This window comes from Microbacterium sp. 05N427 (genome assembly GCF_056397105.1).
On sequence record NZ_JBFTMT010000001.1, the window covers coordinates 226,225 to 280,695 of the forward strand.

Annotated in this window: 58 protein-coding genes (2 of these 58 cut by a window edge); 31 read left to right on the plus strand and 27 right to left on the minus strand. The window is 70.0% G+C overall.

The features are described 5' to 3' along the window. The 4 genes from AC1DG4_RS01100 to AC1DG4_RS01115 form a co-directional block, all read right to left on the minus strand. A protein-coding gene (locus AC1DG4_RS01100) for an alpha/beta fold hydrolase (RefSeq protein WP_477377714.1) crosses the window boundary here: on the minus strand, window positions 1-143 show its 5' portion. Its footprint begins 679 nt before the window's first position; 143 of the gene's 822 nt are visible here — the first part of the coding sequence; its start codon is at window positions 141-143; its stop codon lies beyond the left edge, outside the window. Window positions 144-256: 113 nt separating this feature from the next. After that, a complete protein-coding gene (locus AC1DG4_RS01105) occupies window positions 257-1,120 on the minus strand; it encodes a helix-turn-helix transcriptional regulator (RefSeq protein WP_477377712.1) in 864 nt (287 codons plus the stop codon). 86 nt (window positions 1,121-1,206) lie between these two features. After that, the gene (locus tag AC1DG4_RS01110) at window positions 1,207-2,079 is read right to left on the minus strand and encodes a helix-turn-helix domain-containing protein (protein WP_477377710.1); all 873 of its coding nucleotides are present in this window, start codon (window positions 2,077-2,079) and stop codon (window positions 1,207-1,209) included. 147 nt (window positions 2,080-2,226) lie between these two features. Then, window positions 2,227-2,880, minus strand: coding sequence for a TetR family transcriptional regulator (locus tag AC1DG4_RS01115; protein ID WP_477420388.1), 654 nt, complete (start codon window positions 2,878-2,880; stop codon window positions 2,227-2,229). Window positions 2,881-2,947: 67 nt separating this feature from the next. Between AC1DG4_RS01115 and AC1DG4_RS01120 the strand changes: the two genes are divergently transcribed. The 4 genes from AC1DG4_RS01120 to AC1DG4_RS01135 all read left to right on the plus strand — a co-directional run bounded on the left by AC1DG4_RS01120 (window position 2,948) and on the right by AC1DG4_RS01135 (window position 8,470). Next, window positions 2,948-4,351, plus strand: coding sequence for a GH1 family beta-glucosidase (locus tag AC1DG4_RS01120; protein WP_477421029.1), 1,404 nt, complete (start codon window positions 2,948-2,950; stop codon window positions 4,349-4,351). A 44-nt stretch (window positions 4,352-4,395) separates the two neighbouring features. Beyond that, entirely contained in the window at window positions 4,396-5,724 is a 1,329-nt protein-coding gene (locus AC1DG4_RS01125) for an MFS transporter (RefSeq protein WP_477377704.1), read from the plus strand. Then, complete coding sequence (locus AC1DG4_RS01130; protein WP_477377702.1) at window positions 5,724-7,400, plus strand: FAD-binding dehydrogenase; 1,677 nt, start codon at window positions 5,724-5,726, stop codon at window positions 7,398-7,400. Before AC1DG4_RS01125 ends, AC1DG4_RS01130 begins: the two co-directional genes overlap by 1 nt. A 113-nt stretch (window positions 7,401-7,513) precedes the next feature. Further along, the gene (locus AC1DG4_RS01135; RefSeq protein ID WP_477377700.1) at window positions 7,514-8,470 is read left to right on the plus strand and encodes a Dyp-type peroxidase; all 957 of its coding nucleotides are present in this window, start codon (window positions 7,514-7,516) and stop codon (window positions 8,468-8,470) included. A gap of 7 nt (window positions 8,471-8,477) precedes the next feature. Here the strand turns inward: AC1DG4_RS01135 and AC1DG4_RS01140 are convergent, their stop codons facing one another. Further along, a complete protein-coding gene (locus AC1DG4_RS01140) occupies window positions 8,478-8,648 on the minus strand; it encodes a hypothetical protein (RefSeq protein WP_477377698.1) in 171 nt (56 codons plus the stop codon). A 157-nt stretch (window positions 8,649-8,805) separates the two neighbouring features. On the opposite strand from AC1DG4_RS01140, the gene AC1DG4_RS01145 reads away from it, so the two are divergent. Next, complete coding sequence (locus AC1DG4_RS01145) at window positions 8,806-9,273, plus strand: hemerythrin domain-containing protein (protein WP_477377696.1); 468 nt, start codon at window positions 8,806-8,808, stop codon at window positions 9,271-9,273. 9 nt (window positions 9,274-9,282) lie between these two features. Here the strand turns inward: AC1DG4_RS01145 and AC1DG4_RS01150 are convergent, their stop codons facing one another. After that, complete coding sequence (locus AC1DG4_RS01150; protein ID WP_477377694.1) at window positions 9,283-9,828, minus strand: putative immunity protein; 546 nt, start codon at window positions 9,826-9,828, stop codon at window positions 9,283-9,285. Further along, on the minus strand, window positions 9,825-10,247 hold the full coding sequence (locus AC1DG4_RS01155) for a DUF6194 family protein (protein ID WP_477377692.1): 423 nt from the start codon (window positions 10,245-10,247) through the stop codon (window positions 9,825-9,827). The genes AC1DG4_RS01150 and AC1DG4_RS01155 overlap by 4 nt, the downstream gene beginning before the upstream one ends. 118 nt (window positions 10,248-10,365) lie before the next feature. On the opposite strand from AC1DG4_RS01155, the gene AC1DG4_RS01160 reads away from it, so the two are divergent. From AC1DG4_RS01160 to AC1DG4_RS01170, 3 genes are all read left to right on the plus strand, one after another. Further along, window positions 10,366-11,076 (plus strand): MerR family transcriptional regulator, encoded by a 711-nt coding sequence (locus AC1DG4_RS01160; protein WP_477377690.1) that lies wholly within the window; start codon window positions 10,366-10,368, stop codon window positions 11,074-11,076. Window positions 11,077-11,173: 97 nt separating this feature from the next. Further along, window positions 11,174-11,560: a YciI family protein gene (locus AC1DG4_RS01165; protein ID WP_477377688.1), complete on the plus strand. Its 387-nt coding sequence runs from the start codon at window positions 11,174-11,176 to the stop codon at window positions 11,558-11,560. Between the two features lie 75 nt (window positions 11,561-11,635). After that, complete coding sequence (locus AC1DG4_RS01170) at window positions 11,636-12,694, plus strand: RNA polymerase sigma factor (RefSeq protein WP_477377686.1); 1,059 nt, start codon at window positions 11,636-11,638, stop codon at window positions 12,692-12,694. Window positions 12,695-12,726: 32 nt separating this feature from the next. On the opposite strand, the gene AC1DG4_RS01175 is transcribed toward AC1DG4_RS01170, so the two are convergent. The 4 genes from AC1DG4_RS01175 to AC1DG4_RS01190 all read right to left on the minus strand — a co-directional run bounded on the left by AC1DG4_RS01175 (window position 12,727) and on the right by AC1DG4_RS01190 (window position 15,788). Next, a complete protein-coding gene (locus tag AC1DG4_RS01175) occupies window positions 12,727-13,359 on the minus strand; it encodes a DUF4328 domain-containing protein (protein ID WP_477420412.1) in 633 nt (210 codons plus the stop codon). 240 nt (window positions 13,360-13,599) lie between these two features. After that, complete coding sequence (locus AC1DG4_RS01180; protein ID WP_477377682.1) at window positions 13,600-14,235, minus strand: response regulator; 636 nt, start codon at window positions 14,233-14,235, stop codon at window positions 13,600-13,602. Next, complete coding sequence (locus tag AC1DG4_RS01185) at window positions 14,232-15,341, minus strand: sensor histidine kinase (RefSeq protein WP_477378067.1); 1,110 nt, start codon at window positions 15,339-15,341, stop codon at window positions 14,232-14,234. The genes AC1DG4_RS01180 and AC1DG4_RS01185 overlap by 4 nt, the downstream gene beginning before the upstream one ends. A gap of 12 nt (window positions 15,342-15,353) precedes the next feature. Next, complete coding sequence (locus AC1DG4_RS01190) at window positions 15,354-15,788, minus strand: hypothetical protein (RefSeq protein ID WP_477377680.1); 435 nt, start codon at window positions 15,786-15,788, stop codon at window positions 15,354-15,356. Window positions 15,789-16,087: 299 nt separating this feature from the next. Here AC1DG4_RS01190 and AC1DG4_RS01195 point away from each other — a divergent pair, with 299 nt between their 5' ends. Continuing rightward, entirely contained in the window at window positions 16,088-16,294 is a 207-nt protein-coding gene (locus tag AC1DG4_RS01195; protein WP_477377677.1) for an antitoxin MazE-like protein, read from the plus strand. Next, window positions 16,291-16,617, plus strand: a complete 327-nt coding sequence (locus tag AC1DG4_RS01200; protein WP_477377675.1) for a type II toxin-antitoxin system PemK/MazF family toxin — start codon at window positions 16,291-16,293, stop codon at window positions 16,615-16,617. Before AC1DG4_RS01195 ends, AC1DG4_RS01200 begins: the two co-directional genes overlap by 4 nt. Window positions 16,618-16,678: 61 nt before the next feature. On the opposite strand, the gene AC1DG4_RS01205 is transcribed toward AC1DG4_RS01200, so the two are convergent. Together AC1DG4_RS01205 and AC1DG4_RS01210 are read right to left on the minus strand one after the other, a co-directional pair. Next, window positions 16,679-16,900 (minus strand): RNA-binding S4 domain-containing protein, encoded by a 222-nt coding sequence (locus AC1DG4_RS01205; RefSeq protein WP_477377673.1) that lies wholly within the window; start codon window positions 16,898-16,900, stop codon window positions 16,679-16,681. Then, entirely contained in the window at window positions 16,888-17,295 is a 408-nt protein-coding gene (locus AC1DG4_RS01210; RefSeq protein WP_477377671.1) for a cupin domain-containing protein, read from the minus strand. The genes AC1DG4_RS01205 and AC1DG4_RS01210 overlap by 13 nt, the downstream gene beginning before the upstream one ends. 282 nt (window positions 17,296-17,577) lie before the next feature. Here AC1DG4_RS01210 and AC1DG4_RS01215 point away from each other — a divergent pair, with 282 nt between their 5' ends. From AC1DG4_RS01215 to AC1DG4_RS01245, 7 genes are read left to right on the plus strand one after another with little or no spacing between them, the layout of a single operon-like run. Next, window positions 17,578-18,747, plus strand: a complete 1,170-nt coding sequence (locus tag AC1DG4_RS01215; protein ID WP_477377670.1) for an ABC transporter substrate-binding protein — start codon at window positions 17,578-17,580, stop codon at window positions 18,745-18,747. Window positions 18,748-18,756: 9 nt separating this feature from the next. Beyond that, a complete protein-coding gene (locus AC1DG4_RS01220) occupies window positions 18,757-20,559 on the plus strand; it encodes an ABC transporter permease (protein WP_477377669.1) in 1,803 nt (600 codons plus the stop codon). Beyond that, entirely contained in the window at window positions 20,556-21,431 is an 876-nt protein-coding gene (locus tag AC1DG4_RS01225; RefSeq protein ID WP_477377667.1) for an ABC transporter ATP-binding protein, read from the plus strand. The genes AC1DG4_RS01220 and AC1DG4_RS01225 overlap by 4 nt, the downstream gene beginning before the upstream one ends. After that, complete coding sequence (locus AC1DG4_RS01230; protein WP_477377665.1) at window positions 21,428-22,153, plus strand: ABC transporter ATP-binding protein; 726 nt, start codon at window positions 21,428-21,430, stop codon at window positions 22,151-22,153. The genes AC1DG4_RS01225 and AC1DG4_RS01230 overlap by 4 nt, the downstream gene beginning before the upstream one ends. Continuing rightward, window positions 22,150-23,205 carry a putative FMN-dependent luciferase-like monooxygenase gene (locus AC1DG4_RS01235; RefSeq protein ID WP_477377663.1) on the plus strand — a complete coding sequence of 352 codons (1,056 nt, stop codon included), beginning with the start codon at window positions 22,150-22,152 and terminating at the stop codon, window positions 23,203-23,205. The genes AC1DG4_RS01230 and AC1DG4_RS01235 overlap by 4 nt, the downstream gene beginning before the upstream one ends. After that, window positions 23,198-23,785, plus strand: coding sequence for a CMD domain protein (locus AC1DG4_RS01240; protein ID WP_477377661.1), 588 nt, complete (start codon window positions 23,198-23,200; stop codon window positions 23,783-23,785). Before AC1DG4_RS01235 ends, AC1DG4_RS01240 begins: the two co-directional genes overlap by 8 nt. 2 nt (window positions 23,786-23,787) lie before the next feature. After that, window positions 23,788-24,399, plus strand: coding sequence for an alkylhydroperoxidase domain protein (locus AC1DG4_RS01245; protein WP_477377659.1), 612 nt, complete (start codon window positions 23,788-23,790; stop codon window positions 24,397-24,399). Between the two features lie 128 nt (window positions 24,400-24,527). Here the strand turns inward: AC1DG4_RS01245 and AC1DG4_RS01250 are convergent, their stop codons facing one another. Further along, a complete protein-coding gene (locus AC1DG4_RS01250) occupies window positions 24,528-25,841 on the minus strand; it encodes a serine hydrolase domain-containing protein (RefSeq protein ID WP_477377657.1) in 1,314 nt (437 codons plus the stop codon). 281 nt (window positions 25,842-26,122) lie between these two features. On the opposite strand from AC1DG4_RS01250, the gene AC1DG4_RS01255 reads away from it, so the two are divergent. Both AC1DG4_RS01255 and AC1DG4_RS01260 read left to right on the plus strand, forming a co-directional pair. Continuing rightward, on the plus strand, window positions 26,123-26,449 hold the full coding sequence (locus AC1DG4_RS01255; RefSeq protein WP_477377655.1) for a hypothetical protein: 327 nt from the start codon (window positions 26,123-26,125) through the stop codon (window positions 26,447-26,449). Then, a complete protein-coding gene (locus tag AC1DG4_RS01260) occupies window positions 26,436-27,017 on the plus strand; it encodes a carboxymuconolactone decarboxylase family protein (protein ID WP_477377653.1) in 582 nt (193 codons plus the stop codon). Before AC1DG4_RS01255 ends, AC1DG4_RS01260 begins: the two co-directional genes overlap by 14 nt. 189 nt (window positions 27,018-27,206) lie before the next feature. Here the strand turns inward: AC1DG4_RS01260 and AC1DG4_RS01265 are convergent, their stop codons facing one another. After that, on the minus strand, window positions 27,207-28,151 hold the full coding sequence (locus tag AC1DG4_RS01265; protein WP_477377651.1) for a J domain-containing protein: 945 nt from the start codon (window positions 28,149-28,151) through the stop codon (window positions 27,207-27,209). A 105-nt stretch (window positions 28,152-28,256) separates the two neighbouring features. Here AC1DG4_RS01265 and AC1DG4_RS01270 point away from each other — a divergent pair, with 105 nt between their 5' ends. The 3 genes from AC1DG4_RS01270 (at window position 28,257) to AC1DG4_RS01280 (ending at window position 32,725) form a co-directional block, all read left to right on the plus strand. Continuing rightward, the gene (locus AC1DG4_RS01270; protein ID WP_477377649.1) at window positions 28,257-28,796 is read left to right on the plus strand and encodes a VOC family protein; all 540 of its coding nucleotides are present in this window, start codon (window positions 28,257-28,259) and stop codon (window positions 28,794-28,796) included. A gap of 37 nt (window positions 28,797-28,833) precedes the next feature. Further along, window positions 28,834-29,640 (plus strand): 2-phosphosulfolactate phosphatase, encoded by an 807-nt coding sequence (locus AC1DG4_RS01275; protein WP_477377647.1) that lies wholly within the window; start codon window positions 28,834-28,836, stop codon window positions 29,638-29,640. 235 nt (window positions 29,641-29,875) lie between these two features. Next, the gene (locus AC1DG4_RS01280; protein WP_477377645.1) at window positions 29,876-32,725 is read left to right on the plus strand and encodes an FAD-binding and (Fe-S)-binding domain-containing protein; all 2,850 of its coding nucleotides are present in this window, start codon (window positions 29,876-29,878) and stop codon (window positions 32,723-32,725) included. A 59-nt stretch (window positions 32,726-32,784) separates the two neighbouring features. Here AC1DG4_RS01280 and AC1DG4_RS01285 read toward each other — a convergent pair whose 3' ends face one another. Together AC1DG4_RS01285 and AC1DG4_RS01290 are read right to left on the minus strand one after the other, a co-directional pair. Next, window positions 32,785-33,129 carry a hypothetical protein gene (locus tag AC1DG4_RS01285; protein WP_477377643.1) on the minus strand — a complete coding sequence of 115 codons (345 nt, stop codon included), beginning with the start codon at window positions 33,127-33,129 and terminating at the stop codon, window positions 32,785-32,787. 32 nt (window positions 33,130-33,161) lie between these two features. Further along, window positions 33,162-35,480 carry a hypothetical protein gene (locus AC1DG4_RS01290; protein WP_477377641.1) on the minus strand — a complete coding sequence of 773 codons (2,319 nt, stop codon included), beginning with the start codon at window positions 35,478-35,480 and terminating at the stop codon, window positions 33,162-33,164. A gap of 162 nt (window positions 35,481-35,642) precedes the next feature. Between AC1DG4_RS01290 and AC1DG4_RS01295 the strand changes: the two genes are divergently transcribed. From AC1DG4_RS01295 to AC1DG4_RS01315, 5 genes are read left to right on the plus strand one after another with little or no spacing between them, the layout of a single operon-like run. Then, window positions 35,643-36,692, plus strand: a complete 1,050-nt coding sequence (locus AC1DG4_RS01295; protein WP_477377640.1) for a LacI family DNA-binding transcriptional regulator — start codon at window positions 35,643-35,645, stop codon at window positions 36,690-36,692. Next, window positions 36,689-38,293 carry an FAD-dependent oxidoreductase gene (locus AC1DG4_RS01300; RefSeq protein WP_477377638.1) on the plus strand — a complete coding sequence of 535 codons (1,605 nt, stop codon included), beginning with the start codon at window positions 36,689-36,691 and terminating at the stop codon, window positions 38,291-38,293. Before AC1DG4_RS01295 ends, AC1DG4_RS01300 begins: the two co-directional genes overlap by 4 nt. 30 nt (window positions 38,294-38,323) lie before the next feature. After that, on the plus strand, window positions 38,324-39,610 hold the full coding sequence (locus AC1DG4_RS01305) for an ABC transporter substrate-binding protein (RefSeq protein WP_477377636.1): 1,287 nt from the start codon (window positions 38,324-38,326) through the stop codon (window positions 39,608-39,610). After that, window positions 39,607-40,581 (plus strand): carbohydrate ABC transporter permease, encoded by a 975-nt coding sequence (locus AC1DG4_RS01310; RefSeq protein ID WP_477377635.1) that lies wholly within the window; start codon window positions 39,607-39,609, stop codon window positions 40,579-40,581. Before AC1DG4_RS01305 ends, AC1DG4_RS01310 begins: the two co-directional genes overlap by 4 nt. Further along, window positions 40,571-41,482 (plus strand): carbohydrate ABC transporter permease, encoded by a 912-nt coding sequence (locus AC1DG4_RS01315; RefSeq protein WP_477377633.1) that lies wholly within the window; start codon window positions 40,571-40,573, stop codon window positions 41,480-41,482. The genes AC1DG4_RS01310 and AC1DG4_RS01315 overlap by 11 nt, the downstream gene beginning before the upstream one ends. Window positions 41,483-41,621: 139 nt before the next feature. On the opposite strand, the gene AC1DG4_RS01320 is transcribed toward AC1DG4_RS01315, so the two are convergent. From AC1DG4_RS01320 to AC1DG4_RS01360, 9 genes are all read right to left on the minus strand, one after another. Continuing rightward, window positions 41,622-41,963 carry a CHY zinc finger protein gene (locus AC1DG4_RS01320; RefSeq protein WP_477377631.1) on the minus strand — a complete coding sequence of 114 codons (342 nt, stop codon included), beginning with the start codon at window positions 41,961-41,963 and terminating at the stop codon, window positions 41,622-41,624. A gap of 26 nt (window positions 41,964-41,989) precedes the next feature. Beyond that, entirely contained in the window at window positions 41,990-42,784 is a 795-nt protein-coding gene (locus AC1DG4_RS01325; protein WP_477377629.1) for an ABC transporter ATP-binding protein, read from the minus strand. Beyond that, window positions 42,781-43,836, minus strand: a complete 1,056-nt coding sequence (locus tag AC1DG4_RS01330; RefSeq protein WP_477377627.1) for a FecCD family ABC transporter permease — start codon at window positions 43,834-43,836, stop codon at window positions 42,781-42,783. The genes AC1DG4_RS01325 and AC1DG4_RS01330 overlap by 4 nt, the downstream gene beginning before the upstream one ends. Next, window positions 43,833-44,882, minus strand: coding sequence for a FecCD family ABC transporter permease (locus tag AC1DG4_RS01335; protein WP_477377625.1), 1,050 nt, complete (start codon window positions 44,880-44,882; stop codon window positions 43,833-43,835). Before AC1DG4_RS01335 ends, AC1DG4_RS01330 begins: the two co-directional genes overlap by 4 nt. After that, on the minus strand, window positions 44,882-45,913 hold the full coding sequence (locus AC1DG4_RS01340; RefSeq protein WP_477377623.1) for an iron-siderophore ABC transporter substrate-binding protein: 1,032 nt from the start codon (window positions 45,911-45,913) through the stop codon (window positions 44,882-44,884). The genes AC1DG4_RS01335 and AC1DG4_RS01340 overlap by 1 nt, the downstream gene beginning before the upstream one ends. A gap of 111 nt (window positions 45,914-46,024) precedes the next feature. Continuing rightward, window positions 46,025-46,648, minus strand: a complete 624-nt coding sequence (locus tag AC1DG4_RS01345) for a hypothetical protein (RefSeq protein WP_477377621.1) — start codon at window positions 46,646-46,648, stop codon at window positions 46,025-46,027. After that, the gene (locus tag AC1DG4_RS01350; protein WP_477377620.1) at window positions 46,632-47,438 is read right to left on the minus strand and encodes a prolipoprotein diacylglyceryl transferase; all 807 of its coding nucleotides are present in this window, start codon (window positions 47,436-47,438) and stop codon (window positions 46,632-46,634) included. Before AC1DG4_RS01350 ends, AC1DG4_RS01345 begins: the two co-directional genes overlap by 17 nt. Then, window positions 47,438-47,932, minus strand: a complete 495-nt coding sequence (locus AC1DG4_RS01355; RefSeq protein WP_477377618.1) for a hypothetical protein — start codon at window positions 47,930-47,932, stop codon at window positions 47,438-47,440. Before AC1DG4_RS01355 ends, AC1DG4_RS01350 begins: the two co-directional genes overlap by 1 nt. Before the next feature lie 3 nt (window positions 47,933-47,935). Then, the gene (locus AC1DG4_RS01360; protein WP_477377616.1) at window positions 47,936-49,657 is read right to left on the minus strand and encodes a radical SAM protein; all 1,722 of its coding nucleotides are present in this window, start codon (window positions 49,655-49,657) and stop codon (window positions 47,936-47,938) included. A gap of 229 nt (window positions 49,658-49,886) precedes the next feature. Between AC1DG4_RS01360 and AC1DG4_RS01365 the strand changes: the two genes are divergently transcribed. Both AC1DG4_RS01365 and sufU read left to right on the plus strand, forming a co-directional pair. After that, window positions 49,887-51,191, plus strand: coding sequence for a SufS family cysteine desulfurase (locus tag AC1DG4_RS01365; RefSeq protein ID WP_477377614.1), 1,305 nt, complete (start codon window positions 49,887-49,889; stop codon window positions 51,189-51,191). Beyond that, complete coding sequence (gene sufU / locus AC1DG4_RS01370; protein WP_477377612.1) at window positions 51,188-51,637, plus strand: Fe-S cluster assembly sulfur transfer protein SufU; 450 nt, start codon at window positions 51,188-51,190, stop codon at window positions 51,635-51,637. The genes AC1DG4_RS01365 and sufU overlap by 4 nt, the downstream gene beginning before the upstream one ends. Here sufU and AC1DG4_RS01375 read toward each other — a convergent pair. Further along, window positions 51,634-52,533, minus strand: a complete 900-nt coding sequence (locus AC1DG4_RS01375; RefSeq protein ID WP_477377611.1) for a LysR family transcriptional regulator — start codon at window positions 52,531-52,533, stop codon at window positions 51,634-51,636. The genes sufU and AC1DG4_RS01375 overlap by 4 nt on opposite strands. Window positions 52,534-52,682: 149 nt before the next feature. On the opposite strand from AC1DG4_RS01375, the gene AC1DG4_RS01380 reads away from it, so the two are divergent. Continuing rightward, the gene (locus AC1DG4_RS01380; protein ID WP_477377609.1) at window positions 52,683-54,074 is read left to right on the plus strand and encodes an MFS transporter; all 1,392 of its coding nucleotides are present in this window, start codon (window positions 52,683-52,685) and stop codon (window positions 54,072-54,074) included. A gap of 40 nt (window positions 54,075-54,114) precedes the next feature. Continuing rightward, a protein-coding gene (locus AC1DG4_RS01385; protein WP_477377607.1) for an FAD-dependent monooxygenase crosses the window boundary here: on the plus strand, window positions 54,115-54,471 show its beginning. 864 nt of this gene lie beyond the right edge of the window; 357 of the gene's 1,221 nt are visible here — the first part of the coding sequence; the start codon lies at window positions 54,115-54,117; the stop codon falls past the right edge of the window.

Sequence of the window (54,471 nt, forward strand, 5' to 3'; positions counted from 1 at the left end):
TACCCGGCATCGGCGAAGATCTTCATTTCCTTCTGCCAGGCGTCCGAGTTCAGCGGCCAGCCGTGGCTGAAGATGACGGGACGGCCCTCGCCGAGCTCGGTGTAGTAGATCTCGGTGCCGTCGGGCGTGGTGATGTAGGGCATCGTGTGTCCTTTCCTGGGGGAGGGGCGCGGCTCGGGACGGCGACGAGGTCGCCGCGCGGCCGCGACACACACGCTATGCCGCTCGCGGGCGGGGGAGAGAGGCCCGCGTAGTACTACCCTCCGATGCGCGCCGCGCGCGCCGCCGGGTTCCCGGGCGTCGGATCCGTCGTGAGCGGCACCGCTGCGGCGAGGCCGGCGAAGAGCGTCTCCGCGATCCCTCCGGGAGGCGCGGAGAGCACCGTGAGCTGATAGCCGGGTTGGCTCCGCACGGCGAAGTTGTGCGCGTCGATGGCGACGTCGCCGAAACCCTCGATGGCGATGTGGAAGGTCGTGTCCTCAGGGCCCGAGACGTCGTGCCGCCTCCAGATGCGGGCGAAGTCCGGGTCGGCAGAGAGCAGCTCCACCAGTTCGGCCAGCCGTGGCGAATCCGGATCCGCATCCCGGCGCAGGGTGGCGACGGCGGAGCGGGCCATCGCCTCCCACTCCACGAGGGTGCTCTTCATGCGTGCGTTGAAGAGGGCCACCACCTGGTTGGCTCCGATCGCGAGCCCGCCATGGCCCAGCGCGGCGGCCAGGGCGTTGGTGGCGACGATGTCCCGATGCGGGTCGGAGATGTAGGCCGGCGTGCGGTACCAGCGCGACAACGTGCGGGCGAGCCGTTCGGCGACACCGGGATCGGGGGTGTCCTGGCGGTGGGGCTGGCCTGCGATGAGGCGGTGCATGTGCGCGATCGCGTCGTCGTCGAGGCGGAGCGCGCGGGCGAGTGACGAGAGGACCTGCTCGGACGGGCGGCCGATGCGTCCCTGCTCGATGCGCAGGTAGTACTCGGCGCTGATGCCGGCGAGTTCCGCGACCTCCTGACGGCGGAGCCCGGTGACGCGCCGTCCCTGCTGCCTGATGAGTCCGACGTCCTCGGGGTGGGTGACGTTGCGCCGAGCCCGGATGTACACACCCAGGGTGTTGCGAGAAGAGTTCACGGACTTCCTAGCGACGTAGTTCGAATCCCATTCTCGTACACGGCGGCAGGTATCGGCTCGTCCGAGGACGCGGCGGAGCGCAGGACTCAGTGGGCCTTGTGCTTGCGCACCTCTCGCGGGGACGGCAGGCCCGCCAGGGCGAACGCGCGACGCAGAGCCGCTCCGTCACGGAAGCCTGAATGCGCGGCGATCTCGTCCATGCCGAGACGTGCGCACTCGGGGTTGCCCATCAGCTCACGGGCCAGGTCGACGCGCAGCCCGCGCAACTCTCCGGCCGGGGAGCTTTGCTGGGTTGCGAACAGCCGCTGCAACTGCCGCACCGACACATGCATCTCACGCGCCAGCGCGGCGACATCGAAGTCGCGATCGGAGCGGCGCATGAGCATGAGTGTGCGAGCTCGATCGATTCCCCACTGCTCCTTGCGCTCCGCCTGCATGCGCGGCGCGGCCTCGACGAGGACCCCGAAGACCATCTCCGCGATCAGCCGTTCCAGGACGTGGTCGGTGTACAGCGTCTGTTCGGACGGCGGGGCGAAAAGCGACGACAGGAACGCGCGCATTCCGCGTCCGAGTGCACTCACCCCGATGCGCTCGCCCGGTGCGTGCATGCCGGTTTCGATCTCCTTCAGTGCGCTCCACGGCACCCACGCGCACACGACGATCGACGGGGTCGTGAACGCGATCCGGGTGCTGCGATGCGGATGAAAGAAGTACATCGTCCCGGGGAGGGCCTCGTGCTCGGTGCCGTCGGCGCTCCTGATCAGGAGCGGCGCGACGGGGAGCAGCAACGCCGCCAACTCCTCGCCATCCGCCGGCTGCGGGCTCCAGCACCATTCAGAGCCCGCGGCGACAGCGTGCCGCGTCGCCAGCACGCTGCGACATCGCAGCACGGCGAGGGGATACTCCCCGTCTTTCCCGAACAGGCGCATGACCTCGCCGACGTTGTTGGCAATCCCCATTGCCGACCTCCCCATACACCCTGTCGTCATGCAGGAATGAACTGACTTAGTGTATGGCCAGTTGAATGGGCATGCATGGAGAGGGCGCGCGGCGTGCCGTTCGCCCTGGCCGTCGTCCTCCGTCGCGTTCGCGGACCGGGCCGCCTCTCAGCGGGACAGGGCGCGGCTGAGAAGCGCGGTGAAGTTCTTGAAGTGTGCGGCCATGTCGAAGTCCGGATCGACGAGCCACTGTGTCTCGAGACCCTCGAAGGCGGTGACCACCATCGTGCCGATGTCGTCCGGATTCACATCCGGGCGGATCGTGCCGTTGCTGATGCTGCGACGGACCGAGGCCGCGACGAGCTTCCGCACCCGCTGATGTCTCGTGCGCGCCCAGTCGGCGGCAAGAGTCTCGGATCCGGCGGGATCGAGGGCACTCAGGTGGGTGAGCCTGACGTTATCCGGACCGTCCGCGTTGGCCTGTGCGACCTTCTCGGCGATCTGCAGAGCCGCCGCGAAATCGATGTCCGGGTAGGACGGGGAGTCCGGGTCGATCTCATTGAGATCGTCCGGAAGGGAGACGCCCGGGGGAAGCCAGGCCTGAAGCTGATCGTGACTCTGGCGTTCGAAGACGGCGGCGAGCAGCTGGTGCTTGGAGCCGAAATGATGCAGCAATCCCGGACGGGACACGCCTGCCTCTCGTGCGATCTCCTCGAGAGTCGTCGCGTGTATTCCCCGACGCGCGAACGCCACGCGAGCGGCGCCCACGATGCGGCGGCGCGTCTCCGTGCCTGAGCGTTCTCCCCGTGCGGTTGTTGCCACGATGCCAACGATACCGAGGAGTGGAAGCTTGGCTCGCGAGCTGGCTGACTTTGTGTATGGTTAGCTCATGATGAAGCGAGCGGCGATGGCGGCGATCATGGGTGAGGCTCTCGTCCGAGAAGACTTCGGTGATGCGTTCCGATGGGGTGTGGCGACCGCTGCGTTCCAGATCGAGGGCGGAGTGCGGGACGGCGGGCGCGGCCCGAGCGCGTGGGACGTCTTCAGCCATCAACCGGGGCGGGTCCGCAACGGAGACACGGCTGATGTCGCGTGCGATCACTTCCATCGGTTCCCCGAGGACGTCGCACTGATGCGCGAGCTGGGCGTGACTGACTACCGGCTCTCGTTCGCCTGGTCGAGGATCCAGCCGGACGACTCCGGCGTCGTGAACCGAGCCGGTCTGGACTTCTACGAGAAGCTCGTGGACGGGCTGCTCGAAGCGGGTATCGCGCCGGTGCCGACGCTCTTCCACTGGGATACGCCGCAATGGATCGAGGAGGCCGGAGGGTGGCGGAACCGTGCGATCGCGGACCGTTTCGCCGAGTACGCGGCCGTGATGGCCGAGACGTTCGGGGATCGCATCGATCGCTGGATGACGCTGAACGAGCCCAGCGCGCTGACGTTCCTCGGATACGGCGTCGGCCTGCACGCGCCGGGCCAGCGGATCGGATTGGCCGCCGTCGATGTCGCGGCCAATCAGCTTCTCGCGCACGGTCGCGGCGTACAGGCGCTGCGCGCCGCGCGCGGTGGGCTCGAAGTGGGCATCGCAATGGCTCACTCGCCGATCTGGGCTGCGGCTGACGATGACGCGTCGCGTCGCGGCGCCGCTTACTACGACGCACTGCACAACCGGCTGTTCTCCGATCCGCTCCTGATCGGGAACTGGCCCGAGGAGCTCGGGGATCTTCTTGCGCATCGGGGGGACGACCTCTCCACGATCTTCCAGAAGCTCGACTGGTATGGCGTGAACTACTACCACCCGACGACCGTGGGTGCGCCGGGTCTGTCAGACCGCATCCCCCACGGCGATGCGCCGCTGCCGGAGGGGCTGCCGTTCTCCGTGCTCCCCACGGAAGCGGAGGCGTACAGTGACTTCGGCTGGCCGGTGGTCCCGGAGGGACTCACGCAGCTCCTCACCGATCTCAAGGTTCGCTACGGCGATGCTCTTCCCCCCGTCTACATCACGGAGAACGGGACCTCGTCGGGCGTGGGGCCGTCCGAGAGCGGTGTCGTCGACGATCGCGGACGCGTCGAGTTCTTGAGGTCCCATCTGGCCGCCCTGCGCCAGGCTCAGCGCGAGGGCGTAGACGTGGGCGGCTACTTCCATTGGTCCCTGCTGGACAACTTCGAATGGGCCGAAGGCTATGCGCAGCGGTTCGGACTCGTGCACGTCGACTTCGACACGCTCGTCCGCACACCGAAGAGCAGTTACCGCTGGTATCAGCAGTTCCTGCGATCCGACGCCGTCTGACGCATCAGACACACTCCGATCGCTCACGCAACGAGGAAGTTGCCATGATCTCCACTCCCCGGCCGGGGGCGGATCCGTCCGCTCCTCCCGTCCACCTGGATCTCGACGCGCCGACCGGCGTGGCAGCTGTTCCCGGCGGCGCCGCTGATGGCGCCGCCGGGATCCGCGGTCCCCTGCGACGGCTGCTCGTCTCCCTGCCCACGGCGAACTTCGTCATCAATCTCGTCTGGGGCGCTGTGCCCTCGGTGCTCCTGGCGTTGCAGGTCCAGCGACTGGGGGAGGTCGACAAGGTCGCGCATCTCGCGTTGATCACGACGGTCGGCGGCATGGTATCGCTGCTGTCGCAGCCGATCGCCGGGGTGCTGTCCGACCACACGCGAAGCAGATTCGGGAAGCGCACGCCCTGGATCGTCCTCGGCGCCCTTGTCGGCGGTCTATCTCTGATCGGGATGTCCGCGGCCGACACGCTCGCACAGCTCGCCGTCGGTTGGGTCTGCATCATCATCGGATTCAACTTCGCGCAGGGTCCGCTCAGCGCCGTTCTGCCCGACCGGGTCCCCAGAGCAGTACGAGGGGTGTTCGCGGCCGGCGTCGGGATGGGCATGATGCTCGGGTCCATGGGCGGGCAGATCTTCGGTTCGGCGATGTCCGCGAACATCCCGCTCGCGTACTGGCTCCTCGCGGGCGTCGCGCTGCTCGGGATCGGCGTGTTCGTCGCCGTGAACCGGGAGCAGTCGACCGCGTCCGAGCAACGGCGTCCGCTCGCTCTGCGGAGGTTGCTGGGAACGTTCTGGGTGAACCCGGTCCGGCATCCGGACTTCGCGTGGGCCTTCACGGGTCGCCTGATGATGTACACGGGCTACAACGTCGTGTTCGGCTACAAGCTCTACGTGCTGCAGGACTACATCGGGCTGGGCGCCGACGCCGTGAGAGTCCTCCCGGTCCTGGGAGCTCTGGCCATTGCCGGGCTCCTGTCGACCACGATGATCGCCGGGCGGCTGTCCGACCGGGTCGGGCGGCGGAAGATCTTCGTGATCGTCTCCGGCCTCGTGGTGGCCGGTGCGCTGCTCATCCCGCTGTTCGTGCCCACGACGCTCGGGATGCTCCTCATGGCCGGAATCGGCGGGATGGGCTACGGATGCTTCCAGGCCGTCGACACGGCGTTGATCACCGAGGTGCTGCCCGACAAGGAAAGCTTCGGGAAGGACATCGGTGTCGTCAACATGGCCGCCACTCTCCCTCAGATCCTCGCGCCTTCTCTCGCGGCGATGGTCGTCGTTCTGAGCGGCGGCTACGAGATGCTCTTCCCCCTCGGCGCACTCTGCGCGGCGGCTGCGGTGATCCCCGTTTCGCGCGTCAAGGGGGTCCGCTGATGGACGCGGACGTGATCGTGGTCGGAGCGGGGCTGTCCGGTCTCGTCGTGGCGGATGAACTGGCCCGGGCCCGGAAGCGCGTGATCCTCCTGGACCAGGAGAACCTGAGGAACCTCGGTGGGCAGGCGTTCTGGTCCTTCGGTGGTCTCTTCCTCGTGGACAGCCCTGAGCAACGCCGGCTCGGTATCCGAGACTCCGCGGACCTCGCTTGGCAGGACTGGACGGGAAGCGCCGCCTGGGATCGAGTCGATGGGGATCACGCCCAGGACCGCTGGGCACGCGAATGGGGGCGAGCCTTCGTCGAGTTCGCCGCAGGCGGCATGAGGTCGTTCATCCGCTCTCGTGGGATCTCTCTTACCCCGATGGTCGGATGGGCGGAGAGAGGCAGCCTGAGGGCCGCGGGTCACGGCAACTCCGTGCCCCGCTTCCATGTGCCCTGGGGCACGGGAACCGGCGTGAGCGAGCCCTTCGCCCGCCGCGCCCGGCGGGCGGCGAACCAGGGCCTCCTGACGCTGAAGAATCGTCACCGCGTCGACGAGCTCATCGTCCACGACGGAGCCTGCGTCGGTGTCGCCGGCAGCACTCTGGTGCACGATGCCGCAGCGCGCGGGGCGAGATCCTCCCGCGCCGTCACCGGGACGTTCCGCCTCACCGCTCAAGCCGTGGTGATCGCCACCGGAGGCATCGGCGCCAACCATGATCTCGTCCGCGAGTACTGGCCACCGTCGATGGGAGCCCCGCCCCGGTCGATGATCACAGGGGTGCCCGCGTACGTCGACGGCCGCATGCACTCCATCGCGGAGGAAGCCGGTGCCCGCATCGTCAACAAGGACCGCATGTGGCACTACACCGAGGGCGTGCGCAACTTCGACCCGATCTGGCCCGACCACGGGATCAGAATCCTCCCCGGCCCATCGTCCGTGTGGCTCGACGCCATCGGGCGAAGGCTGCCGAATCCCGCGCTCCCGGGGTACGACACCCTCGCCACGCTCCGTCACCTGCGCACCGAACCGCTGATCGCCGAATACGACCATTCGTGGTTCATCGCCACCAGGCGCATCCTCGCCAAGGAGTTCGCGCTCTCAGGATCCGAGCAGAATCCGGATATCACCTCCCGCAGCCTGCTCCGTCTCGCAGCGAGCCGACTGGGCTCGAGGCCGCCCGGACCGGTCCAGGCGTTCCTGGATCGCGGCGAGGACTTCGTCACGGCGCCGAGCGTCGATGAGCTGGTCGGCCATATGAACAGGCTCACGCGGACGCCGCTGCTGGAATCCTCCGCCGTCGCCGAGGTGATCGCCCAGCGCGACTCCCAGCTGGCCAATCCGTTCTCGAAAGATGCGCAGGTCATGGGGATGCGCAATGCCCGCAAGTACCGGGGCGATCGCCTGACCAGAGTCGCTGCGCCGCACCGGATCCTCGATCCGAAGGCGGGACCTCTCGTCGCAGTCAAACTCCACACGATCACCCGCAAGACGCTCGGGGGACTGCAGACCGATCTGAACGGTCAAGTGCTCGGAAACCACGGGCGTCTGATCGGCGGGCTCTTCGCCGTTGGCGAAGCGGCGGGATTCGGGGGCGGCGGCGCTCACGGCTACAACGCCCTGGAAGGAACTTTCCTTGGAGGCTGCCTGTTCACGGGTCTCACCACCGGTCGACACCTCAGCCGCGCCCTGTGACGCTTCGTGCGATCGACTGCGGGAGCCGAAACAGGCGACCCGCGCTTGATGCGGACTCGTGCCCATGACAGGCTGACCGTGCGCCGCGAACGCGCGCGGAGGGGACAGATCCAGTGGTCACGCAGCAGGTCGTCGCCCCGCCCGCCCGCGCCGCCCTCTTCCTCGTGCTCACGGTGCGCGAAGGCGGCGAGGAAGTGGTCCGTGATCTGCTCGCGGATCTGTCCGGGATCACCCGTTCGGTGTCGTTCCGCACGCCCACTGACCACCTCGACACCGTGCTCGGCATCGGTGCGCTGCTCTGGGACCGGATGTTCGGCTCGCCGCGACCGAAGGCGCTGCATCCGTTCGAGGCGCTGCACGGCCCGCGCCACATCGCTCCCGCAACGCCGGGGGATCTGTTGCTGCACGTGCGCGCGCACCACATGGACGTCTGTTTCGAAGTGTGCCGCCAGGTCGTGGCCCGCCTCCGTGGCCACGCTGACGTCGTCGACGAGACGCACGGGTTCAAGTACTTCGATGAGCGCGATCTGCTCGGTTTCGTCGACGGCACGGAGAATCCGGAGGGATCCGCGGCTGCGGCGGCGGTGCTCGTCGGCGACGAGGATCCGGACTTCGCCGGCGGCAGCTACGTCATCGTGCAGAAGTACACGCACGATCTGTCGTCATGGAGTGAACTCTCCGTGCACGAGCAGGAGCGGGTGATCGGGCGCAGCAAGCTCGAGGACATCGAGATGCCCGATGCCGTGAAGCCGATCGACTCGCACGTGCACCTCAACACGATCGTCGACCCGGACGGCACCGAACGCCAGATCCTGCGCAGCAACATGCCCTTCGGCGAGCTCGGCAGTGATCTGTTCGGCACCTACTTCATCGGCTACGCGGCGGATCCGGATGTGATCGAGCGGATGCTCCGGAACATGTTCCTCGGCGATCCGCCCGGCAACACCGACCGGATCCTGGACTTCTCCACCGCGCGCACCGGATCGCTCTTCTTCGTGCCCACGGTCGACTTCCTCGACGATGTGCCGCCGGGGTCGGCGCCGGCGCCGGGGTCTGCGGCCTCCGGCTGAGCGGGTCCTACTTCCGGATGTCGCCGCTGTCCGGCTCCTCCTGCTGTTCGAGCGCCTCGTCGGGCTCGAACGAGGCGTCATCCGTCTCGCTCTCCTCGACCGCGGCGGCCGCCTGCTCCTTCGCCTCCGCGAGTGCCGCTTCCTCGCGCTTCTCCTCGCGTCGTTTCTCTCCGAACATCGCATCTCCTCTGCGTCCGGTGGCTTGGCTGTCACCCTACGCCCGCGGTCGGGCTACACTGCCCGGAGCGTCGCGTGCCGGTGGCAGACCGTGTCAGGCATGGAGGCGCCGGATTGAAGGAGCGTGACGATGCGCTCGTCCCACTCTTCGCTGTCGCGTGACTGAGCGCGAGACGACCAGGCTGATCGCCTGGAGCAACGAACTTCGCCAGGCGCACGCGCGGCTGCGGGAGGCCCTTCGCGTCGTGCGCGACGGCATGCGTTCAGCGGATCCGCAGACGCCGGGTCGCGACCTGCTCCTGTACTGCCGCGGGTTCTGCACGGCCCTCGACCAGCACCACCGGGGTGAGGACCGTGCCCTCTTCCCGGCGATCGAGGCCGCGCATCCGGGGCTGGCCCCTGTGCTGCGAACGCTCACGGAGGATCACGCGATGATCGACGTGCTGCTCACGGCGCTCGCTGCCGCCGCGGCGAGCGGGGCTCCTCCGGATGATCTCGACCGCCACCTCGACGGCGTCGGAGCGATCATGGAGAACCACTTCGCCTACGAGGAGCGTCAGCTGCTCGAAGTCCTGGAGATGCTTGCACTCGACGCGGATCCGTCGGACGTGCTCGGAAGGCTTTGAGTCACGCGCTCAGCCGAGGGGCGCCTGGAGTGCGCGGATGATCGACCCGAGCTCGCCGGCGGCGAGCAACCCCTGCCCGAGCGGGCCTGCACGGTCCGATCCGACGGGAGGGAGCCGACGCAGAGCCTCGGCGACCTCCTCGGACATTCGGTCGCGCTGCCAGGCGAGCTCCGCCTCGATCGCCGCCGCCCGATCCTCGGCGGCGCCGGCCGCGCCGGCCGCGCGTGCGGCGTAGGCCGCAGCTCCCAGGGCATGCGCTCCCATGTGCGCGACGCCGGCTGCCTGCGCGGCGGCGCGGGCGGCGGAAACCGCCCCGGAGGAGGACGCGGACTGTGCGGCCCGGCCGGCGACGAACCGGCGCCTGATCTCGCCCGCCGCGTCGAGCTCGCCGCGGGAGAAGGCGCGCGCCCGGGCGATCGCGTCGTGAGGGCGAGCGTCGTCCGGCGCCTCCGCCTCGAAGAGCGGCAGCACATGCTCGGCGCAGGTCGCGGCCCACTCCGCGACGAGCCGCCGGTCCTCCTCGGACAACGTCTGCGCGGAGAGCGCCCGGGTCATCGCCCACCCCGATCGCGGCGCTCGGTGCGGGCGCGTGCGGCCTCGTGCGCCTCGCGCAGCAGCGCGAGAACCCGCTCCGCGGTCCGGGATCCTGGGTTCACCACGCTCACCCACCCCGCGTCGCCGTACTGCGGGTGCCGCGCGAGGGCGTCAGCCGCGGCCGGATCCTCTCCGAGCGGAAGCTGCGCGGCCCGCTCCCGGCCGACATGGATGTTGAGCCGGAAGCGATCGGGCGCATCCAGCGCAGAGGCCCGGTCGTCGGGATAATCCTTCGTGACGATCGTGCCGTAGGGCTGGGTGCGCTCCGGCACGGCGCCGTCGGGCGCGTAGTAGAAGAACGCGTCGCCCCACGCGATCTCCGGGAAAGGGCCTCCGGCTTCCGGGGGCGAGGACGAGGACACCGTCGAACGTCCTGACATGATCCACGATCTGCTGCATCTCCATCCCTCCATCGTGAGGTTGACGTGCTTATGTGGACTCATGCGGCTAGAAGAGCTGGAATCATCAGGATTGCGTGCTCCCAACCCTCCAGAGGTCTTGTCCACCGCGGACGTCGCACGGCTTGCCGGCTACTCCGCGCAGCAGGTCCGAGATCTCGAGCGCCTCGGCGTCCTCCCGCCCGCACTACGCGCCGCCAACGGCTATCGCCGCTACGACGCCCGTCACGTGATTGCGGCCCGTGCGTATCGCGCGCTGGCCGCGGCGATCGGTCCGGTCGCGGCGCGGACCGTCCTGCCGGCCCTCACGGCCGGTCCGATCGAGGACGCGGCCTCCCGCATCGACCAGCTGCACGCCGACATCGCCCTCGAGCGACGCAGGGTGCACGACGCGCTCCACGGCCTGGACACCGTGCTGGCCGAGGCAGCGGAGGAGTTCGACGACCGCGACGCCATGACGATCGGCGTGCTCGCGCAGGCCCTCGGCGTGCGGGCCTCCGCGCTCCGGCACTGGGAGCGAGAGGAACTCGTCCGCACGTCCCGATCCGAGGGGTCGGGTGCCCGTATCTACGGCGCGCTCGCCGTGACCGAGGCAAGGACGGCGGCGGCCCTCCGTGCCGGCGGATACGGGATCCCTGCGATCCGGACCATCCTCCAGGAGGTGCGCGCGCACGGCGACCCCGGCGACGCGCAGCGGATCCTGCAGCAGCGGCTCGCGGAGCTCACCCGCCGCAGCATCGCACTCCTCGCCGCATCGGGGCTGCTGCACGATCTCCTGGAATCGATGCCGGCCGAGACGCGCGGGGAGTGATTCTCGCCCTCCCGATCCGCGGCGCCGTGGAGGAGGATGTCGATCGGCGGATCCTTCGATCGTCACCATGATGTCGATACCTAGGAAAGGACGGATCATGCGTTACACGCTTCTACTGCAGTACCCCGAGATGAGCGCCGAGGACCTCGGGCCGGAGGTGCTCGCCGAGGGCATGCGCGCCTTCGACGTCTATGCCAAGGCCCTGGACGAGGCGGGCATCCTGCGCAGCGCCGAAGTGCTGCACCCGTCGACCGCGACCACGACCGTGCGGGTGCGCGAGGGGCAGCCCGTCGTCCAGGACGGGCCCTTCGCCGACACCAAGGAGCAACTCGGCGGCAGCTTCGTGATCGAGGTGGACGACCTCGACGCCGCGATCGCGTGGGCGACGAAGGCGCCGTCGGTGGCGTGGGGCGCGGTGGAGGTGCGTCCCGTCGCCACACGTTTCGCGGACGGCGCGTGGCAGGGTGCCTCGCCGGTCCAGTAGGCGCCTCAGGGCCGCGACGTCCATCGCCGCGCACCCGCGGAAGATCCGCCGGATCCGAGAACGCCAGGAGGCGACATGAGTACGGCTGAGGAGGCGCGGACGGCCGCCGAGCGCGCGGTCCGCACCTCCTACGGCCGGCTCGTGGCGCTCCTCGTGGCCGGAAGCCGGGATCTCGCGCTCGCCGAGGACTGCCTCGCGGACGCCCTCGAGCGCGCCCTGCGCACCTGGCCCGATACCGGCGTGCCGGACAACCCGGAAGGATGGCTGCTCACCGTGGCCCGCAACAGATTGCGCGACGTGTGGGGCTCCGCGGCACGCCGCTCGAGTGCCCCGCTCGACGACGCGCGCGGGGACGAGGCGGATGCCGGCATCGACGTCGCCGCCCTCGTGGAGCGGGGCGAGGCGATCCCGGATCGGCGCTTGGAACTGCTCTTCGCGTGCGCGCACCCGGCGATCGACCAGAGCATCCGCACGCCGCTCATGTTGCAGGCCGTGCTCGGGTTCGACGCCGCCCAGGTGGCGCGCGCCTTCGACGTCGAGCCCTCGGCCATGGCGCAGCGCCTCGTGCGGGCCAAGCGCAAGATCCGCGACGCCGGGATCCCCTTCGCCCTTCCCGGGCGCGCCGATATGCCGGCCCGCACCGCGGCCGTGCTCGAGGCGATCTACGGCGCCTACGCTCTGGACTGGCTGGACCGGCACGACGATGTGCGCACGTCGCTCGCCGATGAGGCGCGCTGGCTCGCCGTGCTCACCGCCACCCTGCTCGACACGGACCCGGAGGCGTGGGGGCTGGCGGCCTTGCTCACGCTCGCCCAGTCCCGGGCGCCCGCTCGCATCGGCGATCCCTGGCCCGCGCTGGACGAACAGGACCCGGCCCTGTGGGACCGCGATCTCATCGCGGAGGGCGAGGCGCTGCTGCACCGGGCGGCGCGGCTGAGCGGCGTCGGCGAGGGACGGGAACCGGGGCGGTTCCAGCTCGAGGCGGCGATCCAATCCGTGCACTGCGACAGGGTCCGCACGGGAGTGACGGACCGGGCCGCCCTGCTGCGGCTCTATCGCGCACTCGTGCGGATCGCCCCGACGCGCGGTGCACGAGACGCGCTCGCGGCGGTCGAGGGGAGCCGGGAAGACTAGAGCGGCCGGTCGGGAGGGGGCGGAGTGCTCGCTCAGCGTCGCTTCGGGTCGATGGCATCGGTGATGCGCGCGACGATGATCCAGGCGAACACCGCGGCTCCGACCACGAGCAGGTCGCCCAGCATGGAACCCGCCAGGGCACCGGTCAGCCCGGGAATCGTCTTCGCCGCCGACGCGACCTGACCTGCGATCCCGGTCACCAGATTGGCCGCAATCCAGAGCGTCCACCAGGTGCCCCTCACCCCGCCGGTCAGCTCCGCACGGCTACTGCGCGCGAGGTCGGAGATGTTCTGGAACGGGAAGAACAAAGACACGACCGGGACGAACCAGGATGAAGCGTGCCAGCCGGGCCGGCGGCGCAGACTGCCCGGCGGGACGGACACGGCGGCTCGGTACTGCCAGATGGCCCAGCAGATCCCGGCCGCGATCAGCACGCCGGCGGAGACGAAGCTGAGAGGAACGGAGATCCCGTCGTACACGTTGAGCGCTTCCGCTCCGACCGATCCGCTGCTGTACGCATCGAGCGTCATGATGCCCCAGCCATCGGTGAGCACGGTCACCAGCGACAGGACCGCATACACCGCGATCAGGATGCGGGTCGCCGCGCCGATGCTGCGCAGCGGGCGGACGGTGGTCGCCGCCGGCATCCAGATTCCCGGTTGCATCACCGGCGCGACGGGATAAGAGACCGGGGCGCCGGGGTGCGCGGCCTGAGCACCCGGGTGCGCGTACCCGTCGGCGCCGTACGGAATCGACGGCGGTGGCGGCGGAAAAGCGGGAGCGCCGTACTGAGGCTCCGGCTGAGGGACGGCGGGAGGCTGGGGGTCGCTCATAGGGTCCTCGCGTTCGACGGCGATCGAGATACTGCCGAACGCTATCAGTCGCCTGCGGTCCCGATGAGGTGGTCAGCGCGTCGTGTCCAAAAGCCCGCGCCGGAACCCCTCGGCCACCGCCGAGGCTCGATCGCCGACGCCGAGCTTGGCGTAGATGCTGAGCAGGTGCGTCTTGACCGTGCCCTCGCTCACGTGCAGGCGGTCTCCGGCGGCGCGATTGGTCGCGCCATCGGCGACGAGGCCCAGGATCTCGAGCTCGCGCGGAGTGAGCAGGCTCGCCTCCGGGGTGCGCACGCGGCCGACAAGACGCGACGCGACTTCGGGCGAGAGCACCGTCTTCCCGGCTGCCGCCCCGCGGATCGCCGCCAGCAGCTCATCGCGGGAGGCGTCCTTGAGCAGATACCCGGTGGCGCCGGCCGCGATCGCAGGGAGCACGTCGGCGTCCGCGTCGAACGTGGTCAGCACCACCACCCGGCTGGCGATGCCGCGGCGGGCGAACTCCCGCAGCGCCGCCACGCCGTCCATCCGCGGCATCCGCAGATCCATGAGCACGACATCGGGCGCGAGCACTTCGGCCAGCGCGATCGCCTCGGCACCGTCCGAGGCCTCGCCGACGACCTCGATGCCCTCTGCGGATCCGACCATGCCGACGATGCCGTCCCGTACGACCGGGTGATCGTCGACGACGAGCAGGGTGAGCGCGCTCATGCCGGCACCTCCGCCCGCACCACGGTGCCGCGCCCTGGGCGGGCCTCGACGATGAGACTGCCGGCGGACGACTCCAGCCGCTCGCGCATCGCGATGAGCCCGTAGCCGCCGGATCCCGCCGCGGTGTTCTGCAGGCGCTCGACGGCGTCGAAGCCGCGCCCGTCGTCCCGCACCTCGAGGTGAACCCCGGCAGGATCCGTCCGAAGCGCGATCGTCACCCTGGTCGCCGCGGCGTGCTTCTCGACGTTGGCGAGCGACTCCTGCACCATGCGCAGCAGCGCGACCTCGGTCTCGGTCGGCAGCGGGCGCGCCGTGCCGGTCACCGTCACGGCCGCGGGGACGCCGGTGCGCTCCGACCACGAGCGCGCGACGCCGGAGAGGGCATCGGCGAGCGAGGTGTGCTCGAGCGCGGTGGGTCGCAGCGCCTGCACCGAACGGCGCGCCTCTGCGAGTCCGTCGCGGGCCAGAGCGAGCGCGGATGCGGTGTGGCGGCGGCGGATCGCCTCATCGGAGGCCTGCTCGGCCGCCTGCAGCTGCGTGATGATGCCCGTGAAGCCCTGGGCGAGCGTGTCGTGGATCTCCCGGGCGAGCCGGGCGCGCTCGTCCTGCACGGCGGTGCGGTGCAGATTCTGCTCGGCCCGATGGAGGCCGAAGGACAGCCCGCACATCACGACGACGTTCAGCAGGATCACCGCGATCGTCCCCGCGACGCCGGCCGGATCCGCACGGAACGCGGAGCTCTGCGCGAGGCCGGCGACGACCGCGGTCCCCGCGACAGGGAGCAGCTCCCACGGCCAGTCCACGAGCGAGTAGGCGAACGAGAACGTCGCGATCGCGAGGAACCCGAACGTGCCCTCGCGGAGCACGAGCAGGAGGTTGAGAGCGATCGCACCGGTCAGGAACACCGCGATCGCGGCGGACCGATCACGCCAGCGGAACGGCAGGGTGCGCATCACGAGGACCCACAGCCCGTAGGCCGAGCAAAGCGCCAGCGTCGGACCCAGCTGGGACCATCGGCCCCACTGCACGGGCACCACGAACGCGACCAGCAGCCCCAGCACGACGTACGGGGTGATCGCGAGCACGCTCCGCCAGCGCGAGTCCATCACGGCCCGACCCTACGCCGTCTTCGGGAAATGAGCGCCCATGCGGGGCAGGTTCACCAGGATCGCGACCGGGAGTACGAGCAGCCCGCAGACCGCCTGTTCGAGGCGCACCCAGTCGGGGAGGAATCCGGGGATGGAGACGATCACGACGACCGCGGCGACGATGATCGGGCTCACGATCCGCAGGCGCACCCAGGCGCCGCGGGATCCACGGGCGGCGGAGACCGCGATCGCCAGCACGACGATCGCGCTTGCGAGCACGAGGGAGCAGCGGATCCAGATCGCGGTGTCGACGTCGACCCGGGCGGCGCTCGCGATGCCGAGGTAGGCGATCATGGCGGCGCTGACGGCGACGAAGGCCGCGCTGAAGAGGACCACGGGACGGAAGGCTGCGCGGCGGGCGGTCTCGAGGGTGCGGCCGGCGGGGAGGGGGAGTGTTTTGTTCATGTCTCCAGCGTCCTCAGGCGCGGTACCCAGGGGATCCACCGATCGGTCAGGGTCGGGCACCGATCGGTGGTGGCCAAGGCATGTCTTCGTCGCGAGAACGGATGGTTCCGCACAGATCGCGAAATCCGCCCGTTGCACACCAAGGGCGTGAATCACGTCCTCACGCGCGCGTCGGTCGCGGACTATGGGCTCATGTCAATGCGCCAGCAGTCGATGTCATCGTTCGCAGCCCGACGTGCGGTATCGAGATGATGGCCAAGGCATTGCCCCGACCTCCGTTACATGTAACGATGGGCGACATGGGCGTCAACGAGCGGGTGGGTGAGTATCGGCGACGAATGCGAGAGCGTGGCTTCCGTCCGATACAGGTGTGGGTGCCCGACGTCCGTAGTGCGTCGTTCGCGACGGAGGCGCGACGCCAAGCCGCGCTGACCGCGAGCGCGGCATCGGCGACGGAGGACCAGGCCTTCATCGAAGCGGTGTCGGTCGACTGGGATGACGAATGATCCGCGGCGAGCTCTGGACGGTCGCCGGCGGTGTGTACGCGTCGAAGCCTCGACCGGCGCTGATCCTCCAAGATGATCTGTTCGCCGGCACGGCGTCCGTGACCGTGCTGCCGTTGACCGGCGCCCTGATCGATGCCCCGCTGCTGAGGGTCCGCATCCGCCCGGGCGAACTCTCCGGCCTGACGAAGGAGAGCGACGTGATGATCGACAAGGCCACAACCGTGCGACGTCAGAATGTCGATGCGCGGATCGGGCGGCTGTCCGCTGATCAGATCACCGAGGTCGAGCGGCTGCTCATGGTGTTCCTCGGGATGGCGCGCTGAGATCCGCGAGCACCGCGAGCAGACTCCGGGCCCTTCGACAGGCTCAGGGACCGGGGCGGGGTCAGGGACGGACGCGCACCGTGCGTCCGTCGTACGTCACGAGATCGCCATGAGCGAGCTGGCGTCCGCGGCGGCGGTCCACCTCGCCGTTCACGCGCACGTACCCGTCGATGATCGCCTCCTTGGCGTCGCCGCCCGAGTCGAGCAGCCCCGCGAACTTCAGGAACTGTCCGAGCCGGATGCTCTCGCCCCCGATGGAGACGTCGTCGCTCACGCTGACCATGGGAACGTCCGCTCCTTGTCGAGTTCGCCATCGCGCCCGATCGCGGCGAGGCTGTCGCCGCCTCCGCGCAGGCACAGCCACTTCAGCGGGCGATCAGCGTCGGCGGCGCTGTGCACGGCCCGCCAGGTCTCGGGTGCGACGCGCACCACGGTGCCGGCCTGCACGTCGACCACGTTGTCGTCGAGCGCCATCTGCCCGCGCCCGTCGAGGAACACGTAGAGCTCCTCGAAACGGTCGTGCCGGTGCCAGAAGGGCGAGCTCGCGCCCGGATCCGTCGCGTTCGCCGACATGCCGAGGTATCGGGCCGCCTCCCCGTCGACGAACCTCTTCCCGGTCCCCTCCGCGACACCCCAGGTGTCGATCCCGCCGATCTCGCTCACGTCGTAGCCACTCATGCCGCCACGCTATCCCAGCGTTCTTCCGCGGGCGAAGCGTACTCGCGGGGAGACCGGTAGGGATCCGGTCGGCCCTGATCTCTGCCGCGCGTCGTCACACAAGGCTCTCTGTGTCGTCACGCGGCGTCGAAAAGCGACACAGAACGGCAGCCGATACCGCGTCCGTGTGAGTGTGGGCACACGCCCGCGGCTGCCCGTTCCGCCGGCGCATTCCGGGCGTCGTACACAGCGCGTCGTCCGGACCGCACCGACCCGCGGTGCGACGACCCGAAGGAGGCCCCCGTGGCAAAGAACACTCGACGCATCGCGCTCGCCGGGCTCATGGCGGCGACCGCAGCTCTCGCGCTCGCCGGATGCAGCCTCTCCGCGTCCGCGAACGGGCCCTCGGGCGGATCCTCGGCCGGCAGCACCGTCTATTTCGGCGTCTCCGCCGCGCAGACCGGCCAGTACGCGCAGTACGGCGAGCAGTTCAAGAAGGCCTTCGACCTCGCCGTCGAGGAGGTCAACAAGGACGGCGGCATCGACGGTCACCCGGTCGCCCTCAAGTACGAGGACTCGCAGTCCGACCCCAAGCAGTCGGTGACCGTCGCGCAGAAGTTCGTGAACGACCCGCAGATCTCACTCGTGTTCGGCGACTACTCCTCTGCGGCGTCGATCCCGGCGTCTCCGATCTACTCCTCGGCGAAGCTGCTGCAGTACGGCTTCAACAACTCCAACCCCGACTTCACGGCGAAGGGCACCGAGTACCAGTGGTCGAGCGCCATCACCACGAGCGCGAGCTACACCTGGACCGCCGACTACATCAAGAAGCAGGGCGTCGACTCGATCGGCGTGACCTACTTGAACACGGCCGACTGGGGTATCCCCGCCTTCCAGGCGTTCAAGGCCGAAGCCGACAAGATCGGCCTGAAGATCACCGACGCCGAGGCGATCGACCCGACCTCCGACGACTACCGCCCGTCGCTGACCAAGGCGGTCGCCGGCAGCCCGAAGGCGTTCGCGCATATCGGTTACGGGCCGGACGCCGCCAAGCTCGTCACGCAGCTGCGTGCGATCGGCTTCACGGGCACGTTCTACGGCGGCCAGGATGAGCAGTCCTTCGACGCCACACCCGATGCGGCGGGCTCGGTGATCGGCACCGAGTTCGTGGCGACCGGCTCCGCGCCGGAGGTGCAGTCGTTCGTGAAGGCCTTCAAGAAGAAGTACCCCGAGGAGAAGGAAGTCACCCTCTTCGAGGCCGGCGCCTACGACGCCCTGCACGTCGCCGTCGCTGCGGCGAAGAAGGGCGGAACCGACCGCGCCGGGATCCTCAAGGGCTTCCAGGAGATCAAGGACGTTCCGAGCGTCGTCTACGGCAAGCTCTCGTTCGATCCGGAGACCCGCCGCCCGGCCTCTCCGCAACTCACCCCCACCGTGCTGAAGGACGGCGCCTGGGTCGCCATCGAAGGCTGACGCCCCTCCATGCTCGACACTCTGATCGCCGGCCTGCTCCGAGGGAACGTCTACGCCCTCGGAGCGGTCGGCATCTCGCTCGTCTTCGGCGTCATGAACGTCGTCAACTTCGCGCAATTCTCGTTCTTCGGACTCGGCGCGATGTTGGCGTGGTTCTTCGTCGTGCAGCTGCAGCAGCCGTTCTGGATCGCGCTCCCGCTCGTGCTCGCCATCTGCGCGGTGCTGGGCCTCGTGATCAATATCGCGGTCGTCCGTCCGCTCGCCAAGTTCCTGCCGCTCGCCGCGATGCTCTCCACCTATGCGGTCGCCCAGATCCTGGACAACGGATCCCAGCTCGCGTTCTCCGCGCAGTTCCGGTCCTTCCCGCAGGTGCTGCCCACCTCGAACCTGCACCTCGGGAACATGCGGTTCGGCACCTCGGATCTGGTGATGCTGGGTGTCACGGCCGTCGTCATGATCGCGATGTCGCTGTTCCTCAAGTACGGCCGCACGGGGCGCGCGATCCGCGCCACCGCGCAGGATCAGGAAGCCGCCCTGCAGATGGGCATTCCGGTGGGCTCGGTGCAGAACATCTCGTTCGTGATCGCATCCGGCCTCGGCGGTCTCGCCGGCATCTTCTTCTCGCTCTACATCGGAGTGGTGAATCCGGTCTCCGGCCTGAACATCGGGATGACGGCGTTCGTCGCGGCCGCGCTCGGCGGGCTCGGTTCGCTGGTCGGGGCGGTCGTCGGCGGATTCCTGCTGGGGATCCTGGAGGCGTTCGGGATCTACTGGCTCGGCGACGCCGCCCGGCAGATCATCGTCTTCGTCGTGCTCCTGGCGGTGCTCATCGTGCGGCCCGGGGGCCTGCTGGGCAAGGTGCCGCTGATCTCCACCGAGCCGCTCACCGGCACGTTCCTCGGCAGGGGGCGTCCGCTGCGCATACCGCGGTGGGTGTGGGCCGCCGCCTTCGTCGTGCTCGGTGTGCTCGTGCCGATCCTCGCCGACACCTACGTACTCACGACGGGCACTCAGGTGCTCGTCTATGCGATCATCGCCGCGGGCTTCACCGTCACCGCAGGGCAGGCGGGCGTGCTGGCGCTCGGTCAGGCAGGGCCCATCGCGATCGGCGCCTACCTGTCGGCACTGCTGAGCGTGCACCTGCACCTGTCCTTCTGGATCGCGCTGCCGATCGCGGGCATCGGCGCCGCCGTGATCGCCTCGATCCTCGCCTCGCCGATCTGGGGGGTGAAGGGGCACTACATCTCGATCGCCACGCTCGGACTCGGCATCGCGATCGTGGCCGTGATCCAGCTGCTCGTGCCGCAGGGCGTGTACGGGATCCCCGTGCCGTCGATCGCCGGCATCGAGCTGAACACTCCGCTCGCCTACTACCTGATCGACTTCGTGGTGCTGGTGCTCACGCTCCTCGTGATGTGGCGGATCCGCGGCTCGCATCTCGGCAAGGTGATCTCCTCCGTCGGATCCGACGAGGTCGCCGCGCTGGCCTCCGGCGTGCGAGTGCGCGACTACAAGGCGCTCGCGTTCGCGATCTCCGCGTTCTTCGCCGGCATCGGCGGTTCCCTGCTCGCGCATCAGTACACCTACATAGACACCACGATGTTCACCATGCTGATGTCGCTGCTCGTGGTCACGATCGTGATCCTCGGCGGTGTCGGCCTGCCCTACGGAGCGGTCGTGGGCTCGATCGTGCTGATCGGCGCGATGGAGCTGCTGCGCTTCACCCCCGAATGGCGGATCATCGTCTACGGCCTCGTGCTCATCCTCGTCGTGCGCTTCCGGCCCGGCGGCGTCCTGGTGAGGAACTCATGACCGCTCTGCTCGCCGTGAAGGACCTGGAGCGCCATTTCGAGGGCGTCCGCGCCGTCGACGGCGTCACGTTCCAGGTGCAGCCGCACGAGGTCGTCTCGATCATCGGACCCAACGGATCGGGCAAGACCACCACGCTCAACCTCGTGACCGGCACGATCCCGACGCACGGAGGGACGATCGTGCTGGATGGCACCCGCATCGACCATGCCGGCACGGTCGACATCGCCGAGCACGGGATCGCGCGCACGTTCCAGAACGGCCGGGTGTTCGCCACGCTCTCGGTCGCCGACAACATCGAGGTCGGGATCCACTCGCAGCTGCATGCGCACCGACCGTTCCGCCGGCTCTCGCACGTGTTCCTGCTGCGCTGGATCCCGCTGCTCGCCGAGCTGTTCGTCGCGATCTTCGGCACCCCCGCCGCGCGCCGGGAGCGCACGGAGATCGACGCGGTCATCGACCTCGAGGTCGACCGGTTCGAGGCGCGGCTCGGGCCGCGGCGCAACGATCCGGCGTACACGCTGAGCTACGCGAACCGGCGGCGCACCGAGATCGCACGCGCGCTCGCACTGCAGCCGAAGCTCCTCGTGCTGGACGAGCCGACCGCGGGCATGAACCAGTCCGAGACCGCCGAGGTGCTCGCCCAGTTGCTCGAGGTGAAGGCCGCGGGGCAGGCGATCCTCCTGGTGGAGCACAAGCTCGACCTCGTGATGACCGTCTCCGACCGGGTGATCGTCATGGACGGCGGCCGGATCATCGCGGAGGGGGATCCGCAGACGGTCCGCAACGACCCCGCCGTGATCGAGGCGTATCTCGGGCGACGGCGGGAGACCGGGTCGACCGGGGCCGACGCCGCGGAGGAGGGATCCGCATGACAGCGCTGCTGACTCTGGACGCGGTGGACGTCTTCTACGGTCCGTTCCACGCCTTGCGCGGGGTGTCGATCGAGGTCGGTGAGGGCGAGATCGTCTCGCTCCTGGGCGGCAACGCCTCGGGCAAGTCGACCACGATGAAGTCGATCCTGGGGTTGAACAGGGTCAAAGCGGGACGTATCGCGTTCGCAGGTGACGACATCACGCACCGCTCCACGGCCCGCCGGGTGCGGGCCGGGATCGCCAGTGTTCCAGAGGCCCGCCGGGTGTTCCCGCAGATGACCGTCGATGAGAACCTCTATGCCGGGGCGTACACGCGCCGAGATCGGGCCGGGATCGCCGAGGATATCGAGCGGATGCGCGAGCACTTCCCGCGCCTCGCCGAGCGTCGGCGGCAGGAGGCCGGCACGCTCTCCGGCGGCGAGCAGCAGATGCTCGCATTCGCCAGGGCGCTGATGAGCCGTCCCCGGCTGATCTGCATGGACGAGCCCACGATGGGGCTCTCGCCCAAGCTCGTCGACCAGGTGCTCGACGAGATCGCGCGGCTCAACCGCGAGCTCGGCGTGGCCGTGCTGCTCGTCGAGCAGCAGGCCGAACTCGCCCTGTCCATCGCCTCCCGCGGCTACGTCCTGGCGACGGGCGAGATCGTCGCCGTCGGGTCGGCGCAGGAGCTTCTGCACGACCCCCGCATTCAAGAGGCCTACCTCGGAAGGAGCGGCTCATGACCGCAGGAAACCCCCGACTCGGATTCTTCACCCGAGTGCTCGACGACGCACCGCCCGCCGAGCGCTACCGACTCGCACTCGAACAGATCCGCACCGCCGAGCGCCTCGGCTTCGACTCCGCCTGGGTGGCGCAGCACCACTTCCACGAGGACGAGGGAGGGCTTCCCTCGCCGCTGGTCTTCCTCGCGCACGCCGCCGCGCAGACCAGTGACATCGTGCTCGGCACGAGCATCGTGACCCTCCCGCTCGAGGAGCCGCTGCGCGTGGCGGAGGACGCCGCGGTGCTGTCGCTGCTGAGCGGAGGCCGCTTCGAGCTGGGTGTCGGCAGCGGTGGCACGCCGAGTTCGTTCCCGCCGTTCGGCCACGACCCCAAAGAGCGCGGCGCGATCTACGCCCGGCACCTGACGAGGCTCCGATCCGCCCTCCGCGGCGACGAGCTCACCGCCGACGGCGGCCGCCTCCACCCGCCGGCTCCGCAGCTGCTCGACACCCTCTGGCAGGCCACGTTCTCGCCCGAGGGCGCCTCTCGGATCGGAGCGGCCGGATCCGGGCTCATGCTGTCCAAGTCGCAGCCGCATACGGCCGGATCCGGTGTCACGGCGCTCGCCGACACGCAGCGCCTCGTCATCGACGCATATGAGGCGGCTCTGCCGGCCGACGTCACGCCGCGCACCTTCGTGTCACGCGGCCTCGTCGTGGTCGACGATGCGGCGGACGCCGCGCGGCTGATCCGGCGCGGCATCGAGCGCTCGCTGCCCTCGGCCCGCGCGCTGGGCATCTCGGTGCCGGAGGGCGCCGGCGACGAGGAACTGCGGATCCTGTTCGACCTGCACGTCGGCACCCCGGAGCAGATCGTCGACGAGCTCTCGCAGGACCACGTGCTCACCTCGGCCACGGACATCGTGTTCCAGACGCATCCCGTCGATCCGCCGCACGACGTGCTGCTGCGCTCGCTCGAACTCATCGCCACGCGGGTCGCCCCGGCGCTCGGCTGGAGCCGGGCCGGATCCGCTCCCTTCGCCCCGCACCTCGCAGAGGAGACCCATGTCTGATCTCATCGACGCTCTCGTCGGCATCGCCCCGGGCAGTGCGCTCGACGCGCTGCGCGCCAAGCGGCCCGTCGCACGCAGCGATGCGCAGGCGACCTACGACGGTCTCATCACGCATCCCACCGACCTCACCCGGGCGACCGCGGTGGAGCGCACCGCCCTCGGGTACTGGGTGGCCGCCCTCAGCCGCGCGGACGGCCTGGCCGGCCACTACCGGGTGCTGCTCGACGCCGCCGATCCCGGTCTGCGCGCGGCGATCGACGCGGCGCTGTCCGGCGCGCTGACCACCGGTCCGTACGGGGCGTATCCGGAGGGGCCGTTGAGCGCAGAGGACGAGGACGGTCCGCACTGGACCGCGCCGGACGCCCTGCGCGGCGCCGCGGGGGAGCGGCTCGCCGCGGCCCTCGAGCACGCGCATCTGCTGACCTACCGCCCGCGCGATGCGAGCCCGGACGCGCTGCAGGCACTGCTCGACGCCGGCTGGAGCACGGACGGCGTCGTCACGGTGTCGCAGCTCGTCTCGTTCACCCAGTTCCAGCTCCGCGTGATCGCGGGACTCGGCGTCCTCAAGGAGGCGATCTGACCATGTCCGAGCAGGTACTGCGTCACCCCGAGCTGACACCGCCGCACGTCTTCACGCAGGACGAGCTCGGCTGGGTGCCGTGGCTCGAGCCGAAGCCCGAGAACGAGCTCACCGAGGACGACTACACCGCCCTGGTCGAGCGCTCCCGCGCCGCGAGCCCGTACTTCCGCCTGCTCGTGCGCGATCCCGTCGTGCTGGGAGCGCGCACTCGTGCCGACAACGACATCTTCTACAACACCGACGCTGGTCTCGGCCGGGCCGAGCGGGAGATCTCCGCGGCCGCGGCCTCGCGCACGAACGGCTGCCTCTTCTGCGCCTCGGTGCACTCCCGGTTCGCGACGATCCAGGCGCCGTCCCGTCGAGACGACGTGCAGCGCCTGCTGGACGAGGGCATCGACGGCGAACAGGACGAACGCTGGACCGCGATCATCGAGGCGGCCGCAGCGCTGACGGCGACCCCGTCCCGCTTCGGCGTGGCGCACGTGGAGGCGCTGCGCGCCGCCGGCCTGGACGATCAGGCCGTGGTCGACGTCGTGCAGAGCGCGGCGTTCTTCAACTGGGCCAACCGGCTCATGCTGTCCCTCGGCGAGCCGACGCCCCCGGCGGGGCGCTGATTCCGCCGGCGCCTGGCGTCGACGCCCCCTCGCAGCATCCGCGCCCCCCTGTGGTCGCGGTCGTGCGAGGGGGCGCCGATGCTCAGAGGGGGCGTCGACGGAGAGCCGGGTCCGAACCGCGTCGGCGACTACTTCTTCTGCGGGGCGAACGGGGTGCCCAGCTCCTTCGCGAGGGACTGGAAGATCCGGGTCGCGGGGGAGCTGCAGGGCAGATCCGTCGGGTTGTCGGTCAGGGTCCTCGCATCGCTGGGGCAATCGCCGGAGGGGATGTCGCTGTTGACCATCGTGATGATCGTGGTGTCGTCCTTGGTGCTGTAGAACATCGCGGTGTTGTAGCCGGGCAGCTCCCCGGTGTGGCCGACCCAGCCGTTCTGGCAGCCCCAGCCGATGCCGTACCCGCCGTTGCCGGGCCCATTGAACTCGCGGAACGACGTGAGGCGTTCGATCTGGTACTTGGCCGGCACGAGACCTGCACCCGTCGCCTCGGCCCGCCCGAATTTCAGCAGGTCCTGCGGGCTCGAGATCAACTCACCGGCGGTCCAGCCCCAGGAAGGGTTCCAGTTCGTCGTGTTCGCCGGGTCCTCCGGGGTGCCGTGCCCGCCCTGCAGGGTGAATCCCTGCGCGTGCGGATCCGGGAACGCAGCGGATCCGGCCGGGAAGATCGTGTGCGTGAGGCCGAGCGGAGTGAGGATCTTCTCCGCCAGTACGTCCTGATAGCTCTTGCCCGTCACCTTCTCGATCACGAAGCCCAGCAGGATCGTGTTGGTGTTCGAGTAGTCGAACGCGGTTCCGGGCGCGAAGTCCTGCGGCTTCAGGCTCAGGCCTGCCTTGAGCAGCTCCTCCGGCTTCCACACCCGGTCGGGCTCGGAGAAGAAGGTCTTCTGCCAGGCCTCGTCCTTCGTGTAGCTCGTCACAGAGCTGCTCATGTCCGCGAGCATGCGGATCGTGACCTCGTCGCCGCGCGGCACGCCGTCCACGTACTTCGAGATCTTGTCGTCGAGGCTCAGCTTGCCCTCGGCCGCGAGCTGCAGGGTCAGGGTCCCGGTGAACGGCTTCGTGATGGATCCGACGCGCTGGTAGATGTCGGTCGTCATCGGGGCGCCGGTGGCAGGATCCGCCACACCGTAGGCCTTGAGGAACAGCCCCTTCGGCGACTGCACGGCCACGACCGCGCCCTTCGCCGAGGTCTGGGCGAACGCGGCCTGTGCGGCCTTGTCGATCGTCGCGGTCAGGTCGTCGGGAAGCGCCGTGGTCGGCAGATCGGCGGTGCGCGCCACGACCGCCGAGGGGTCGGCGACACAGGTCGAGACCGTGGGCACCGTCGATGAGGGGGTGCCGGCGCCCGTCGAGGTGGGACCGGTCGAGGGCTGCGCGGAACAGCCGGCGAGCACGAGCAGGGCGGCCGCGAGCGCGATCGGCCTCGCGAGACGAGCGGTGACCATGGCGGAGCTCCTTCAGGCGGATCGATCCTCTCCCATAGGAGACTCTGGCACCCGCCGGGCCCGCGAGGAATAGACGTAGGCGCATTCCGGCCGGAGCCCTACCCCGCGAGCTGCCACTTTCGCGAGGCGTTTGCCCCGTCGGCGCCCCCTCCCAGCATCGGCGCCCCCTCGCAGAGGCGTCCGCCGGAGGGGGCGTGGACCGTATGAGGGGGGCGTCGGTGGGCATGGCCGGATCCCCCGGAGGGCAGGCGCGGAGCGGGGCTGCGGAGTAGGTTCGGGGCATGACCGCGGATGTCGAGCACCGGGTCCTCGCCGAGGATCTGCGGGCCGCCGTTTCGGGCGGCGTCGACGCCCACGCGACGACCGGCGCCATGAGCATCGGGGCCGGCGGCGATGCCGCAGTGGCGGAGCCGTATGCGGAGCTCGCCCGGACGACCGGGGAGGCCTCGTATCGCGTGACCGACGAGCAGGTAGAGGCCGCGCAACGGCAGGCCGGATCCGATAGAGGAGCATTCGAGGTCGTGATGGCGGCCGGCGTCGGTGCTGGACTGCGGCGCTGGGATGCCGCGATCCGGGCGATCGAGGAGGCCGCGGATGAGACTCGCTGAGGTCGAGCACGGCGACAGCGTGGCCCACCGCCTGCTGATCCGCGCGATCTCCCGCATGGCGGGCTACCGGCTGCCCGATGCCGCCAGGGTCGCGTTCTACGACCGCGGCTTCGCGGGACCGGCGCTGGGACGGTGGACGCAGAAGGCGATGCGCGCGCCGAGCACATGGACCGTTTCGGAGCGAGAGCTGATGGCGGCGATGGTCGCGAGCTGGAACGCCTGTCCGTTCTGCGTCGGCGCGCACAGGGCGATCTCGGTGCGCGGCATGGATCCCGCCGTGGCCGACGCGGCCCTCGCCGACTTCCGCACGGCTCCCATCGACGAGCGGCTCCGCGCCGCCCTCGTCTTCCTGGAGCGGATGACGAAGGATCCGGATGCGCTCTCGCCGGCAGATGCCCGCGCCGCCTTCGATGCCGGGGTCACGGCGGCCGAGCTCGAGGACGCGGCAGCCGTCGCCGCAGTCTTCGCCGTGATCACCCGCAACGCGAACGCCCTCGACTTCGAGATCCCGACGGCGGAGGAGTTCGATCGCGCCGCGGGGATGCTGCTGCGCCGCGGCTACTCCTGAGCGTTGCCGGGCCGGGGCGGGGGGAGGGGCTTCGGTCGCGTGGGGTCTGCCACGTCGGCGCCCCCTCGCAGCATCGGCGCGCCCTCGCAGGGGCGTCCGCCAGAGGGGGCGCGGACCGCCAGAGGGGGCGCCGACAGCCAGGGGACCCCCGGATGCAGCCGAAGCAGCCGACGCAGCGGATCCCCGCGCTCAGGCGAAGCGTACGGTCTGCTGGATCCGGGTGCGCACGTCGAACAGCTCGGTGCCGCCGAGCGTTCGGGATCCGGGCACGCCGGATCGCAACAGCGTGCGGAGGGTGCTGCGGCGCGCGACCACCACGGTCGTGCCGCGGATCGCGCCGAGCGGCGTGGTCGCCTGGGCGAGGTCGTCGTCGGGGAGCACCAGGATCGCCCCGCCGAAGCGCACCCGCGCGGACCGTGCGACCGTGCGGACCTGCGTCACCAGCGCGGTGATCGGGGCGCGGGCTCCGGCGCCGGAGCCGATGACCTCGCCGCCGCGGAAGCGCGCGATCTCGCCGAGATCGGCGGACATCAGGCCGTACAGTCCCGACGGTCCGAGCACGATGTGGTCAAGCGTGTCGGCGGACGCCGAGGCGCCCCCACCGGCCGCGCCCCCACCAGCGCTGGGCACCGCCACGTCGTGCCAGGCGGTGAAGCCCATGCCCAGGTCGGCCACGGAGCGGGCGGTGTGCTCCTCGGCGAGGGCGTTGGCGAGGATCCGGCGCAGCTCGCGGGGGATCGTGCGCACGAACGCGGGGTCGTACGGATCCGGCACCTCGGATCCGGCCCACGCGCGCACCTGCGCGACGTAGTGACGGCGCCGGCTTGCGCCCGCCTCGCCGTAGGCCTTCGCGCGAGGGCGGGTGTCTGTGCGCGCCGTCTGCGCGCGCCAGCCATCCCACGCAGCCTCGTCTTCGGAGAATCCGTGCCCGCGGTCGTACGCGGCGCGGAGGCCGGGTGTGCCGACGAGCTCCCAGGCGCGCTGCACCTGGACGAACACCGTCGCATCGCCCCCGGTGTCGGGGTGCGTGCGGCGCAGCTGCAGCCGGTAGGCGCGGCGCAGCTCCTCGTCGTCGACCGTGGCGACGACGCCGAGCACCTCGTACGCGGACGCGGAGAGCGGGCTGTCGAACATCGCCCTCCTCGGGTGGTCTGCGGCGGCGGAACAGCGCAGTACAGGCTATCCGGTCCGATGTCGGAGGCCGCCTCTAGGCTCGCGATGACGACGAGAGGATCCCCCATGGCGATGATCGACCCCGCTACTCCGACCGGTTACACCAGTGTCGCGCCCTGGGTGGTGACCGACGACACGGGTGCGCTGCTCGACTTCATCGCGGGTGCATTCGAAGGGGAGGAGCTCGCTCGGGTGCAGACCGCGGACGGCTCGATCGGCCATGGTGAGATTCGCATCGGGGACACCGTGGTGCTGGCGTTCGACCGGCGCCAGGATTGGCCGGTGATGCCGAGCCTGCTGCGCGTCTGGGTGGCCGACGCGGACGCGGCGTTCGCGCGGGCGGTGGACCGCGGCGCGACGGTCGTGACCGAGCTCGGCGACAACGCCTTCGGGCAGCGCGGCGGGCGCGTGAAGGATCCGTTCGGCAACATCTGGTGGATCACCGCCCAGGTCGAGGACGTGCCGGAGGATGTGATGTGGCAGCGCCTGCAGGAGCCGCGCTATGCCGAGAACATGCGGTACGCGCAGGAATCCCTCGACGCGGCGCTGACCGGCTCGGCGTCGAGTTGGAGCAGCGCGCCGCTGCGTTCCGACAACGCCCGCTGAGCGAGGGTGGGCGGGCCCGGCCGGGTAGCATTCCCGGGTGAGATCCCCGATGAGCCCCGACCATCCGCTGCAGCAGGACTACGAGGTGCGCTTCGACTGGGCGCGCGAGGGCTTGCGCTCGATCGCGCAGGGTGCGGGCGTCATCGTCGTGATCGACGCGATCTCGTTCACGACGACCGTGGAGCGGGCCGTGACCGAGGGGCTCGAGGTGCAGCCGTTCCCCGGCAAGCGTGCCGAGGCCGAGCGGATCGCTGCCGAGCACGGCTTCGGCGATGCCCGCCTTGCCGGACCGCGCGGCGGACCGGGCGTGACGCTGTCGCCGTCGAGCCTGACGGCCGAGAACGTCGCGACGTTCGGCGCGACCCGGGCCGTGGTGCCCTCGTTCAACGGCTCCCGACTGTCGGCGGCCGCCGCGTCGTTCGGCGTCCCCGTGCTCGCCGCCTCGCTGCGCAACCGCTCCGCTGTCGCGCAGTGGATCCTCGACCACCAGCACGCCCTCGGCCGCCGGGTGAAGGTCGCCGTGGTCGCGGGCGGCGAGGTGCGTGACGACGAGACCGTGCGCTTCTCCGTCGAGGACCTGCTCGCCGCGGGCGCCGTCATCGATGCGCTCGGCGCGCTCGGCATCGACGCGTGCTCGCCCGAAGCCGCCGCGGCCTGCGCCGCCTACACCGGCCTTGCCCGGGCGACCCGGCACCTGTTCACGGCATCGTCGAGTGGCGTCGAACTGCGGGGCGACGGACAGGGTGCGGACGTCGAGCTCGCCGCCCAGACCGACGTGTCCTCGACCGTGCCGGTGCTCGTGGACGGCGTGTTCCGTGTGGCGGATCCGGGCATCCTCGCCTGATCGGTGCTCGCGGCCCGGACCACGGGCCCCGCCCGAGACGAATTCTGAAGGACGTTTGCCACTCCGCAGGAAGATCCGGGCGGATCCGTCCTTCATACATGGATCCGTCCTGCAGAACTGACAGCAGCACTAACAGCAGAACCGCCCGCAGACCTGACTCGTCATCGCCGCCGACCTGCACCGCCCCGGCCACGGGACGATACTGGAGGCACCCCGATCCGCCGAGGAGTTCCGCATGCCCGCCACCCTGACTTCGCCACTGGACGAGGCCGCCCTCGGTCCCGATGTCCGGGTCGCCTCGCGCACGATCGACCGCTTCGCCCGAGCGCACGATGCCTCGCACTATCTGCTCGTGCCGGATGCGGTGCTCGTTCCCCAGGACGCGGCGGCCGTCGCGCGGGTGTTCGGTGCCGTGCGTGCGGCGGGTCGCACCCTGACGTTCCGCTCGGGCGGCACCAGCCTCAGCGGGCAGGGTGTGACCGGGGACGTCATGGTCGACACGCGCTCGGCGTTCCGCGGCATCAGCGTGAGCGCCGACGGGAGCTCCGTCACCGCGCAGCCCGGTGCCACCGTGCGCCAGGTGAACACCCGGCTGGCCCGTTTCGGACGCAAGCTCGGTCCGGATCCGGCGAGTGAGATCGCCTGCACGATCGGCGGCGTGGTCGCCGACAATTCGAGCGGCATGGCGTGCGGGATCGTGGAGAACTCCTACCGCACGATCGAGTCGATGCTGCTGGTGCTGCCCAGCGGCACGATCCTCGACACCGCGGCGCCCGACGCGCTGGCTCGGCTGCGGGATCGGGAGCCCGAGATCGCCCAGGGCCTGCAGCATCTGCGCGATCGTTTGCGCGGCGACCCCGGTCTGAGCGCCGAGGTCGCACGCCAGTTCTCGATGAAGAACACGATGGGATACGGCCTCAACTCCCTCCTCGACTTCGACGATCCGGTGCGGATCCTGGAGCACCTCGTGATCGGATCCGAGGGGACGCTCGCGTTCGTCGCGGAGGCGCGGTTCCGCACGATCCCGATCCAGCCCGCGATCTCGACCGGGCTGCTCGTCTTCGACACGCTCTCCGACGCGATGGCGGCGCTACCGGGCCTGACCGCGCTCGGACTCGCCACGATCGAGCTCATGGACGCGGCCTCGCTGCGGGTCGCGCAGGGACTCAGTACGGTGCCGGAGGCGATCGCCGGGATCGACGTGCAGGGGCACGCGGCTCTGCTCGTCGAGGTGCACGCTGCAGACGCGGATGCGCTCGCCGAGGGCAAGGGGGTCGCGCTCGCGCACGTCGCGTCCCTGCCGCTCACGACGCCGGCGCGCATGACCGAGGATCCGGCCGAGCGCGGCGAACTCTGGACCGTTCGCAAGGGGCTGTACACCGCGGTCGCGGGAGCCCGCCCCTCGGGCACGACGGCCCTGCTCGAGGACATCGCGGTGCCGGTCGAGCGGCTGCTCGGCGTGTGCGAGGGGCTCACGGCGCTGTTCGAGAAGCATCACTACGAGGGCTGCGTGATCTTCGGGCACGCCAAGGACGGCAACGTGCACTTCCTCGTCAACGAGCGCTTCGACGATCCCGAGGCGCTGCGCCGCTACGAGGCCTTCACCGAGGATCTCGTCGAGCTGGTGCTCGCGCAGGGCGGGACGCTCAAGGCCGAACACGGCACCGGGCGCATCATGGCCCCGTTCGTGCGGCGGCAGTACGGCGACGTGCTGACCGACATGATGTGGGAGATCAAGGGGCTCATCGACCCGGACGGGATCCTCAACCCCGGCGTCGTGCTGTCGGACGATGCGAGCTCGTACCTCGCCGACCTCAAGATCGTGCCGACGGTCGAGGGCGAGGTCGACCGCTGCGTCGAGTGCGGCTACTGCGAGCCGACCTGCCCCAGCAAGGACGTCACGCTCACCCCGCGGCAGCGCATCGTGCTGCGCCGCGACATGACGGCCGCTCTGCACAGAGGCGAGGTCGAGGTGGCCGCGGAGATCGCGCGGGACTACGACTACGACGCCGTGCAGACCTGCGCCGTCGACGGCATGTGCGGAGCCGCGTGCCCGGTCGACATCAACACCGGCGACCTCGTGCGCCGCCTGCGCGCCGAGGAGGCCGGCCGGATCGAGCAGGGCGTGTGGAACGTCGCGGCGAAGGGGTGGGGAGCGATCACCCGCGGTGGCGGCCTGGCATTGAACCTCGCCCAGGCGCTGCCGGCGCCCCTCGTGACCGGCCTGACCAAGGCCGCTCGCGCCGTGCTCGGCGCCGACACCGTGCCGCTGTACGACGCGCGCCTCCCCGGCGGAGGCTCGCCCGCGCCGCAGCCCCAGAGCCCCGTCGATGCGCAGGCCGTGCTGTTCGGATCCTGCATAGGGACGATGTTCGGCGCGGAGCAGGACGCCGACGGCGTGCACGGAGAGGGCTCCCGGGAGGCCGTACGGCTGCTGCTGGAGCGGGCCGGGATCTCCTACAGCGTGCCGCCGGACGCCGGCGGGCTCTGCTGCGGCACGCCCTGGAAGTCCAAGGGCCAGCTCGACGGCTACGCCACGATGACCGAACGCGTCCTGCCTGCGCTGTGGCGGGCGAGCCAGGAGGGCGCGCTGCCCGTGGTCTGCGATGCCGCATCGTGCACCGAGGGGCTGCACGTCATGCTCGCGAAGGCCGCCGCAGAGCGCCCCGAGTACGCCGCACTGCGGATCGAGGACGCGACGACCTTCCTCGCCCGGGAAGCCCTGCCGAAGCTGACCGTGCGGGAGCGCATCCGGTCCGTTGCGGTGCACCCGACGTGCTCGACCACGCAGCTCGGCGCGAACGACGCCCTGCGCGCACTCGCCACGGCTGTCGCCGATGACGTGTACGTGCCCGAGGGCTGGGGCTGCTGCGCCTTCGCGGGCGACCGTGGAATGCTGCATCCGGAGCTGACCGCGAGCGCCACCGCCGTGGAGGCGGCCGAGGTCGCGACCGCCGCCGTCGACCGCGGTGGCTTCGACGCCTACGTCTCGGCGAACCGCACGTGCGAGCTCGGCATGAGCCGCGCGACCGGCCAGCCGTACCGTCACGTCGTCGAGGTGCTCGAGGAGCTCACCCGGCCGTAGTCCCCGGCAGGCGAGAGTCGGCTCGGCGCCCTGCCGCGGAGGCTCTCAGACCCCCGCGGCTAACGGCCGATGCGCCGCCCCGTCTGCTCGGCGAGACGGGTGAAGTACTCCCGGAACACGCCCTCCGCCGCCTGCGGCAGCACGGGGGAGGGCGTGTGGGTAAACACGAACGGAACCGGCTGGGTCCCGAAGAGCGGCGCGTCGCTCGACTCCACGAAGCCGAACCTCAGCCGGCCCTTGTCTGCACGGCGCGCGTCGAACTGGACGGCGAGCCAGCGCACCGGTGTCCGGAATCGGAAATCGGTCGTCGGCGGGAACTCGAAGAGCTCGAAGACGCCGCGGTCGAAGCGCAGGTAGAGCTTCTCGTGCTCGAGTTCGAGGGGGTCGAACGAGGTGGTGCTCATGTGGTCTCCGGTTCACCGTCGATCGGATCGGGTCATACCCCGAGCTGCGCTGCGTTGCAGTCGAGCCCACGATAGACGCGGGGCGCGCCGTCTAGCGTGAGTGCCACGGTGCCTGACGCGACCGCGACCGGCGTCTCCTGTCCGATGCAGTCGATCTGCGTGACGCCGGCACCCGTGGCCGGGACCACCAGCGTCGTCTTGGTCTGCCAGGGATCGAGCCAGAGCTCCGGCGCGGGGAAGGTACTCACCGCCGGGTCGTGGTCGGCGTTCAGGATGTAGCCGTCCGCGCGGTTCCAGAGCACCGCGAATTCGCCGTCCGGGGCGTCGAAGAGCAGGCCCTTGTTGTCGTCGTCGGCGAAGGTGAGCCAACGGACGAACGTCGCGCGGTCGAGCAGTCGGGCCGCGTTCGCGTAGGCGAGCAGGGACGGCTTCGCGCTGGTGTCGCGGTTCATCAGGCCGTAGTGGTACTCGGCGTCCGCGGGATTCGCGACCTGAGGATTGCCGAGCACGCTGTCATGGAACTGGTACCAGCACACGCAGCGGACGCCTTCGGCCTTCGCGAGCGCAAGGCTCAGGAACACGTTCTCCGCAGCGTGCCGGTAGGTGTCGTACCACCACGCGTTGGGCTTGGTGCAGGCGTACGCCTCGGTCATCCAGATCTCCTTCGACCCGTACTGCGCGACGAGCTCCTTGAGCCGTCGGAGGCCGCCGAGGAAGTTCCAGTACGTGCCGTTCGCACCCGCGTCCACGGGATCCTGCGGGATGTAGTCGGGCGTGAAGTTGCCTCGACCAGGGTGGAAGGCGATGCCGTCGATGAGGTCCCATCCGCCGGCGGCGTGGAAGTTCTGCACCCACGGCTCATCCATGCCCGCGAGCCCGTTGTTCAGGAGCTTGAGCGACGCCCCCGTCGCCACCACGCGGTCGTGGACGGGGCGCAGTGCCTTGTCCACGTAGGCCTGTGCGGCGGTGCCGGTGTTGAAGGGCCGGTTCAGCTCGTTGCCGACCTCGAAGTACTCGGCGCCCGCGCCGACCGCGGTGGTGGTGTTGGCGGCAGCCCAGGCCGTGGCTTCGGCGGCGGTCGCGGTCAGCGAGGGCTGCAGCTCGATGTTGTGCGTCATACCGCGCGCATCGAACGCGGAGGGCGGCAGACCGGGCCCGCCGTCGTATGCGATCCGAACCCTGTCGACGCCGATCTTCTGCCAGAGATCGAGCACGGCGGTCGCCGAGGGGACCTGCAGCCAGGGGTAGTTCGCCATGCCGAACATGCTGTCCGCGCTCGCCGGATGATCGCGGGGCGGGATCGCGGCCAGATTGGTGCGGGCGAAGGCTTCCATCCCACCGGAGACCGCGGCGACTTCGGTGACGATGAAGCCGGATCCGGGCGCGGTCAGGGTGAAGCTCTGATCGAGCGTTCCCGAGGCGGGGACGACGACGGAGACCGTCTGGCTCGCCAGCACGGTCCCGTTGAAGTCGCGCGCCCACCACGCCACCTCGACCGCGCGATCCGCCGCGGCGCCGTTCGCGAGCTGGGCGGAGATCGTGATCTGCTGTCCCGCGGATTCCCACAGTCCGAACGGGCGATCCGTCCAGACCTCGATGCCGAGATCCTGCGCCGTCCCGATCGAGGCGACCGCCGAGGGGCGCTTGTCGCTGAAGAAGAAATCGGCCCGGCTCACGACGCTGCCGTCGGGCTGGAGCACCCCGGGCGCGTGCACCCAGGTGGCGTTGGTCCAGGACTGGCGGGATCGATCGAGGATGAGCAGGCCGTGCAGGGCGCCCCAGGCCGAGGTGTGCGCGACACCCACGGCGTCCTCGAAGGGTATTCCTCCGCCGGAATCCCGCTTCCACTCGGTGAGGGCGACATAGCCGTCCGGCTCGGTCGCGGAGAGGACAGCGCGACTGAACAGGAATCCGTCCGGGATGAAGACCCCGGATCCCGAGGCGTGCCATTCGAGGCGCACGTGCCGCGTGCTGATCGAGAAGAGCCCGTAGACCGCGATCGCTCCCGCCGCGCTCGGCATCACGTAGTCCATCCGGATCCCCGGGGTGCCGTCGGCCAGCGTCACGAGCGTCGGGGTGCCTCCCGTGGACACCTGGATGCCGGTCGCGGTGTCCTTGGTCTGGAACTTGGATCCCTGCATGCGGATGACGCCGGAGCCGTCCCTGATCGCGACGCGACCGCCGGGACTCGCGACGATGCTCACCCCGTCCGCGCTGAGGGTTACATCGCCCGCCGCCGCATTCGCGCGGATCGGGCTCTGCGCCGCGACCAGCAGCGCGCCCGCCGCGAAGGTCGCGCCGAGGAATCCTCGGCGGGTGAACCCTGCGGCGCTATCGTTCCCGTTCGTCATCGGATCTCCTTTGATCTTGATAATGCGCATTAGCGTCAGAACGGTCCTCAGTCTGATCCCGCGTCCACGTCGAAGTCAAGAAGGGTTGCGCTTCCTGAAGATACGTATTAGCGTCATGCTCACGCCTTGGTGATAGGCATTATCAGACGCGGAGGGACCGACATGTCGGGGAAGACGGGCAAGACGACGCAGAAGGAGATCGCAAGGATCGCCGGCGTCAGCCAGACGACGGTGTCACTCGTGCTCAACGATAGGGACGGCACGAACGTCCGGATCCCGGAGGCGACCAGAGAGCGGGTGCGGCGCGCGATCGAGCAGACGACGTATGTGGCGGATCCCGCTGCGCGGAGGCTGGCCGGCCTGGACAACAAGATCCTCGGCGTCTTCACCTACGAGTCCGCGCTGACCGCGGAGAGCATGGACTTCTACGGACCGCTGCTCAACGGCATCGAACGGGCGGCCGAGCAGCACGACTGCGATCTCCTGTTCTTCACGAGTTCCCCCGTCGAGAACGGCTCACGCCGACTCTTCCACCGCAACACCCGGCTGCGTCTCGCCGACGGCTGCATCCTGCTCGGCCAGCACATGGACGGCGAGGAGCTGGCCCGGCTGGTCAGCGAAGGCTTCCCCTTCGTCGCCGTCGGCCGACGTGACGAGGCCGAGGGCGTGCCCTACGTCGGGATCGACTACCGCTCCCTCACCCGCGAGCTGATCGCGAGGGCTGCCGAGCTGGGACACACGGATGCGGTCTACGTGCACGGCAACCGCGACACCCCCTCATCCCGCGACCGGCTCGCCGAGATCGAGGCGGCGGGCGCGAGCGGATCCCTGTCCTTCCGCTCGCTGCCGGACGTCGGCGGCGACCTCGCCGCGACCGCGCGCGCGATCGTCGAGAGCGGGGCCACGTTCGTCGTCGCCGAGGACGCGTTCGCCGCGGAAGACCTCGCGCTCGCCCTGGACCGCATCGGCGTCCCGCTGCCCGGTCGCATCTCCCTCGCCGCGCTCGGCGAGGTGCAGAGCCACACGGTCAAGGGGCTGCGCCTCTCGGGATTCCACACTCCGCGCCAGCGGATCGCCTTCGAGGCGTTGAGCCTGCTCCGAGAGCTGATCACCGCCGCGCCAGAGGAGGCCGGGGCCATCGACCGGCAGCGCCTCCTGAACGGCTCCCTCGAGCTCGGCGAGACGCTGGTCGCGCGGCGGGTGGACGCATGAGGACCCTTCACGCGGACGTCGCCGTCATCGGAGGCGGACTCGGAGGAGTCGCCGCCGCCCTGGCCGCACTCGGTCGCGGAAAGCGCGTGGTCCTGTCCGAGGAGCATGCCTGGCTGGGCGGCCAGCTCACCTCGCAGGCGGTTCCGCCCGATGAGCACATCTGGGTCGAGCAGTTCGGCGTCACGGCGCGATATCGCGCACTGCGCGACGGGATCCGCGCGCACTACCGCTCCTTCTATCCGCTCACCGACGCCGCCCGGCGCGACCTCCGGCTCAATCCGGGGCTCGGGCGCGTGAGCAGGCTCTGCCATGAGCCCCGGGTCGCCGTCGCGGTGATCGCGCAGCAACTGGCTCCCTACCTGTCCAGCGGCCGGCTCACCGTCCTGCAGCCCTACACGCCGACGTCGGCCGCGGTGGCCGAGCACGTCGTGTCGTCGGTGGTGCTGCGCCATGCCGAGGACGGCGCGGAGGTGCGGGTCACGGCGCCGTTCATCCTCGATGCAACCGAGACGGGAGAGCTCCTCCCGCTCACCGGCACCGACTTCGTCGTGGGCACGGAGTCCCGCGTCGAGACGGGTGAGCCGAGTGCCCCGGAACGGGCGGATCCGGGGAACGTGCAGTCGATCTCCTGGTGCTTCGTCTTCGACCACGTCGAGGGCGCCGACTTCACGATCCAGCGGCCCGCGACCTACGACTACTGGCGCGAGTACGCCCCGACGTTCTGGGGCGACCGCCTGCTCTCGTTCACCGCACCGCAACCGCGCACGCTCGAGCCCGAATCCCGCACGTTCCACGTGAACCCGCCGTACGGCGCGGGGGCGGCGGAGGACCCTCGGCATGATCCGGGTGACCTCGACCTCTGGGAGTTCCGCCGGATCATCGCCCGTCAGAACTTCGAGCCCGGTGCCTACGAGAGCGACATCGTGGTGGCGAACTGGCCGATGCTGGACTACCTGGACGGGTCGATCATCGACGATCCGGACAGCGACGCCCATCTCGCGGCGGCGAAGGAGCTGTCCCGCTCCTACCTGTACTGGCTGCAGACCGAGGCTCCCCGCCCTGACGGGGGCACGGGCTGGCCGGGGCTCCGTCCCCGCGGCGATCAGACCGGCACGGCCGACGGCTTCGCACAGGCGCCGTACATCCGTGAATCTCGGCGGATCAGGGCCGTCACCACCGTGGTCGAGCAGGACATCTCGGTCGCCCACCGCGGGCATGCCGGGCCGGCGACGTTCCCCGATTCCGTCGGGGTCGGCATGTACCGGATCGACCTGCACCCCTCGACCGGTGGCGACAACTACATCGACGTCGAGTGCGCACCGTTCGAGATCCCGCTCGGAGCGCTCGTGCCGGTCGCCACACGCAACCTGATCCCCGCGGCGAAGAACATCGGCACGACCCACATCACCAACGGGGCGTACCGGCTCCATCCCGTCGAATGGAACATCGGGGAGTCCGCGGGCGAGCTCGCGAGCTTCTGCATCGACGAATCCACGCTTCCGAGACACGTGCTCTCGGACCAGGGACTGCGACAGCGGTTCCAGAACCGGCTCGTCGAGTCGGGTATCGAACTCCATTGGCCGGAGATCCTCGGCTACTGAGAAGCCCCCCTCCTATCAAGAAAGCCCCCCATGAACACAGCAAAGAAGCTGGCCGGTGCTGCTGCCCTGGCGACGGCCGCGGTCATCGCGATCAGCGGATGCAGCGCCACTCCCGGCCCCGCGGCTCCCACCACTGCCGCCCCGAAGAGCGTGGCGCTGCGGATGACCGTATGGACCTCGAACGAGGCGCAGCTCGCGCTGTTCGCCTCGATCGCCGACTCCTACAAGGCGACGCATCCCGAGATCAAATCCATCACCTTCGACAGCCTTCCCTTCGCGGACTACAACACGACGCTCACGACGCAGATCGCGGGCGGCAACGCGCCAGATCTCGCCTGGATGGGCGACCTCTCCAAGGATCTGATCGCCTCGGACGCGCTCCTTCCGCTCACTCCGGTGCTGAAGGACACGAAGGGGTGGGGGTACGACGACCTTCTCCCCAGCGCGACCTCGGAGTTCACGAAGGACGGGCAGCTCTACGCCTACCCGTTCTCGAACTCGCCGTACGCGCTCTATGTCAACAAGGATCTCCTCGCCGCCGCCGGTCAGTCCCTGCCTGCTACGGGCCTGACCTGGGACGAGGTGTCCAAGGCGGGAGCGGCCGTGAACGCCGCGACGGGGAAGGCGGGGTTCGTCATCCGCGACTTCGACTTCTCCGCCTGGAACACCCTGGCCACGGTCTGGACCGGATGGGGGGCGAGCGCGTGGAACGCCGACGGCACGAAGTGCACCTTCGACGACAGCAAAATGGTCGACGCCTTCACCTTCCTGCACGACGCCGTCTACAAGGACTCCGCCATGCCCGGCCCCGGAACCAAGGCCGACTTCTTCGCCGGTGACTCCGCCTTCACGGTCGCGCAGGTCTCCCGGGCATCGCTGCTCACCGGCGACTTCGGGTACGACGTCCTTCCGCTGCCCGCCGGCCCCGCCGGATCCTATTCGGTGATCGGGCAGGCGGGTGTGGGCGTCCTGCGCACGAGCACGCATCCCCAGGAGGCGAGCTCGTTCCTCGCCTACCTCACCGGGCCGGAGAACAGCGCCAAACTCTCGCAGTTCTTCCCCTCCGCGCGGCAGTCGCTGCTGACCGGCGAGAAGCTCGCGGCGAACAACAAGAAGCTGTCCGCGGATCAGCTGCAGACCGTGGTCGTCGATCAGCTGGCCGGGGCCGTCACCCTGCCCAACCACACGAGCCCCGCCGAGATCGCGCAGAAGGGCAAGACCGCCCTTGACGCGATGTGGACGCCCGACGCGAATGTGAAGAAGGTGCTGACGTCGGTCTGCACCGCGATCGACCCGCTCCTCGCGGGGGGACGATGACCGCCATGGGCACCGCGGCCAGGGAGGCGCGCCCCGGCGCCTCCCTGGACCCGTCCGGACCGCGTCCTGCCGCCGCGCGCCGGAGGACGTTCTGGACGATGAGACGCCGGGACGCGGCTGCCGGTTACCTCTTCATCGCGCCGCAGCTGATCGGCGTCGTGCTGTTCGTGCTCATCCCCGTGGGCCTCGCGATCGTCTACAGCCTGAACAAGTGGAACATCTTCACCGGCCAGCTGAGCTTCGTCGGCGGGGCGAACTACGCCGCGCTCGCCGCGGATCCGCAGCTGCCGAGCGTGCTGGGCGCCACAGCGGTGTTCTCCCTCGGCGTTGTCGTGCTCAACATCGCCCTGGGACTGGGCCTGGCCGTGATGCTCAACCGCCGGTTCCGCGGGGTCACGTTCTTCCGCACCCTGTTCTTCTCCCCGGTCGTGATCTCGGTCGTGGCGTGGACCCTGGTCTGGGGCTTCCTGCTCCAGGACAACGGCGGGATCAACGCACTGCTCGCGCAGATCGGGATCCACGGACCGAACTGGCTGCAGGAAGGGCCCACGGCGATGGCCGCCGTCATCGTGACGCAGGTCATCCGCAGCGTCGGCGTGAACATGGTCCTGTTCCTGTCCGCGCTGCAGGGCGTGCCGGGCGAGCTCTACGAGGCCGCGCGCATCGACGGCGCGGGCAGCCGCACGATCTTCACCCGCATCACGCTGCCCCTGATCTCCCCGACGCTGATGCTCACGAGCATCATCACGATCGTCGGCGCGCTGCAGGCGTTCGCGCAGATCGCCGTGCTCACCGAGGGCGGTCCCGGGCTCTCGACGACGGTGCTCGTCTACTACGTCTTCCAGCAGGCGTTCACGTTCAACAACATCGGCTACGGCTCGACCCTCGCACTCATGCTGCTCACGTTCGTGATGCTGCTCACGGTGCTGCAGTGGCAGCTCCGAAGGAAGTGGGTCTTCTATGAGCACTGAGACGCTCATCGACGTGGAGCCGGGGATCCGGATACCGACCTCGCCGAGCGCGAGATCCCGGCCCTCCAGGGGCCGGATCCTCCGCCGGATCGTCCTCTACGTCGCCCTCGCACTGATGGCGCTGCCGTTCATCGTGCCGACGATCTGGATGGTCGCCTCCTCCTTCAAGCCGCTCAACCAGATCTTCGCCTCTCCGCCGTCGATCTTCACCGCATCGCCGACCTGGGACGCGTACGTGCAGGCGTTCGGCTTCCAGCCCTTCGCGCGCCAGTACGCCAACAGCGTGTACATCGCCGTGGTGGTGACTCTCATCGCGCTGCTGGTGTCGAGCCTCGCCGGCTACGCCTTCGCGCGCCTGCGCTTCCCCGGGCAGAACGTGCTCTTCCTGATCGTGCTGATCGGGCTGCTGGTGCCAGGCGAGGTGACGATCGTCCCGCTCTTCCAGATGTTCAAGAGCGTGGGACTGATCAACACCCATTGGCCGCTGATCCTCGTGACGGCGCTGGCCGCCCCGTGCGTACTCGCGACGTTCATCATGCGGCAGTTCTTCATCGCCCTGCCGGTGGAGCTGGAGGAGGCTGCGCGGCTCGACGGACTCGGCCGGCTGGCGATCTGGTGGCGGATCTGCCTGCCGCTCGCGAAGCCGGCGCTCTCGGCCGTCGCGATCCTCACGTTCCTCGCGTCCTGGAACCTCTATCTGGAACCGACGGTCTACCTGACCTCACCGGATCTGTTCACGCTGCCCCAGGCCCTCACGCGCTACACCGATGCGTACGGCGGCGAGATGTGGAACACCCAGCTGGCCGCGGCGACCATGACCGTGGTGCCGGTGCTCGTCGTCTTCCTGATCGCTCAGCGGCAGTTCGTCGAGGGGCTGGCCCACTCCGGGCTGAAGGGCTGAGCGCGCTCGCGGGCTGGCCTGGGCGCGCGCTTCCGAAGGACGTTTGCAACTCTGCAGGATGATTCCGCCCGGAATCTCCTGCGGAAGCGGATCCGTCCTGCGGAAGCGCGGCACCGGGAGTGCGCGCGGCCGCTCGGCGTCAGTCGCCGTGGCGTGCGACCTCGAAGTACAGGTCGGCGTGCAGCGCGCAGCGCGGGTTGAACGCGGCGGCGCACCGCGGGCAGGCGGCGGCTCCGAGGTACTCGCGGATCTCAAGTTCGTGACCGCAGACGCCGCACAGCACGGCCTTCGCGTCGTGCTCGGCGGACGGCCATGGCCGGGACGGATGCCCGGCGGTCTCCTCATGGCAGAGGTGGCACGGGTAGTACTCGCCGCAGCACGCGAATCGGATGGCGACGACGTCGAGCTCAGTGCGATAGTGCACGCAGCGGGTCTGCCCGTCGACCGGGCGCCCCTTGATCTCGACGTCCTCGGTGCCCATGCCACGATCCTAGGTGGGGCGTGCCCTCAGCCCCGGTGCACGTCCACGGGCACGATCATCGGCGTGCCGGCGACCGGATCCGGGATCACGACGGCCTCGAGGTCGAACACCTCGCGGAGCAGCTCGACCGTGACGACGTCGCCGGGGGCGCCCTCGGCGACGATGCGGCCGTCGCGCATCGCGACGAGATGATCGGCGTAGCGCGTCGCGAGATTGAGCTCGTGCATCACGACGACGACCTGAGTGCCCCGCTCGCGTGAGAGCCGTACGAGCAGCTGCAGCAGCTCGACCTGGTGCGCGAGATCGAGATAGGTGGTCGGCTCGTCGAGCAGCAGGATGTCGGGCTCCTGCGCGAGAGCCATCGCGACCCACGCGCGCTGCCGCTGTCCGCCCGAGAGTTCGTCGATCGAGCGCTCGGCGAACTCCGCCATTCCGGTCAGCTGCAGGGCGTCGGCGACCACCTCGTCGTCGCGATGGTCGCGTCCGCCCAGCCATCCCCGGTGCGGGGTGCGGCCGCGGTCGACGAGGTCGGCGACGCTGATCCCGTCGGGGGCGACCGGAGCCTGCGGCAGGAGGCCGACGATGCGCGCGACCTCTTTCGTCGGCAGGTGCGCGATCGCGGATCCGTCCAGCAGCACGGATCCGCGGCGCGGCTTCAGCAGCCGCGCGAGCGTGCGCAGCAGGGTCGACTTGCCGCAGCCGTTGCCGCCGACGATCATCGTGATCCCGGATCCGGGCAGGGCCAGGTCGAGCCCTTCGATCACGGGATCGCCGTCGTAGCCGACGGTCAGGTGGGTCGCTTCGAGGGTGTGCGAGCTCATGCGCGCGTGCGTCCTCTCATCAGGAGCCAGAGCAGGAACGGCGCGCCGATCGCGCCGGTGATCACGCCGACCGGCAGCGTGATCGGGAAAAGGTGCTGCCCGACCGCATCGCCGGCGAGCACGATGATCGCCCCGAGGAGTGCGGAGACCAGGGGCAGAGCGCCGTCGCGCCGGACCAGCCGCAGAGCGATGGGGCCGGCCAGGAACGCAACGAACGAGATCGGCCCGGTCAGCGAGGTCGCCACCGCGATGAGCAGCACCGCGCACACGATCAGCAGGATCCGGGAGCGCTGCGGACGTGCGCCGAGCGCCGTCGCGGAGTCGTCGCCGAGACGCAGCACCGGCAACGTGCGCGCCGCCAGCAGCGTTATCACCAGTAGCACGACGAGCACGGGGGCGGTCGGCGCGAGCTGGTCCCAGAGGCTGCGGCTGAGGGATCCGGCCATCCACACGGTCGCCTGCTCTGCAGCCTTGACGTCGGAGCGGGTGAGGACGTAGCTGATCACGGCCTGCAGTGCCGCGGCGACGCCGATCCCGACCAGCACGAAGCGCAGGCCGGAGAGCCCCCGTCGGTAGGCGAGCACCCAGATCAGGAGAGCGGTCACGAGCCCCCCGGCGATGGCCGCCCCCGAGACCACGAGCCCGGAGGCGCCGAAGAACGCGATGGCCGTGATCGCCGCGGCGCTGGATCCCGTGCTGATGCCGATCACGTCGGGGCTCGCGAGCACGTTGCGCAGCAGGGTCTGGAACAGCATGCCGCCGAGGCCGAATGCGGCGCCCGCCCACAGTGCGCCGACGGCGCGGGGCAGACGCAGCTCGACCACGGCGAAGCTCACGCCCGGCACGGTCTGGCCGGCGAGCGCGCGCAGCACGTCGGGAAGGGCGAGGGTCTTCGCGCCGAACACCAGAGTGCCGCCGAACAGCGCCAGGGTGACCACGGCAAGGCCCGCGATGAGCATCGTGTCGCGCGCCGCACGTCGACGGCGGGCGGCGCGGAGCTGATCTGCGGGCGCCGCCGCGGCGGCGGAGGGCGCGGTGTCGAGAGCGGTCATAGCCCGATCGCCTTCCGACGGCGCAGCAACGCGATGAAGACCGGGGCTCCGATGATGCCCGTGACGATCCCGACCTCGAGCACGCCGGGGCGCGCCAGGATCCGGCCGATCACGTCGCAGATGAGGAGGAACGTGGCTCCGGCCACGGCGGACAGCCCCACGATCCAGCGGTAGTCCGCGCCGACGAGGAAGCGCACCGCGTGCGGCACCGCGAGCCCGACGAAGCCGATCGGTCCCGCGAGCGCCGTGGCGGTGCCGCACAGCAGCACGACGGCGAGCACCGCGGTGAGACGGGAGGCGCCGACGCGCACGCCCAGCCCGCGGGCGACGTCGTCCCCGAGGGCGAGCGCATTGAGCCGGCCGGAGCACGCGACCGCGAGCACGGCGCCGAGGGCGAGGAACCCGCCCAGCTGAGCGAGCGTGGAGAACGATGCCGCGGTCAGGGATCCGACCTGCCAGAAGCGGAAGCTCTCCAGCGTCGATTCGTCGGTGATGAGGATCCCCGTGATGACGGCCGTCGCGATCGCCGCGACAGCCGCACCTGCGAGGGCGAGGGTCACCGGAGTCGCGCCTCCGGGACTGGCCGCGGCGGCGCCGTAGCCGACCACGACCGCCACGGCGGCGCCGGCCAGGGCGCACCACACGATCACGAGGGGCGCCTGCCACCCGAACAGCGTCATGCCCAGCACCACGAACAGCGAGGCACCGGCGTTCACGCCGAGGAGCCCGGGGTCCGCGAGGGGGTTGCGGGCCATGCCCTGCATGACGGCACCGCCCATGCCGAGCGCCGCGCCCACGAGCAGCCCGGTGATCGTGGTGGGCACCCGCGAGAGCACCGCCGCCTGATCCGTGGATCCGTCGGGGCGCAGGAACGCGTCCCACACCGCGTCGAGAGGCACGATCCGCGCGCCGAGGGCGAGGGAGAGCGAGGCCGCGACGAGCATCGCACCCAGGCACACGGCGATCGCCCACCCCGGGCTCAGACGCACGCGACGGCGTGCACCGGAGCCCGACGCGGGCGTCGTCGGCGTGGAGGCGAGGGTCATCAGGCCTTGGCGGCGGCCTCGCCGAGCATCTTCGCGTAGGTCGGCAGCGCCCACGGGATCGACAGCACGGTGGGCGCGGAGACGGCCATCAGCAGCTCCTCATCGTTCAGGAGGATGGCGGATCCCTTCTTCACGGCGGGGATCCGGCTGAGCAGCGGGTCGTTCTGCAGGGTCGACAGGTCGCCGCCCTGCACGTAGACGACCGCGACGTCCGCGTCGAGCTTGTCGGCCTGCTCTGCCGAGATCGTGGCGACGAAGCCCTTCTCGTTCTTGGCCAGCTCGGTGAGGGAAGGGGGCGTGGCGAAGCCCAGGTCGTTCAGGTACCGCACGCGGGTGTCGTCCGGCGTGTAGTACTGCACCTTGCCGAGATCCTTCGCGTCGACCCACATGACCATGCCGGTCTTGCCCTTGGCGGCCGGGTACTTGGCCATCTCGGTCTCCATGGCCTTCTCGGTGTCGGCGATCAGTGCCTTCGCCTCGGTGGATCTGCCGAGGGCGGCGCCGACCGTCGTGGTCGAGTCGCGCCACGAGGTGCTCCACGGGGCGCCGGGGTAGGCGACGGTGGGCGCGATCTTGGTGAGCGTGTCGTACTCCTGCTTCGTGAGGCCGGAGTTCGCGCCCAGGATCAGATCCGGGGCGGTGTCGGCGATCTTCTCGTACGGGGTGCCGTCCGTCTCGTCGTGCAGGGGCGGAAGCTTCGCCTTGTCGGCGACGATCGCGTCCTTGGTCCACTCCAGGTAGCCGTCGCTGTCCGCGTCGCCGAAGCTCGAGGTCGGAATCGTGACGGGGATGGATCCAAGGGCGATCGCCGCGTCGAAGCTGCCCCAGCCGATCGTCGCCACCTTCTTGGGTGCCGAATCGATCACGGTCTTGCCGTAGACGTGCTCGATGGTCGCGGGGAACGCGCCGGACGAGGATCCGGCTCCGGTCGCGCTGGGCGCGGATCCGGTCGAGCATGCGGAGAGCGCGAGAGCGCCGGCGGTCAGGAGGCTGAGAACGGCCGCGCCGCGGCGCAGGCGGAGGGAGGGCATGGGTCTCCTCGGAGAAGGGTGCAGGGTAGGTAGGTAAGCCTAACCTATGTAATCCATTCTGCCCGAAGAGGCCGCGCCGTCCTGCGGCGTCGTGTCCTGCCGCGTCGTGCGTCAGAGCCCGTTCAACATCCCCAGGCACGGCCCGATCACGACGATCCATGCGGCGGCCGAGATGATGAGCACGCCGACGCCGATTCCCCTGGTCTTGCGCCAGAAGAGCAGCACTGCGCCGAGAATCAGCGGCAGCACGAACGCGCCGATCGAGAACGCCGTGCCGAGGTTGGCCAGGCCGAAGAACAGCATCAGCGCGAGGAGCAGGGATCCGCAGCCCACCGCGGTCCCGATGCCGATGCCGGCGCCGAAGCCCAGCCCGGAGCGGGGCGTCGGTGCACCGGTCGGCCCGACGTACGCGGCGTAGCCTCCCGGTGCTCCCGGTGTCCCGGGGGGTGCCGGGTAGGTCCCGGAGGGTGTCGGGTAGGTTCCGGCTGCCGGATCGCCCGGGGGAGGACCGGCGGGCGCCACCGGACCCGGCGGCGGAACCGGCGCAGGAGGCGGAGGCGGGGTGAGCGGCGGCGCCAGAGGCACCGGCGGCAGGGGCGGCAGCGGAGGGAGCGGCGGCTCGGGCGGAGTCGGCGTTCCCGGATGCGGCGGCGGATCGGCGGGCGCGGCAGGATCCGGCGGCCTCGGAGGCTGGTTCGGATCCGGTTCGGACGGGAGGTCAGGCGTGCTGTTCACTCGGAGTCCTTCCAGGGGTGAGGGGGAAGGCGCCGCGTCGCGCCTTCCAGACGATGCGGGCGAGCAGGAGTGGGATCGTGACGATCAGGAAGAGCTGCGGTCGGGTCACACCGAGCCAGGCGACGTCGTTGCCGCGCACGAACTCGACGAAGAACCGGAAGATGCCGTAGGCCGCGATGTACAGGGTGAGGGTCTCCCCGGCGGCGATGTCGCGGTGTCTCAGCCAGAACCAGAGCAGGCAGAACGCGGCCGCGTGGAACGCGATCTCGTACACGAAGCTCGGATGCAGAGGCACGCCAGCCGCGGATCCGACCCGTGCGGCGGCGGCCGGATCCAGGACGATGCCCCAGTTCGTGCCGGTGGGGGTTCCCGGACGCTCCGTGAAGAGGCAGCCGAACCGGCCGATCGCCATCGCGATCGCCACGGCGGGCGCGAACAGGTCGCCGCTGCGGTCCCGGTATCCGACGATCTTCTTCGCGACGTGCACGCCGAGCCAGGCGCCGACCAGGGCGCTCAGGATCGAGGCGTTGCCGTGCGTGAGCTGCGAGACGAGGTCGCGGTTCTTCGTGAGATCGATGTGCTGCGCCCAGGTGCCCAGGCGGCTGAGGATCGCCGCGCCGAGGAGGGCTCCGAGCACAAGATACGCGACCCGCGGATCCGTGACGCCCCGCCGACGGCGTTCGATGAGGAACACGATCCCCGCCGCGCCCAGGCCCAGCGCGACGAAGAAGCCGTGCGTCTCGAGCGGCGGGGCCCACGGCCCGAGCAGATCCTGCAGTGTCGGGAACATCAGAACCGCCCGATCCAGAACATCACCCAGAACGGGGTCGCGACGGCGGCGAGCACCGCGAGCACGGAGAGGTATGCGAGCACGAGACGGGTGTCGCCGAGCTTGCACTTCGACCGCAGCAGCCCCTGGCGGCGCGCGCGGGAGTAGCCGGCGATGGCGATGAGTGCGAAGCCCAGCACCGCGATCGGGCCGAGCAGGCACGCGATGAGAGCGACCGTCGTGAACACGCACAGCCGCAGCGGATCGAACGGCGGCGCGGGGGATCCGACCGCCTCGTCGTAGCGGTTCAGGCCGGACAGGTCGAGCGGGGCGGGGCCGGCGGGGCCGGCGGGGCCGGAGTCGATCGCGGGGCTGGCGGGGTTGGCGGGGGAGTCAGCCGCGTCGACCGTGCCGAACTCAGTCGATTCGGGTGCTGCGGCGGCGGAACGCGCCGGAATCGCCGACTCCGACTGAGTTCGGAACGCATCGCGCCGTGCATCGCCCCCCGACGACATGGCTCAGTGCCCCACCGACAGGGGCAGGCGAGTGCGTTCGCCGGCGTCGACACCGGTCTCGGAGGCGACCCCGGCGGCTGCCCCGCCCGCGCGGGCGCCTGCGGATCCCGTCGCCGTCGAGATGCGCGTACGGGAGAGCGGCGCCCACGCCTGCACGGCGCAGAACGGTGCGCACTGATGCGCCGACGTCTCGGCGTTGACGGTCGCGACGTGCACGCAGCACTGCGTGAGGCGCTCCTCGATCATCGTGTTGATGTCCATGAAGGGCTTGACCGTGATGCGCTTGACCCGCTGGCCGAGGAACTGGCGCAGCCGCTTGTGCTGACCGGGCAGCGCCGCGGTCGCGAGCTTCGTGAGCGTGCCGATGCCGAGGTCGCAGCCCGTGCAGATGTCCTTCCAGAGGGATCCGATCGACGGGTGCGACAGCGACGACTGTTCGCTGAGCAGGTCCAGCAGCGACTGCTTGACCGAGTCCTTGAGCTTCTGATTGATGCCGCTGTCGGCGATCCGGTTCGCGATCAGATCGGGGTTCAGGTCGAGGAAATCCTTCAGCTTGTCGTGGCCGACGAGCTTGGTGAGCGAGTTCCAGGATCCGGAGTCGTCCTTGAGCAGGTAGCCGACCGAGCAGCAGTGCGGATGGCTGCAGGGCAGCGCGGTGAGGTCCTTCCAGGTGACCTCGCCGTCGGTCTGCGGCGCCAGCCGTGCCAGCACGCCGGTGTGCGTGAGGCGATCGTGCGGGTCGATGCCCGCCGACCGGCCGGATCCGAACACGGGCTGGATCGTGACGCCGCCCACATAGGGCGTCTCCATGGCGCGGCGGATCACGGCGCCGATCTCACCGTCGTTGACGCCCAGGGCTGCGGTCATCGTGAGGGTCGTGAACACCCCCGCCTCGCTGAGCCGCGCGAGCGCGCGCTCCTTGAACCGGCGGATGTCCGCGCCGCGGTGATACGCGGAGGCCTCGGCGCTCTCGCCGTCGTACTGCAGGTACACCTCGACCCGCTCGCGGTGCTTCTTGAGCGTCGCGACGAGCGCGTCGTCCTGCGCGATGCGCAGACCGTTCGAGTTCAGCAGGATGCGCACCACGGGTCGCGCCACGAGGTGCTCCAGCAGCTGCTCGAGCCACGGGTACAGCGTGGGCTCGCCGCCTGAGAGCATGAGCACGTCGATGCGGTTGTTCTCCCGCGCCAGCCGCGCATCGACCGAGGCGAGCACCTCGGCGAGCGGGGCGATCGCGCTCGCCGCAGGGCTGGACTCCGCGAAGCACGTGGGACAGCGCAGGTTGCAGTGGTCGGTGAGGTCCTCCAGCAGGATGCAGGTGTGCTGCGTCTGCATCTCGGGCAGGCCGTCTTCGTAGGCCGAGGGAACGGGTTTGAAGTTGCCGGCGAGGTCGGGCTCGTGCACCTTCGTCGGCGCGGTCCACTGCTCGAGGTAGGTGAGGATCTCGGCGGACTCGTCGTACATCGTGCGCTGCAGCCCGTGCTCGGGACACCCGCGCTCCAGCCAGACCCGCTCGCCGCGCACGGCCAGCCAGCCGCTCAGCCGACGGACGTCGGAGAGCGGGAGATCCGGATCCTCTTCGTGGCACGTCGGGCAGAACGCGTTGACGTAGCGATGCACGCGGTAGTCGCGCAGGGGCTGGCCGGATCCGGCGGTCTTCGCGCGGGCGGGGGCTCCCGCCGCACCGGGGCCGAGGCCTGCCGGAGTCTCCACGGTGGGGGTCATGCGCTCACCCTAGCGGTCGGGCGGTTGCGTGACGGAGGTGCGAACCGGGCGTGTGGGCAACCGGATCCCGCGCTCGCGCCCCGCCCCGGACAGCACGGAGCGGAGGGTCGCCCTCCGAGGAAGGCGGCCCTCCGTCCTGTGTTTCAGCGACCCTCCCCGTCGCGTCATCGGGCGGGCCCGCTTCGCTCGGACGGGGCCCAGGCGCCCCGCACTGACGTAGCGTTGAGGTGTGAGTTCTCCCGCCCTCGATGTGGCCGCCGTCCGCGCCGACTTCCCCCTGCTCGCCGAATCCGTGAACGGGGCCCCGCTGGCGTACCTCGACTCCGCCGCGACGAGCCAGAAGCCTCGCGTCGTGCTGGACGCCGAGCGCGACTTCCTGGAGCGCTCGAACGCCGCCGTGCACCGCGGTGCGCACACGCTCGCGGCCGAGGCGACCGAGCTCTACGAGGATGCCAGGGCCGCCGTCGCCGGGTTCGTGGGCGCCGCCGCCGACGACCTGGTCTGGACGCACGGGGCCACCGAGGGCCTGAACCTCGTCGCCTACGCGATCGGAAACGCCACGGCCGGACGCGGCTTGCCGGAGAGCGCCCGCTTCGCCTTGCGGCCGGGGGACGAGCTCGTCGTCACCGAGGCCGAGCACCACGCCAACATCGTCCCCTGGCAGGAGCTCGCGGCCCGCACGGGCGCCGTCCTGCGCGTGATCCGGATCCGCGATGACGGATCCCTCGACCTCGACCACGCCGCCGAGGTCATCGGATCCCGCACGCGCGTGGTGGCCTTCACACACGTCTCCAATGTGCTCGGTATCGTCAACCCGGTGGCGGAGATCGTCGCCCTCGCCCAGAGCGTCGGCGCGCTCACGGTGCTCGACGCGTGCCAGTCCGCGCCGCACCTTCCGCTCGACCTGCCCGGCCTCGGCGTCGATCTCGCGGTGTTCTCCGGCCACAAGATGCAGGGTCCCTACGGGATCGGCGGCCTGTACGGACGCCGCGAGGTGCTGCAGGCACTGCCCCCGTTCCTCATGGGCGGCTCGATGATCACCCGCGTCACGTTCGAGCGCACCGAGTTCCTGCCGCCGCCGCAGCGCTTCGAGGCCGGCACGCAGCCGGTGTCGCAGGCGATCGCGCTCGCCGCCGCCGTGCGGTACCTCGACGGCCTCGGCATGGACGCGGTGCACGCGCACGAGAAGGAGCTCGAGCAGCGTCTGCGCACCGGCCTCGCCGCGATCGACGGCGTTCGCCTGCTCGGCGCCGCGGACGGTGCGGAGCGGGTGGCCCTGCAGTCCTTCGTGGTCGACGGGGTGCACGCGCACGATGTCGGCCAGTTCCTCGATTCCCGCGGCATCGCCGCGCGCGTCGGGCACCACTGCGCCGCGCCCGTCCACGCCCGCCTCGGCGTGACCGCGTCGGTGCGGGCCTCGGCCGCGCTCTACAACACGGCGGACGAGGTGGACCGGATGCTCGACGCCGTCTCCGGCGTGCGCACGTTCTTCGGCGTCTCCGGATCCGCCGAGGAGCAGGAGGTGGTTGCGTGAGCGGCCTCGAGGACCTGTACCAGGAGCTCATCCTGGACCACTCCAAGCGCCCGCACGGCAAAGGGCTGCTCGGGGCCGGGGACGACCCGCACACGGCAGAGTCGCACCAGCGCAACCCGATCTGCGGAGACGAGATCACCCTGCGCGCCCGCGTCTCCGACGACGGCGACCGCATCACCGAGGTGAGCTGGGAGGGATCCGGCTGCTCGATCTCGCAGGCGTCCGCGTCGATGCTCACCGAGCTCGTGGTCGGCCACTCGCGCGCCGAGGCGGCGGAGCTCATCGACGGATTCCGTGAGGCGCTGCGCTCCCGCGGCGCGATCGAGCTCGACGAGGACGTGTACGGCGACGCGGCCGCCTTGACCGGCGTCTCCCGCTACGTCGCCCGCGTCAAGTGCGCGATGCTCGGCTGGGTGGCCCTGGAGGACGCGCTGCTCCGCGCCTAGACCCCGAACTTCTCCACGGCGAAGTCGAGGAGGGCCGAGGCGCGCGGGGTGAGATTCATGTCAGCGGGCCAGATCCCCACCACGTGGGAGCGCGTCACGGGCGGGTCGAGGGGCCGGATGACGACAGGGCGGCCCTCGGCACTCATCGGGATGACGTTCGGCCGGGACATGAGCAGTCCGTAGCCCAGTCCGCGGCCCACGAGCGCCTCGACGAGACTGATCTGCGTGACCCGGGCCTCGATGCGGGGCTCGAGCCCGCGGGCCGTGAAGGCATCCGTCACGTTGCGGATGCTCGGGGCTGCGTCATAGAGGATGCAGGGCTGGTCGGCGAGATCCGCAAGGTCCACCGCGTCGGCCTTCGTCAGCGGGTGGTCGGGATGCAGATGGACCTCGAGCTCGGTCGCGTAGATCCGGCGGCGGCGATAACCGACCGGCAGGGACACGTCGAAGACGAGGGCGACGTCGAGGCGCCCGGCCTCGAGCGCTGAGAGCAGTTCTTCGTTGGTTCCCACCATGATCTCGAGACGCACGCCGGGGTGCCTCTTCGGGAAGCCCTCGAGAAGCTCGGGGACCACGTTCGTGGCGAAGCTCGCATAGCAGCCGAGCTTCACCGGGCCCCGCAGCTCCTCGCCCCGGCCGGCGCGCAGGACGAGCTCCTGAGTATCGGCGATGATCCGGCGCGCGTGCTCGGCGAACTCCTGACCTGTCGGAGTCAGTGTCAGTCCGCGCGCCTTGCGACGAACGCACAACTGTTCTCCGACGGCCTTCTCAAGACTCGTGATGGCCTGCGACAGCGCAGACTCCGAGATATGCAGATGGGCTGCCGCAGCGCTGAGCGTGGTGAAGTTCGGCAAGGCGGCGAACAGCTGGAGCTGCCTCAGGCTCACATCGACCACGGTCGCCCTCCTCCTCGGATTCTTCGGTTCATTCGAACTATATCCGCGTATAACTGTGATTTACACGCAGACATGGCTGGCCCACGATGAGAGGACCCGCTTCCCGAACCCTCCTCGGCGGAGGGACAACAATGACGTTAGGGACAACCATGACCTCCACCCTTGCCCCCGGCGATCGCGCCTCTCAGCGACGGATCGCCTTCGCCACCATCATCGGCACCACCATCGAGTGGTACGACTTCTTCATCTACGCTACGAGCGCGGGGCTCGTGTTCGCGCAGCTCTTCTTCCAGCCCGCGGGCAAGGAGATCGCGCTCCTGCTGTCCTTCGCCACGGTCGGCATCTCCTTCCTCTTCCGCCCGCTCGGCGCGTTCCTCGCCGGTCATTTCGGCGATGTCATCGGACGGCGGGCGATGCTCGTCGTCACGCTCGTCCTCATGGGCGCGGCTACCACGCTCATCGGCGCGCTGCCGACGTTCGCTCAGATCGGCATCGCGGCGCCGATCTGCCTGCTTCTGCTCCGCATCCTGCAGGGTCTGTCCGCCGGTGGCGAGTGGGGTGGCGCGGTCCTGATGGCTGTCGAGCACGCCCCTGCGGATCGTCGTGGTCGCGCAGGCTCCTGGCCGCAGCTCGGCGTTCCTCTCGGGTTCCTGCTCGCTTCGGGCATGACCGCGCTCATGACCGGCGTCGTGTCTCCGGGCGAGGCGTATCTGCAGTGGGGCTGGCGGGTGCCGTTCCTGGCGAGCGTGATCCTCATCGCGGTCGGCTTCGTGATCCGCCGTTCGGTCGAAGAGAGCCCCGTGTTCGCGGAGATCGCCAAGCGCGGTAAGCAGGCGGGTCTCCCGATCGTGACGCTGTTCAAGCGCTACTGGCACCTGGTGATCCTCGCTGCCCTCGTGTTCGTGGGCAACGGCGCCCTCGGCTACATGACCACAGGCGGATTCCTCAACAGCTACGCGATCAACGTGCAGAGCCTCGACACCACGGCGGTCCTCATCGCCGCGGTCTTCGCGGCCGTCGTGTGGTTCTTCTCCACACTCTTCGCGGGCTACTTGGCCGACGCGATCGGCCGGCGCAACACGTTCCTCATCGGATTCGCCCTGCAGGCGGTGGTGGTCTTCCCCATCTTCTGGCTCGTCGACGCCGGGGGGCTGCCGGGCCTCTACGTCGCTCTGCTGCTGATCTCGACCGGTCTCGGTCTCACCTACGGGCCGCTGGCGGCCTGGTATGCGGAGATCTTCCCGGCTTCGATCCGCTTCTCCGGGGTGTCGATCGCCTACGCGGTGGGAGCGGTTCTGGGAGGGGCGTTCGCCCCGATGATCGCACAGATGCTGCTGGGCGCCACGGGCACCACGTCCGCCGTCTCGGCCTACCTGCTCTTCGCCACCCTTCTGGGGGCGGCGGCGACGCTGTGCCTGCGCGACCGCAGCGGCATCCCCCTCGGCCCGGACCATGAGGCCGAACAGGCGAGCGGCGCCACGATGTTCGCCCGAGGCGAGGCCCCGGGGGCGCCCGTCGGCGAGCTCGCAGGGAAGCGCTGACGCCAGGCACGTACTGCGCACGTCAACTCAAGGAGAAGAAATGGTCAATCATGCCACCAGGATCGGGATCATCGGCGGGGGGATGGGCGGCCTCACGGCGGCGATCGCTCTGACGCGGATCGCCGGAGTCGAGGTCACCGTGTTCGAGCAGGCCAGCGCCCTGGGCGAGGTGGGAGCGGGCGTCACGGTGGCACCGAACGCCTCGCGCGTCCTCGACAAGCTCGGTGTGCTCGATCGGATCAGGAGCGCAGGAGCGGTGCCGGACGGGCACGGCGTCTACCAGGACGCGATGGGCGGCGTCGTCACCGACGCGGCGTGGGAGGACTCGACCAAGCGGTATCAGAACATCGGGATGTACCGCCCGGACCTCATCGACGCCCTCGCGCAGGAGATCGAT

Bases quoted from the DNA above. Each gene is read 5' to 3' on its own strand.
- AC1DG4_RS01110 (WP_477377710.1), bottom strand. From the start codon at position 2,079: ATGGGGATTGCCAACAACGTCGGCGAGGTCATGCGCCTGTTCGGGAAA.
- AC1DG4_RS01120 (WP_477421029.1), top strand. From the start codon at position 2,948: ATGATGAAGCGAGCGGCGATGGCGGCGATCATGGGTGAGGCTCTCGTC.
- AC1DG4_RS01125 (WP_477377704.1), top strand. From the start codon at position 4,396: ATGATCTCCACTCCCCGGCCGGGGGCGGATCCGTCCGCTCCTCCCGTC.
- AC1DG4_RS01130 (WP_477377702.1), top strand. From the start codon at position 5,724: ATGGACGCGGACGTGATCGTGGTCGGAGCGGGGCTGTCCGGTCTCGTC.
- AC1DG4_RS01140 (WP_477377698.1), bottom strand. From the start codon at position 8,648: ATGTTCGGAGAGAAACGACGCGAGGAGAAGCGCGAGGAAGCGGCACTC.
- AC1DG4_RS01150 (WP_477377694.1), bottom strand. From the start codon at position 9,828: ATGACCCGGGCGCTCTCCGCGCAGACGTTGTCCGAGGAGGACCGGCGG.
- AC1DG4_RS01155 (WP_477377692.1), bottom strand. From the start codon at position 10,247: ATGTCAGGACGTTCGACGGTGTCCTCGTCCTCGCCCCCGGAAGCCGGA.
- AC1DG4_RS01165 (WP_477377688.1), top strand. From the start codon at position 11,174: ATGCGTTACACGCTTCTACTGCAGTACCCCGAGATGAGCGCCGAGGAC.
- AC1DG4_RS01170 (WP_477377686.1), top strand. From the start codon at position 11,636: ATGAGTACGGCTGAGGAGGCGCGGACGGCCGCCGAGCGCGCGGTCCGC.
- AC1DG4_RS01175 (WP_477420412.1), bottom strand. From the start codon at position 13,359: ATGCAACCGGGAATCTGGATGCCGGCGGCGACCACCGTCCGCCCGCTG.
- AC1DG4_RS01180 (WP_477377682.1), bottom strand. From the start codon at position 14,235: ATGAGCGCGCTCACCCTGCTCGTCGTCGACGATCACCCGGTCGTACGG.
- AC1DG4_RS01185 (WP_477378067.1), bottom strand. From the start codon at position 15,341: ATGGACTCGCGCTGGCGGAGCGTGCTCGCGATCACCCCGTACGTCGTG.
- AC1DG4_RS01190 (WP_477377680.1), bottom strand. From the start codon at position 15,788: ATGAACAAAACACTCCCCCTCCCCGCCGGCCGCACCCTCGAGACCGCC.
- AC1DG4_RS01195 (WP_477377677.1), top strand. From the start codon at position 16,088: ATGGGCGTCAACGAGCGGGTGGGTGAGTATCGGCGACGAATGCGAGAG.
- AC1DG4_RS01200 (WP_477377675.1), top strand. From the start codon at position 16,291: ATGATCCGCGGCGAGCTCTGGACGGTCGCCGGCGGTGTGTACGCGTCG.
- AC1DG4_RS01205 (WP_477377673.1), bottom strand. From the start codon at position 16,900: ATGGTCAGCGTGAGCGACGACGTCTCCATCGGGGGCGAGAGCATCCGG.
- AC1DG4_RS01210 (WP_477377671.1), bottom strand. From the start codon at position 17,295: ATGAGTGGCTACGACGTGAGCGAGATCGGCGGGATCGACACCTGGGGT.
- AC1DG4_RS01220 (WP_477377669.1), top strand. From the start codon at position 18,757: ATGCTCGACACTCTGATCGCCGGCCTGCTCCGAGGGAACGTCTACGCC.
- AC1DG4_RS01225 (WP_477377667.1), top strand. From the start codon at position 20,556: ATGACCGCTCTGCTCGCCGTGAAGGACCTGGAGCGCCATTTCGAGGGC.
- AC1DG4_RS01230 (WP_477377665.1), top strand. From the start codon at position 21,428: ATGACAGCGCTGCTGACTCTGGACGCGGTGGACGTCTTCTACGGTCCG.
- AC1DG4_RS01235 (WP_477377663.1), top strand. From the start codon at position 22,150: ATGACCGCAGGAAACCCCCGACTCGGATTCTTCACCCGAGTGCTCGAC.
- AC1DG4_RS01240 (WP_477377661.1), top strand. From the start codon at position 23,198: ATGTCTGATCTCATCGACGCTCTCGTCGGCATCGCCCCGGGCAGTGCG.
- AC1DG4_RS01245 (WP_477377659.1), top strand. From the start codon at position 23,788: ATGTCCGAGCAGGTACTGCGTCACCCCGAGCTGACACCGCCGCACGTC.
- AC1DG4_RS01250 (WP_477377657.1), bottom strand. From the start codon at position 25,841: ATGGTCACCGCTCGTCTCGCGAGGCCGATCGCGCTCGCGGCCGCCCTG.
- AC1DG4_RS01255 (WP_477377655.1), top strand. From the start codon at position 26,123: ATGACCGCGGATGTCGAGCACCGGGTCCTCGCCGAGGATCTGCGGGCC.
- AC1DG4_RS01260 (WP_477377653.1), top strand. From the start codon at position 26,436: ATGAGACTCGCTGAGGTCGAGCACGGCGACAGCGTGGCCCACCGCCTG.
- AC1DG4_RS01265 (WP_477377651.1), bottom strand. From the start codon at position 28,151: ATGTTCGACAGCCCGCTCTCCGCGTCCGCGTACGAGGTGCTCGGCGTC.
- AC1DG4_RS01270 (WP_477377649.1), top strand. From the start codon at position 28,257: ATGGCGATGATCGACCCCGCTACTCCGACCGGTTACACCAGTGTCGCG.
- AC1DG4_RS01280 (WP_477377645.1), top strand. From the start codon at position 29,876: ATGCCCGCCACCCTGACTTCGCCACTGGACGAGGCCGCCCTCGGTCCC.
- AC1DG4_RS01285 (WP_477377643.1), bottom strand. From the start codon at position 33,129: ATGAGCACCACCTCGTTCGACCCCCTCGAACTCGAGCACGAGAAGCTC.
- AC1DG4_RS01290 (WP_477377641.1), bottom strand. From the start codon at position 35,480: ATGACGAACGGGAACGATAGCGCCGCAGGGTTCACCCGCCGAGGATTC.
- AC1DG4_RS01295 (WP_477377640.1), top strand. From the start codon at position 35,643: ATGTCGGGGAAGACGGGCAAGACGACGCAGAAGGAGATCGCAAGGATC.
- AC1DG4_RS01300 (WP_477377638.1), top strand. From the start codon at position 36,689: ATGAGGACCCTTCACGCGGACGTCGCCGTCATCGGAGGCGGACTCGGA.
- AC1DG4_RS01305 (WP_477377636.1), top strand. From the start codon at position 38,324: ATGAACACAGCAAAGAAGCTGGCCGGTGCTGCTGCCCTGGCGACGGCC.
- AC1DG4_RS01310 (WP_477377635.1), top strand. From the start codon at position 39,607: ATGACCGCCATGGGCACCGCGGCCAGGGAGGCGCGCCCCGGCGCCTCC.
- AC1DG4_RS01315 (WP_477377633.1), top strand. From the start codon at position 40,571: ATGAGCACTGAGACGCTCATCGACGTGGAGCCGGGGATCCGGATACCG.
- AC1DG4_RS01320 (WP_477377631.1), bottom strand. From the start codon at position 41,963: ATGGGCACCGAGGACGTCGAGATCAAGGGGCGCCCGGTCGACGGGCAG.
- AC1DG4_RS01325 (WP_477377629.1), bottom strand. From the start codon at position 42,784: ATGAGCTCGCACACCCTCGAAGCGACCCACCTGACCGTCGGCTACGAC.
- AC1DG4_RS01330 (WP_477377627.1), bottom strand. From the start codon at position 43,836: ATGACCGCTCTCGACACCGCGCCCTCCGCCGCCGCGGCGGCGCCCGCA.
- AC1DG4_RS01335 (WP_477377625.1), bottom strand. From the start codon at position 44,882: ATGACCCTCGCCTCCACGCCGACGACGCCCGCGTCGGGCTCCGGTGCA.
- AC1DG4_RS01340 (WP_477377623.1), bottom strand. From the start codon at position 45,913: ATGCCCTCCCTCCGCCTGCGCCGCGGCGCGGCCGTTCTCAGCCTCCTG.
- AC1DG4_RS01350 (WP_477377620.1), bottom strand. From the start codon at position 47,438: ATGTTCCCGACACTGCAGGATCTGCTCGGGCCGTGGGCCCCGCCGCTC.
- AC1DG4_RS01355 (WP_477377618.1), bottom strand. From the start codon at position 47,932: ATGTCGTCGGGGGGCGATGCACGGCGCGATGCGTTCCGAACTCAGTCG.
- AC1DG4_RS01360 (WP_477377616.1), bottom strand. From the start codon at position 49,657: ATGACCCCCACCGTGGAGACTCCGGCAGGCCTCGGCCCCGGTGCGGCG.
- AC1DG4_RS01380 (WP_477377609.1), top strand. From the start codon at position 52,683: ATGACCTCCACCCTTGCCCCCGGCGATCGCGCCTCTCAGCGACGGATC.